49 protein-coding genes and 1 pseudogene (2 of these 50 cut by a window edge) are annotated in these 57,671 nt (G+C 51.5%); 38 read left to right on the top strand and 12 right to left on the bottom strand.

Annotated elements, in window-relative coordinates; translation table 11 throughout:
* Positions 1-756: the 3' portion of an HD-GYP domain-containing protein gene (locus tag ACTG2S_RS08155; protein WP_439982293.1), read on the top strand. The gene continues 369 nt to the left of window position 1, outside the view; 756 of the gene's 1,125 nt are visible here — the last part of the coding sequence; its start codon lies beyond the left edge, outside the window; it ends in the stop codon at positions 754-756.
* Between the two features lie 163 nt (positions 757-919).
* Here ACTG2S_RS08155 and ACTG2S_RS08160 read toward each other — a convergent pair whose 3' ends face one another.
* The 6 genes from ACTG2S_RS08160 to ACTG2S_RS08185 form a co-directional block, all read right to left on the bottom strand.
* Positions 920-1,105, bottom strand: coding sequence for a hypothetical protein (locus ACTG2S_RS08160; RefSeq protein WP_005338109.1), 186 nt, complete (start codon positions 1,103-1,105; stop codon positions 920-922).
* Between the two features lie 42 nt (positions 1,106-1,147).
* On the bottom strand, positions 1,148-1,729 hold the full coding sequence (locus ACTG2S_RS08165; protein WP_439982295.1) for a NifB/NifX family molybdenum-iron cluster-binding protein: 582 nt from the start codon (positions 1,727-1,729) through the stop codon (positions 1,148-1,150).
* Positions 1,726-2,040, bottom strand: a complete 315-nt coding sequence (locus ACTG2S_RS08170; protein WP_204476512.1) for a DUF134 domain-containing protein — start codon at positions 2,038-2,040, stop codon at positions 1,726-1,728. Before ACTG2S_RS08170 ends, ACTG2S_RS08165 begins: the two co-directional genes overlap by 4 nt.
* Positions 2,041-2,263: 223 nt before the next feature.
* Positions 2,264-3,445, bottom strand: a complete 1,182-nt coding sequence (locus ACTG2S_RS08175; RefSeq protein WP_236293937.1) for a dicarboxylate/amino acid:cation symporter — start codon at positions 3,443-3,445, stop codon at positions 2,264-2,266.
* Between the two features lie 192 nt (positions 3,446-3,637).
* Positions 3,638-4,189, bottom strand: a complete 552-nt coding sequence (locus tag ACTG2S_RS08180) for a hypothetical protein (protein WP_439982298.1) — start codon at positions 4,187-4,189, stop codon at positions 3,638-3,640.
* Between the two features lie 95 nt (positions 4,190-4,284).
* Positions 4,285-4,923, bottom strand: coding sequence for a TetR family transcriptional regulator (locus ACTG2S_RS08185; protein WP_368227381.1), 639 nt, complete (start codon positions 4,921-4,923; stop codon positions 4,285-4,287).
* A gap of 140 nt (positions 4,924-5,063) precedes the next feature.
* Here ACTG2S_RS08185 and ACTG2S_RS08190 point away from each other — a divergent pair, with 140 nt between their 5' ends.
* From ACTG2S_RS08190 to ACTG2S_RS08345, 32 genes and pseudogenes are all read left to right on the top strand, one after another.
* Positions 5,064-6,257 carry an efflux RND transporter periplasmic adaptor subunit gene (locus tag ACTG2S_RS08190; RefSeq protein WP_439982300.1) on the top strand — a complete coding sequence of 398 codons (1,194 nt, stop codon included), beginning with the start codon at positions 5,064-5,066 and terminating at the stop codon, positions 6,255-6,257.
* 17 nt (positions 6,258-6,274) lie between these two features.
* Positions 6,275-9,424, top strand: coding sequence for an efflux RND transporter permease subunit (locus ACTG2S_RS08195; RefSeq protein WP_439982302.1), 3,150 nt, complete (start codon positions 6,275-6,277; stop codon positions 9,422-9,424).
* Positions 9,425-10,266: 842 nt separating this feature from the next.
* A pseudogene (locus ACTG2S_RS08200) lies at positions 10,267-11,044 on the top strand (IS5 family transposase).
* A gap of 345 nt (positions 11,045-11,389) precedes the next feature.
* Positions 11,390-12,457: a UDP-N-acetylglucosamine--undecaprenyl-phosphate N-acetylglucosaminephosphotransferase gene (gene wecA / locus ACTG2S_RS08205; RefSeq protein WP_201936935.1), complete on the top strand. Its 1,068-nt coding sequence runs from the start codon at positions 11,390-11,392 to the stop codon at positions 12,455-12,457.
* 105 nt (positions 12,458-12,562) lie between these two features.
* A complete protein-coding gene (gene rfbB / locus ACTG2S_RS08210; RefSeq protein WP_439982303.1) occupies positions 12,563-13,669 on the top strand; it encodes a dTDP-glucose 4,6-dehydratase in 1,107 nt (368 codons plus the stop codon).
* Positions 13,669-14,556, top strand: a complete 888-nt coding sequence (gene rfbD / locus ACTG2S_RS08215; RefSeq protein WP_136501433.1) for a dTDP-4-dehydrorhamnose reductase — start codon at positions 13,669-13,671, stop codon at positions 14,554-14,556. Before rfbB ends, rfbD begins: the two co-directional genes overlap by 1 nt.
* Positions 14,557-14,668: 112 nt before the next feature.
* Positions 14,669-15,547 carry a glucose-1-phosphate thymidylyltransferase RfbA gene (gene rfbA / locus ACTG2S_RS08220; RefSeq protein WP_136501434.1) on the top strand — a complete coding sequence of 293 codons (879 nt, stop codon included), beginning with the start codon at positions 14,669-14,671 and terminating at the stop codon, positions 15,545-15,547.
* Positions 15,548-15,609: 62 nt separating this feature from the next.
* Complete coding sequence (gene rfbC / locus ACTG2S_RS08225) at positions 15,610-16,152, top strand: dTDP-4-dehydrorhamnose 3,5-epimerase (protein ID WP_136501435.1); 543 nt, start codon at positions 15,610-15,612, stop codon at positions 16,150-16,152.
* A 27-nt stretch (positions 16,153-16,179) separates the two neighbouring features.
* Complete coding sequence (locus tag ACTG2S_RS08230; protein ID WP_439982306.1) at positions 16,180-17,067, top strand: methionyl-tRNA formyltransferase; 888 nt, start codon at positions 16,180-16,182, stop codon at positions 17,065-17,067.
* A gap of 18 nt (positions 17,068-17,085) precedes the next feature.
* Positions 17,086-18,219 carry a dTDP-4-amino-4,6-dideoxygalactose transaminase gene (rffA, locus tag ACTG2S_RS08235; RefSeq protein ID WP_439982307.1) on the top strand — a complete coding sequence of 378 codons (1,134 nt, stop codon included), beginning with the start codon at positions 17,086-17,088 and terminating at the stop codon, positions 18,217-18,219.
* A 37-nt stretch (positions 18,220-18,256) separates the two neighbouring features.
* Positions 18,257-19,546, top strand: coding sequence for a lipopolysaccharide biosynthesis protein (locus ACTG2S_RS08240; protein WP_439982308.1), 1,290 nt, complete (start codon positions 18,257-18,259; stop codon positions 19,544-19,546).
* 305 nt (positions 19,547-19,851) lie between these two features.
* A complete protein-coding gene (locus ACTG2S_RS08245; RefSeq protein ID WP_439982310.1) occupies positions 19,852-21,102 on the top strand; it encodes a glycosyltransferase in 1,251 nt (416 codons plus the stop codon).
* Positions 21,102-21,668 carry an acyltransferase gene (locus tag ACTG2S_RS08250; protein WP_439982311.1) on the top strand — a complete coding sequence of 189 codons (567 nt, stop codon included), beginning with the start codon at positions 21,102-21,104 and terminating at the stop codon, positions 21,666-21,668. Before ACTG2S_RS08245 ends, ACTG2S_RS08250 begins: the two co-directional genes overlap by 1 nt.
* Before the next feature lie 3 nt (positions 21,669-21,671).
* Positions 21,672-22,484: a hypothetical protein gene (locus ACTG2S_RS08255; protein ID WP_439982312.1), complete on the top strand. Its 813-nt coding sequence runs from the start codon at positions 21,672-21,674 to the stop codon at positions 22,482-22,484.
* A gap of 157 nt (positions 22,485-22,641) precedes the next feature.
* Positions 22,642-23,802, top strand: coding sequence for a hypothetical protein (locus tag ACTG2S_RS08260; protein WP_439982313.1), 1,161 nt, complete (start codon positions 22,642-22,644; stop codon positions 23,800-23,802).
* On the top strand, positions 23,789-24,778 hold the full coding sequence (locus ACTG2S_RS08265; protein ID WP_168797126.1) for a glycosyltransferase family 4 protein: 990 nt from the start codon (positions 23,789-23,791) through the stop codon (positions 24,776-24,778). Before ACTG2S_RS08260 ends, ACTG2S_RS08265 begins: the two co-directional genes overlap by 14 nt.
* Positions 24,779-24,819: 41 nt before the next feature.
* Complete coding sequence (gmd, locus tag ACTG2S_RS08270; RefSeq protein ID WP_136501514.1) at positions 24,820-25,932, top strand: GDP-mannose 4,6-dehydratase; 1,113 nt, start codon at positions 24,820-24,822, stop codon at positions 25,930-25,932.
* 3 nt (positions 25,933-25,935) lie between these two features.
* The gene (gene fcl / locus ACTG2S_RS08275) at positions 25,936-26,913 is read left to right on the top strand and encodes a GDP-L-fucose synthase (protein ID WP_136501515.1); all 978 of its coding nucleotides are present in this window, start codon (positions 25,936-25,938) and stop codon (positions 26,911-26,913) included.
* On the top strand, positions 26,906-27,394 hold the full coding sequence (locus ACTG2S_RS08280) for a GDP-mannose mannosyl hydrolase (RefSeq protein WP_265176574.1): 489 nt from the start codon (positions 26,906-26,908) through the stop codon (positions 27,392-27,394). Before fcl ends, ACTG2S_RS08280 begins: the two co-directional genes overlap by 8 nt.
* A 4-nt stretch (positions 27,395-27,398) precedes the next feature.
* Positions 27,399-28,805: a mannose-1-phosphate guanylyltransferase/mannose-6-phosphate isomerase gene (locus tag ACTG2S_RS08285; RefSeq protein ID WP_136501517.1), complete on the top strand. Its 1,407-nt coding sequence runs from the start codon at positions 27,399-27,401 to the stop codon at positions 28,803-28,805.
* Positions 28,805-29,047: a glycosyltransferase gene (locus ACTG2S_RS08290; protein WP_439982317.1), complete on the top strand. Its 243-nt coding sequence runs from the start codon at positions 28,805-28,807 to the stop codon at positions 29,045-29,047. The genes ACTG2S_RS08285 and ACTG2S_RS08290 overlap by 1 nt, the downstream gene beginning before the upstream one ends.
* A complete protein-coding gene (locus tag ACTG2S_RS08295) occupies positions 29,047-29,559 on the top strand; it encodes a hypothetical protein (RefSeq protein ID WP_439982318.1) in 513 nt (170 codons plus the stop codon). Before ACTG2S_RS08290 ends, ACTG2S_RS08295 begins: the two co-directional genes overlap by 1 nt.
* Positions 29,552-30,769, top strand: a complete 1,218-nt coding sequence (locus ACTG2S_RS08300; RefSeq protein WP_439982320.1) for a phosphomannomutase — start codon at positions 29,552-29,554, stop codon at positions 30,767-30,769. The genes ACTG2S_RS08295 and ACTG2S_RS08300 overlap by 8 nt, the downstream gene beginning before the upstream one ends.
* A 59-nt stretch (positions 30,770-30,828) precedes the next feature.
* Complete coding sequence (locus ACTG2S_RS08305) at positions 30,829-30,969, top strand: hypothetical protein (RefSeq protein ID WP_439982321.1); 141 nt, start codon at positions 30,829-30,831, stop codon at positions 30,967-30,969.
* Positions 30,970-31,229: 260 nt separating this feature from the next.
* On the top strand, positions 31,230-33,854 hold the full coding sequence (locus tag ACTG2S_RS08310; RefSeq protein ID WP_201936904.1) for an SLBB domain-containing protein: 2,625 nt from the start codon (positions 31,230-31,232) through the stop codon (positions 33,852-33,854).
* Positions 33,855-33,927: 73 nt separating this feature from the next.
* Positions 33,928-34,896: a Wzz/FepE/Etk N-terminal domain-containing protein gene (locus tag ACTG2S_RS08315; protein WP_234918284.1), complete on the top strand. Its 969-nt coding sequence runs from the start codon at positions 33,928-33,930 to the stop codon at positions 34,894-34,896.
* 93 nt (positions 34,897-34,989) lie between these two features.
* Positions 34,990-35,244: a hypothetical protein gene (locus ACTG2S_RS08320; protein WP_201936903.1), complete on the top strand. Its 255-nt coding sequence runs from the start codon at positions 34,990-34,992 to the stop codon at positions 35,242-35,244.
* Between the two features lie 90 nt (positions 35,245-35,334).
* Positions 35,335-36,006, top strand: coding sequence for a YjbF family lipoprotein (locus tag ACTG2S_RS08325; protein WP_201945624.1), 672 nt, complete (start codon positions 35,335-35,337; stop codon positions 36,004-36,006).
* The gene (locus ACTG2S_RS08330) at positions 36,003-36,749 is read left to right on the top strand and encodes a capsule biosynthesis GfcC family protein (RefSeq protein WP_201936899.1); all 747 of its coding nucleotides are present in this window, start codon (positions 36,003-36,005) and stop codon (positions 36,747-36,749) included. The genes ACTG2S_RS08325 and ACTG2S_RS08330 overlap by 4 nt, the downstream gene beginning before the upstream one ends.
* Entirely contained in the window at positions 36,746-38,821 is a 2,076-nt protein-coding gene (locus ACTG2S_RS08335) for a YjbH domain-containing protein (protein ID WP_201936897.1), read from the top strand. The genes ACTG2S_RS08330 and ACTG2S_RS08335 overlap by 4 nt, the downstream gene beginning before the upstream one ends.
* Before the next feature lie 124 nt (positions 38,822-38,945).
* Positions 38,946-40,685, top strand: coding sequence for a PglL family O-oligosaccharyltransferase (locus ACTG2S_RS08340; RefSeq protein ID WP_274161010.1), 1,740 nt, complete (start codon positions 38,946-38,948; stop codon positions 40,683-40,685).
* A gap of 609 nt (positions 40,686-41,294) precedes the next feature.
* The gene (locus ACTG2S_RS08345; protein WP_167572285.1) at positions 41,295-41,705 is read left to right on the top strand and encodes an H-NS family histone-like protein; all 411 of its coding nucleotides are present in this window, start codon (positions 41,295-41,297) and stop codon (positions 41,703-41,705) included.
* A gap of 536 nt (positions 41,706-42,241) precedes the next feature.
* On the opposite strand, the gene ACTG2S_RS08350 is transcribed toward ACTG2S_RS08345, so the two are convergent.
* From ACTG2S_RS08350 to nadK, 6 genes are all read right to left on the bottom strand, one after another.
* The gene (locus ACTG2S_RS08350) at positions 42,242-43,606 is read right to left on the bottom strand and encodes an efflux transporter outer membrane subunit (protein WP_376890834.1); all 1,365 of its coding nucleotides are present in this window, start codon (positions 43,604-43,606) and stop codon (positions 42,242-42,244) included.
* A 2-nt stretch (positions 43,607-43,608) separates the two neighbouring features.
* Positions 43,609-45,582, bottom strand: a complete 1,974-nt coding sequence (locus ACTG2S_RS08355) for a MacB family efflux pump subunit (RefSeq protein ID WP_129504403.1) — start codon at positions 45,580-45,582, stop codon at positions 43,609-43,611.
* Positions 45,579-46,742 carry a macrolide transporter subunit MacA gene (gene macA / locus ACTG2S_RS08360; RefSeq protein WP_139740677.1) on the bottom strand — a complete coding sequence of 388 codons (1,164 nt, stop codon included), beginning with the start codon at positions 46,740-46,742 and terminating at the stop codon, positions 45,579-45,581. Before macA ends, ACTG2S_RS08355 begins: the two co-directional genes overlap by 4 nt.
* A gap of 250 nt (positions 46,743-46,992) precedes the next feature.
* Positions 46,993-47,883 (bottom strand): manganese-dependent inorganic pyrophosphatase, encoded by an 891-nt coding sequence (locus tag ACTG2S_RS08365; RefSeq protein WP_040094840.1) that lies wholly within the window; start codon positions 47,881-47,883, stop codon positions 46,993-46,995.
* Positions 47,884-48,211: 328 nt separating this feature from the next.
* Entirely contained in the window at positions 48,212-49,876 is a 1,665-nt protein-coding gene (gene recN, locus ACTG2S_RS08370) for a DNA repair protein RecN (RefSeq protein WP_439982326.1), read from the bottom strand.
* A 251-nt stretch (positions 49,877-50,127) separates the two neighbouring features.
* Positions 50,128-51,012 carry an NAD(+) kinase gene (gene nadK / locus ACTG2S_RS08375; protein WP_005338038.1) on the bottom strand — a complete coding sequence of 295 codons (885 nt, stop codon included), beginning with the start codon at positions 51,010-51,012 and terminating at the stop codon, positions 50,128-50,130.
* A gap of 291 nt (positions 51,013-51,303) precedes the next feature.
* On the opposite strand from nadK, the gene grpE reads away from it, so the two are divergent.
* From grpE to ACTG2S_RS08400, 5 genes are all read left to right on the top strand, one after another.
* Complete coding sequence (gene grpE / locus ACTG2S_RS08380) at positions 51,304-51,879, top strand: nucleotide exchange factor GrpE (protein ID WP_005338036.1); 576 nt, start codon at positions 51,304-51,306, stop codon at positions 51,877-51,879.
* 297 nt (positions 51,880-52,176) lie between these two features.
* Complete coding sequence (gene dnaK / locus ACTG2S_RS08385; RefSeq protein WP_005338034.1) at positions 52,177-54,105, top strand: molecular chaperone DnaK; 1,929 nt, start codon at positions 52,177-52,179, stop codon at positions 54,103-54,105.
* A gap of 101 nt (positions 54,106-54,206) precedes the next feature.
* Positions 54,207-55,349 carry a molecular chaperone DnaJ gene (gene dnaJ, locus ACTG2S_RS08390; RefSeq protein WP_005338032.1) on the top strand — a complete coding sequence of 381 codons (1,143 nt, stop codon included), beginning with the start codon at positions 54,207-54,209 and terminating at the stop codon, positions 55,347-55,349.
* 264 nt (positions 55,350-55,613) lie between these two features.
* Positions 55,614-57,104 carry a carbohydrate porin gene (locus tag ACTG2S_RS08395; protein WP_274161008.1) on the top strand — a complete coding sequence of 497 codons (1,491 nt, stop codon included), beginning with the start codon at positions 55,614-55,616 and terminating at the stop codon, positions 57,102-57,104.
* A 115-nt stretch (positions 57,105-57,219) separates the two neighbouring features.
* Positions 57,220-57,671, top strand: the 5' portion of a protein-coding gene (locus tag ACTG2S_RS08400; RefSeq protein WP_201974207.1) for an aminoimidazole riboside kinase. Its footprint extends 505 nt past the window's final position; 452 of the gene's 957 nt are visible here — the first part of the coding sequence; it begins with the start codon at positions 57,220-57,222; its stop codon lies off the right edge, out of view.

Consider the following 57,671-nt stretch of genomic DNA (forward strand, 5'->3'; position numbering starts at 1 on the left):
GGATACTTCGAGGAGCCGATCCGCAGCGAGCTATCGGCCTATGCCCAGGCGCTCTCGGCCATCATTGCGGTGGAGTTTTTCTCCATCCAGACCCTTGGCGGCGCGCTGACCACGGCGCGGGAGTTCAGTCGCTATCGAGATGAGGAGACCGCCAACCATCTGCACCGGATGTCGGCCTACTCCCGGCTGATCGCCAAGACGCTTGCCCCGACCAGCGGGCTGAGCGATGAGGAGGTGGAGTTTATCTACCTCTTCTCCGAGCTGCACGACATCGGCAAGATCGCGGTGCCGGATGCCATTTTGCTCAAGCCGGGCAAGCTGACGCCGGAAGAGTTCGAGATCATGAAGATCCACCCCGGCAAGGGGCGGGAGATGATCAGCCTGATGATCAACGAGTTTGGTCTCGATGGCATTCATCACACTGACATGCTGACCAATATCATCGCCAGCCATCACGAGCGTTTCGACGGTACAGGCTATCCGCTGGGGCTGGCGGGGGAGGCGATCCCGCTGGCGGCGCGCATCGTGACGGTGGCCGATGTGTTTGATGCTTTGACCAGCGAGCGCCCCTACAAGAAGGCCTGGCCGTTCGAGACGGCGTTTGCCTATCTGGAGGAGCATGCCGGCAGCCAGTTTGATCCCGCTTGTGTCGCCGCAGCCCTGCACAACAAGACCGAGTTTTATGCCATCTATCAGCAGTATCAGGATCCGGCCTGCTCTGCGAGTGTGGCGCCCAGCGGCGCCGAGCCGGGTTGAGCGCGTGTGATGCGCGTAAGGGGCAAAGTGGCGGTTCAAGCATGACGAGGAGTAAATAGAGAGGGGGCACCAGCAGGTGCCCCCTCTCTTTTATGCGTCTCTCGATTCCACGCGCTCTTATTTTGCCGACCTTCTATCTGTGGCTAGGGCGGCTGCGGTCAGGTTACTTTTTGGGCGTCGGCTCGCTGATCTGGTAGAGGTGATCCGCGCAGGCGCTGGAGCAGCCACAGGGACGCACCTCTTTATCTTCCCGCTTCTGGGCAAGCTGGTATTGGCGCCACCAGATGATGGTGCCCATGGCCAGGATCAACACGAACGAGGCGAGCAGGCTCAACAACCAGATGGACATGATCTCTTCTCCTTGATGGTGATGACATGCACCGCGATGGCATCAGTGATGATGGCAGCAACCGCCCTGCTGGTTGGCGCCTTCACTGCCGTGGCAACAAGTATGGCCTTGTCGTGAGCTCTCTGCCTGATTGCCACTACTGGCGCAACAGTGATTGGCGCCACTGTTGCAACCACCGTGACAATTCGCATGGCTGTGGCCTGTGCCGAGGGGCTGGATGGCACGGATAGTCGCCTTGCTCTGATGACGGCGAGACGGACGCCCCTGACTTGCCTCGGTGAGAGGTTGCAGATTGGCGGGGGCCAGCAGTGCGGGCAGCGGCAGGCGGGCAGAGCGACACTGCAGCACCCGGATATTGGCTGCCAGCAGGCGCCCCAGCATTCGCTCGCCGATATTGCGCACCACCACCTGACCCACCTGATAGTGGGCGAGGGCGTCGAGCAGCGCTTGCTTGCCGTGGCAGCCTTCGGCGGCGGCCGGGTTAGCCAGGGTGGCGATAACGTTCCCTTCGGGGTTAAGAATTTGCAGCTGCTTGGCTCGGGTAAAGTGGCCAGCCAGCAACCCCTGACTCAGCATCATGGCGCTGTTGCAGAGGGTGGTGGTCATGGTTGTGACAGCATTCATGTCGGCTCTTCTCCACTGGTTGGGTGGTCGGGCTCGGCGGGTTGCATCATCAATGCCTTGCCCAGACTCAGACACTCCACCACCTTGCAACGCCCTTTTTTCAGGATATTGGCCAGGGTCTGGCGGGAGACCCCCATCACCAGGGCGGCCTCCTGCTGCTGCATTCCTTGAAGGTCGACGAGGCGCAATGCCTCGAACTCGTCAGGGGCCAGCGTGACCTGTTCCAGCTGATGCATGGGGCGGCCGTTGGGTTTGAAGCAGCTGTTGGCGGGGCGGCCACAGATCTGGCGGGCAATCTTGGGTCTTGGCATGGTGGCTCCTAATTGGCATAAGCCATTTATACGCTCATATGTAGCATATGCCAATAATTTTGTCTGATGCAGAGGGTAGCGCCAGTGCTGTTCACGGCAGAGAGGGGTAAAGAGGGGGAGGAGGAATACTAACAAAAGCAGTGAAGGGGGCAGAAACGACGCAGGCCCGAACATGGTTCGGGCCTGCGGTTTTGCAGAGGATGGTCGGGCTATCCCGGCGAGCTTACGCCTGTTCGGCCTCGGCCACTGGAGCTGCGCTCTCGCTACCTTTGGCGAAGCGATCCGCCCACAGGGCAATCACGCCGTCACCGGTGACGTTGCAGGCGGTGCCGAAGCTGTCTTGCGCCAGATAGAGGGCGATCATCAGGGCGATGGAGGCTTCACCGAAACCGAGCATGGAGGTGAGCAGGCCCAGCGCCGACATCACGCCACCACCCGGGGCGCCCGGGGCGGCGATCATGATCACCCCCAGCATCATGATGAAGGGGAGCATGGTCTCGATGCCCGGAATGGCCAGATGCTCGGAGAGGAACATCACCGCGGTGGCACAGGTGACCAGGGTAATGGTGGAGCCACAGAGGTGAATGGTGGCGCACAGCGGCACGGTAAAGTTGGCGATGCCGTCGCTCACCCCGTTGTTCTTGCTCGATTGCAGGGCAACCGGAATGGTGGCGGCGCTCGACATGGTACCCAGCGCGGTGAAGTAGGCCGGCAGCATGTTCTTGATGAGCTGGGCCGGTGAGCGGCCAAGGGCCAGACCGGTACCCACGAACAGTACGGAGAGCCAGATCCAGTGCATCAGGATCGCCATCACCAGCACCACGCCGAAGGTTTTCAGGGTGGCGAACACGGTGCCTTCTACCGTCATCTCGACAAAGACCCCGGCGATATAGAACGGCAGCAGCGGGATGATCACCTTGGCCAGCAGGCGGTCGATGATGTCACGACCCTGATCGGCGACCCGGCGCAGATCGGTGGCCTGGGTGGCGCTGATGCCGATGCCGAACACAAAGGCGGCGGCCAGTGCCGACATCACGCCAAACAGCGGCGGGATCTCCAGATTGACGTAGGAGGCAAGCTTGATAGCCGTGGCCGTGGTGGGCTCGGCAGCGGTGGTGAACTGCGGGATCAGGTGGCTCGCCACGGTAAAGGCGAACAGCCCCGCCAGAATGGTGGAGCAGTAGGAGAGGGCCACGGTTTTGCCCAGCAGCTTGCCGGAGTTTTTCGGCAGGCTGGCGATACCGCTCATGATAAAGAACAGAATGATGAGCGGAATGGTGAAGGTGATCAGCTGACCTATCACTGTCTTGGCCGTAAACAGCACGCGCGCCACCCACTCTGGGGCGTAGAGACCGAGCAAGAGACCGGCAAGGATGCCAGCAATGAGTTTCAGGACAAGTTTCATAAGGAAATCCGGAGTTGGTTGTATTGTCTGTTTTGTTATTAAATTTTGATATTAATCAAACTTTTTAACACGTAAGCCGTGTTATGTCTGCCTTTTCTGCGTTAACGCCGAGTTAAATATTGTCGAAAGCCAAGATCGCCGACTAGCTGTCGGCTTGGTGTTGAATGGGAAAATCCGTGATGAATTAGCCCGTTAGGTGGCCTGATGATCGCCACGCAGCAACATAACGTACTGGCTGGCGTGTTGATTTGAGGAATCTGACGTACTGGCTGATACGGTTTCCATCGGCGCCAGTTGCAGCGCTATCCCGGATGTGGTGACCAGTTGTTGTAGCTGAGCGTGACTTATCTTGCCGCTTGGCGGCAGGGGGAAGCAGAGCGGAGCGCCCGCTTTGAGCAGGGTCGCCAGCTGTTGCAACAGGGGGACAAGGGTGGCCACGTCGTCATCAAGCGGGCGGCTCAGCCAGATGCCATCGTAAGGGAGCACCGAGTGCATCTTCGCCAGCGAGCAGACCCGCACTGCTTGTCCGGATTGCTGCGAGGCGACTCTGGCGTCGGCCAGCACAGCTTCACAGGCGGTGACCACATACCCTTCTGCACGCAGCCAACACAGAGCCCCCCCCGTACCGCACTGACCATTGAGCAGGTGAGCACCGGGTTTGAGGTGCGCCACAAAGGCAGCTCGAGCGTGGGCGTGCTGGTCGTTAAATGGCCGGGAAGCGGGGATGGCGTCAGAGTGTGGCACAGGGGTTACCTCAAGCAGGGGGCGCACAGGGTAACAAATCGGGGCCTGACTGCCAAAGCGCCCCGATTTGGATGTGATGAAGTTGCCGGAGCCGGTTAGCGGACGCAGGCAGGCCCGTGGGGCTGGGCCAGCATGGTGAACATGCTCTCTATCATAAAGGCGGATTCGCCCTGCAGGTCGATCCGCCCCGGAAAGTGGAGCCAGTTGATGATGTAGCCATCCAGAGTGCAGTGGAGCAGGGTGGCGGCGCGCTGCAGGTTGAGGTTGGCGGGCAGTTGGCCCCGCCGTACCGCATTGGCCAGGGTGGTCTCCAGATCCCGGAAGAAGTTGGCGGACTGGCTGCGGATATGTTCGCGTAGTGAGATGGCTTCCCCCTCCAGCGATTCGAGATTGAACAGGATGGTGAACATCTGCCGCTGGGCCGGATTGTGAATGAAGCTGTGGAGCACCCCTTCGAAGAAGAGGCGCAGTTGCCCCAGCGGATCCGGCTCATCTGGGTTGAGGCAGGCGTCGAGCTGATGGGCGAGGGGGCTGCAGAGCTCCTGCCAGAGCGAAATGAAGAGTTCATCCTTGTTCTTGAAGTGCCAATAGATGGCCCCGCGGGTCAGGTCTGCCGCTTTGGCGATGTCGGTCAGGCTGGTCTTGGCCAGGCCCTGGGAGCAGAACAGATCCAGCGCCGTGCTCATGATGTGGCAGCGGGTTTGCTGCGCCTCTTCTTTGGTTCGTCTGGCCATCGAAATTTGTGCCTCATGCAAGCAAAAAGTCACTTACATACATTTATGAATGTATGTATATTGCCTCATCTTTCGACTATTTACCAACAGGGCCCATGCGGCCCTGATTGTTCATTGACTGGCAAAGGCTCAGGTGTTTCATGCATAAACATATTCTTGCTCGTTCAGTTGGTCTTGCCTTGCTGGCTACAGGCTTGCTGGCAGGTTGTGGTGACAAGGGGGGTGTACCCCAGGGACAGGGCGGCATGCCCCCCGCGGCGGTCAACGTGGTGACTCTGCAGAGCGGTCCGCTGATGTTGACCACCGAGTTGACCGGCCGCAGCGCCCCGTTGCGGGTGGCCGAAGTGCGTCCGCAGGTGAGCGGCATCATCCTCAAGCGCCTCTTTACCGAGGGAAGCGATGTGAAGGCGGGCGATCTGCTCTATCAGATCGATCCGGCTGTCTATCAGGCGGCAGTCGCCAGCGCCAAAGCCAATCTGGCCAAGGCCGAGGCCAACGAGCAGAGTGCCCGCCTCAAGGCCCAGCGCTATCAGGAGCTGCTTAAGGTCAAATCCATCAGCCGTCAGGACTATGACGACGCCGACGCCAGCTGGAAGCAGGCCAAGGCGGAGATCATGGCGAGCAAGGCGGCTTTGCGTACTGCCGAGATCAATCTCGGTTACACCCGCATCACCGCCCCCATCAGTGGCCGCATCGGTAAATCCGCGGTGACCGAGGGTGCGCTGGTGACCGCCCAGCAGGCTGACAGCCTGACCGCCATCCAGCAGCTCGATCCCATGTATGTAGATGTGCGTCAGTCCACCGCCGATCTGCTGCGCCTCAAGCGACTGGTCGCCGAGGGCAAGCTGACCCAGGACGAGCAGAAAGGGGCCAAGGTGACCTTCCAGCTGGAAGATGGCTCCACTTACGGCGAAGAGGGCTCGTTGCAGTTCTCCGATGTGACCGTGGATGAGACCTCCGGCATGGTGACCCTGCGGGTGATTGTGCCCAACCCTCATCAGCTGCTGCTGCCCGGCATGTTCATGCGCGCGACCCTGCAAGAGGGTGAGCGGGCGCAAGGGCTGTTGGTGCCGCAAACTGCGGTGACTCGCACCCCCAACGGCGGCGCCACCGTGATGGTGGTGACCGCTGACAACAAGGTGGAGCTGCGCAACGTGCAGCTGAGCCGTGTCGTTGGCAGCAACTGGGTGGTGGAGTCAGGGCTCATCTCCGGCGAGCGGGTGATCGTGGCTGGCCTGCAGAAAGTACGACCGGGCGCCGTGGTCAATCCCGCCGAGCAAGGTGCTGATGCAGCGTCTGCTCAAGCCGCGTCCAACACCCCGGCCAACAAGTAGGATGGAGTAGTCGCTTCATGGCTCGATTTTTTATAGACAGACCCATTTTTGCCTGGGTGATCGCGCTGGTGATCATGCTAGCGGGCAGCCTGGCCATCATCAAATTGCCGGTCGCCCAGTATCCGAGCATTGCGCCGCCCGCTGTCGGTATTTCCGCCAGCTATCCGGGCGCATCCGCCAAAACGGTGGAAGACTCGGTGACCCAGATCATCGAACAGAACATGACCGGGCTGGATCACCTGCTCTACATGTCCTCCCAGTCTGACTCCGCGGGGCGGGTGTCGGTGACCCTCACCTTCCAGCCGGGGACCGATCCCGATATCGCCCAGGTACAGGTGCAGAACAAGCTGCAGCAAGCGATGTCGCTGCTGCCGCAAGAAGTTCAGCAGCAGGGGATCCGGGTACAGAAGACCTCCAGCAGCTTCCTGATGGTCGCTGCCTTCATCTCCAGCGATGGCAGCATGAACAACGACGACCTGGCGGACTATGTGGTCTCCAACATCAAGGAGCCCCTGAGCCGTCTGGACGGGGTAGGGGATATCACCTTGTTCGGTAGCCAGTATTCCATGCGGGTGTGGCTCGATCCCAATAAACTCAACCGGGTGCAGATGACTCCTGGTGATGTGCAGGCAGCCATCAAGGCGCAGAACGCCCAGGTGGCCTTCGGCAAGCTGGGCGGCACACCGTCGGTGGAAGATCAGCAGTTCACCGCCACCATCATGGGGCAGACCCGTCTCTCTACCGTGGAGCAGTTCAACGACATCCTGCTGCGGGTGAATCAGGATGGCTCCAAGGTACGGCTGAAAGATGTGGCCCGGGTCGAGCTGGCGGGCGAAAGCTATGACGCCGATGCGCTCTACAACGGCCAGTCCACCGCCGCGGTCGCCATCAAGCTGGCGACCGGCGCCAATGCGCTGGATACCGCCGAGAAGGTGCGTGCCAAGCTCAATGAGCTGTCGGATTACTTCCCGGCCAACATGGAGATCGTCTACCCCTACGACACTACGCCGTTTGTGAAGATCTCCATCGAGGAGGTGGTGCAGACCCTGATCGAGGCGATCTTCCTGGTGTTCTGCGTCATGTATCTGTTCCTGCAGAATTTCCGCGCCACCCTGATCCCGACCATTGCGGTGCCTGTGGTGCTGCTCGGTACCTTCGGGGTGATGGCGGCGTTCGGCTTCTCCATCAATACCCTCACCATGTTCGGTATGGTGCTGGCCATCGGCCTGCTGGTGGATGACGCCATCGTGGTAGTGGAGAACGTGGAGCGGCTGATGAGCGAGGAGGATCTCTCCCCGCTGGAAGCGACCCGCAAGTCGATGACCCAGATCACTGGCGCGTTGGTGGGGATCGCGTTGGTGCTCTCCGCCGTGTTCGTGCCGATGGCCTTCTTCGGCGGCTCGACCGGTGCCATCTATCGCCAGTTCTCATTGACCATCGTCTCAGCCATGGTGCTGTCGGTGCTGGTGGCGTTGATCCTGACTCCGGCGCTCTGTGCCACCCTGCTCAAGCCGATGAAACATGGCGAGTTTGGTGCCAAGCGCGGCTTCTTTGGCTGGTTCAACCGCGCCTTTGATGCCGGTACCAACCGCTATCAGAGCGGTGTGCGCAAGGTGATCAAGCAGGGCGTGCGCTACAGCCTGATCTACGGCGCCATGCTGGCGGTGTTGGCCGTGCTCTTTATGCGGATGCCCACCTCCTTCCTGCCGGAAGAGGATCAGGGGGTCATCATGTCCATGGTGCAACTGCCGGTGGGGGCCACCAAGCAGCGCACCGAGGTGGTGCTGGCGGACATGCGCGACTACTTCCTGAAAAACGAGAAGGATAATGTCGATTCTGTACTGACCGTATCCGGCTTCAGTTTCGCCGGTAGTGGCCAGAACGCGGGGATGGCCTTTATCAAGCTCAAGGACTGGAGCGAGCGCAAGAGCCCGGATCGCAGCGCCAATGCCATTATCGGTCGTGCCATGGGCTATCTGTTCAGCATCAAGGAGGCGCAAGTGTTCGCCTTTAACCTGCCTCCGATCCCGGAGTTGGGTACGGCGACCGGTTTTGACTTCTTCCTGCAGGATCGCGGCGGTATCGGTCACGACAAGCTGATGGCGGCGCGTAACCAGCTGCTCGGCATGGCGGCGCAGGATCCCACCTTGGTGCGAGTGCGTCCGAACGGGATGGAAGATACGCCGCAGCTCGATATCAAGATCGATTACGAGAAGGCGCTGGCGCAGGGGCTATCCATCGCGGATATCAACAACACCCTGGCCACCGCCTGGGGCTCGTCCTACGTCAATGACTTCGTTGACCGTGGCCGGATCAAGAAGGTCTATATGCAGGCGGATGCCCCCTTCCGGATGAACCCGGAAGATATGAAACTCTGGTATGTGCGCAACAGTGCCGGTCAGATGGTGCCCTTCTCCGCCTTTGCCAGCACCGAGTGGAGCTTCGGCTCGCCGCGTCTGGAGCGTTACAACGGCGTGCCGGCGATGGAGATCGTCGGTGAGGCGGCGCCCGGCAAGAGTACCGGTGATGCGATGGCTGCGATTGAGCAGATGGTGAAACAGCTGCCGGAAGGGGTGGGTATCGAGTGGACCGGGCTCTCCTTCCAGGAGCGTCAGGCCGGTTCACAGGCACCCGCGCTCTACGCCATCTCCTTGCTGGTGGTGTTCCTCTGTCTGGCGGCCCTCTACGAGAGCTGGAGCATTCCGTTCTCGGTGATGCTGGTAGTACCGCTCGGGGTTCTGGGGGCCATTGTGGCTGCCACCCTTCGCGGGCTAGAGAACGACGTCTACTTCCAGGTGGGCCTGCTCACCACCATAGGCCTGTCGGCGAAGAACGCGATCTTGATCGTGGAATTTGCCAAAGAGCTCTATGACAAAGGGATGGGCTTGGGTGAGGCGGTGGTGGAGGCTGCACGCCTGCGTCTGCGTCCGATCCTGATGACCTCGCTCGCCTTTATCCTCGGGGTGTTGCCGCTGGTGATCAGCTCCGGCGCCGGTGCCAGCAGTCGTAACGCCATCGGTACCGGCGTGATGGGGGGCATGATCAGCGCCACCGTGCTGGCCATCTTCTTCGTGCCGCTCTTCTTTGTGCTGGTGATGCGTTACTTCACCAGCCACCAGAGCAAAGAGGCGCGCATTGCTGCAGCAGTTGAGTCAAAAGGTGACTGATGGCATGCAGGTTTAGCTAATCTGAACAGAGTCCAATGTCAGCTTTGGCCTGGCTGACAATCAAACAGGGCAACCCCATGGGTTGCCCTGTTTTTTTGTTCAAAAGAGCAACAGACAAAACTAAGTAACAACTTGAAGCCTATGTGACGAGGCAAGCAATGTGCGATGCTCGGCCTCAAGTTAACCCCGAACAAACACATTTTTAGCTGTTCATCTTTGTGGAAAACGGGATAGAATTCAGTATCAAATCGGGCTGACTCGGTGTGGCAACAGTTTCAATTAGCGACTGTTTACCTTATCTACACCGCCATAAACACAATAATGCTGGAGGACATGATGACCAACAGCGTGAGAAATGTGGTGAAAAGCAGCAAACTGGGGGCTGTAACCCAGTGCGGTAGCCATGGCTCTTTGATTTTTTTGATTAAAAAATAATCAGGTTGTTGTGGCTCTACTGTGACTACCAGGGAATATATTGGCCCTCTTTACTGGGAACACATATTGGTGCTGCCATGTATAGCTGTCTTTCCATAATCTGGCCACCGATGATTTATATAAAGGTCAGTAGCCTATTGGTTATTTCACTAAATAACGGTTCCTAATAGCGCTATAAGTTCGTGTTGCCATGAATTTCCAAAGGAAAGGATACATGGCGTCATGTAATTTGGTACCACAGCCGCTCTATGTGATTAACCCTATTGCTGTTGTATACCGGTTGGAATACTAGATAGAACTTTGTATTCTTCTTCAATTAGGCGTTATTACCCAAATCAATGTAGCTTGAGTGGAGCTAGCTGAGGGCTCGGTGATCGGATCATCACCATCCTCTCCAAGTCTGCATCATGGGCGCGTCGCTTCACCCCCATCACCAACTGGCCTCAATATAACAAGTCTTTGATTAATCGTGGTTTACTCACCTTCTGGGTTGATGCCGAGGCCATGAGCAACTGGTTTCACCAAGACCATCACGAGCGACGGGGCCGCAGCCAGCTCTACATCGACCAGGTCATCTGTACCTTCCTGAGGCTCAAGTGGATTTTCAACCTCACTTTGCGAGCAACACAGGGACTACTCGACTCCCTGTTCGAGTTGATGAACGTACCGCTGTGTGCGCTGGACTATAGCTGTGTCAGCAAGCGAGCACGCTCAGTGACGGTAGCTTATCGACAGCCCCCAAAGGGAGGCATTACCGACCTGGTTATCGACTCTACTGGCCTCAAGGCCTTTGGGGAAGGCGAGTGGCAGATCAGAAAGCACGCCGCCTAGAAGCGGCGAGTCTGGCGCCTATGACAGCAGAGCCCATCATCAGTTGATAGCATGCAAAGGGGCAACAGCCAGTATCCCGCCTCGCAAAAACGCTGGATTATGGAAAAAAGGACACGCAAGAAATGACGCGGTGCTGGTGATGCGCAAGGAAGGACTGGCGTACAGGAAGAAGATATCGGGGTATCACCGTCGCTCACTTGCAGAGACTGCGATGTATCGGTTCAAACAGTTGTTAGCGGGGAGAAAGCCAGTCTACGTAACTACAACGGCCAAGTGGGAGATGTCATGGCGTATGTAAGTGCCATAAACAAGTTGAATATCCTTGGTCTACCTGTCAGAAAGCTCCGAGTGTAGCGGTCCCCTGGGCAGGGGAAGTAATGACTGCCTGCTGATTTGGGCAACAACGCCACAGTTCATACAATCTAAGCCTAGGGTTGAAGGTTACTTTTTTAAAAAAATTTATGTGGTTGGGTGCCCTTTGTAACAATCCCTGTGTACTTTTGTTCTTGTATTAGGAGATCCTGCCGTTTAAATAGCTCAGTAAAAGGCTAGTTCTTGATGATGAGATTAGTCATTTTATGGTAAATAGAGATTCAATGCATGGATGATTGGACTTGTCAATAGTGGCTTAATATGCGCTCAAGCTAGCTAGGATATAGCTTTTGTACAAATGATAAGGGATAAAACAGGAATCAAATCATGGAGATGTCTGGTCTTATTGCCTTTCTAGGCACTGCAATGGCGATCATGTTTTTACGTCCAATCGCAGGTAAATTGCAACTTGTCGATTTGCCTAATCAGCGTAAACAGCACGTGGGGGCTATCCCGTTGATTGGGGGACTTGCAGTGAGTATAGGTGTTTACCTAAGTGTCTTTATCACCATGCCTCTTTCACTCACGCTGGTTATGTTGCTGCTTTGTGCTGGAGCTATTGTCCTAATTGGTGCGGTAGATGATGCACTAGATATTTCACCAAGGCTACGTTTGGGTTTGCAGGCATTGCTTATTGTTGTGTTGTGTCTATCCACCGGTGTGGGTCTGCACCATTTTGGTGACATAGTGGGAGTGGGTGATATTCGTCTGCCTTGGGGTGAGGTTTTTGTCGCAGTACTGGCGGTTTGTGCAGCGGTCAACGCCTTTAACATGATGGATGGAATTGATGGTCTCGCTGGCTCAATGGCCGGGATAAGTTTGGTAGGGTTGGCTACTTTGTTTAGTAATACCATGCCCGATATGGCCAATTTCTGTTTAGTGATCGCGATTGCACTGGTACCCTACTTGGCGATCAATCTCACCATTCCCCCATTTAAGCGCAAAATTTTTATGGGTGACGCAGGCTCAATGTTTTTGGGCTTTATAATCGGCTTTTTGGTGATCTATGGTTCACAAGTCACTGAACAACGTCCAGCATTCAGACCAGTGATGGCCCTTTGGCTGATGGGATTGCCATTGATCGACATGGTCGGGATTATGATCCGGCGTATTCGGAAAGGTCAATCCCCACTCAAGGCTGACCGTAATCACCTCCATCATATCTTGTTACATGCTGGCTTTACTCATCGTGAAGCATTGTTGCTAATGGTTGTTACCAACCTTGGCATAGTTTTCATGGGCATTTTGGCTGAAATGGCAAAATTACCTGAATGGTTAATGATGGTTATCTACTTGGGGTTGTTTACAGGTTATACACTATCTCTTAACTATGCATGGCGAGTTGGTCGTTGGGTAAAGAGCAGTAAAAATCAAGTAAGTAACAATAGCAATTGACTCGTGCCTAGGCTCCGTCAAACCTGGGCTAAGGAATATATAATTTCTTGTTCGTTTTATCTCTCAGAGATTTGTATTTAACTTCAACATGGCCTAATAAAGAGAATGAAAATACTTGTTACCGGTGGCGCAGGCTTTATCGGCTCTGCCGTGGTGCGTCATATTATCCGTGATACCCAAGATTCAGTTATCAACCTTGATAAACTCACCTATGCCGGCAATCTGGAATCCCTGGCCGATGTATCGTCAAGCGAGCGTTATGTGTTTGAGCAAGTGGATATCTGCAACCGTGCCGAGCTGGATCGGGTGTTTGCCCTGCACCAGCCGGATGCCGTGATGCATCTGGCCGCCGAGAGCCATGTTGACCGCTCCATCACAGGACCGGCTGACTTTATCGAGACCAATATCGTCGGCACCTATATGTTGCTGGAAGCGGCTCGCGCCTACTGGAATGGTCTGGAGGAGGTACGCAAGGCGGCCTTCCGCTTCCACCATATCTCCACCGACGAGGTGTATGGTGATCTGCCCCATCCGGATGAAGTAGCTGTCGGTGAACCATTGCCGCTCTTTACCGAGACCACCCCCTACGCCCCCAGCAGCCCCTATTCTGCCTCCAAGGCTTCCAGCGACCATCTGGTGCGCGCCTGGCGCCGCACCTACGGTCTGCCCACCATAGTCACCAACTGCTCCAACAACTACGGCCCGTACCACTTCCCCGAGAAGCTGATCCCGCTGGTCATTCTTAACGCGCTGGATGGCAAGCCGTTACCTGTCTATGGCAAAGGCGACCAGATCCGTGACTGGCTCTATGTGGAAGACCACGCGCGCGCGCTCTACAAGGTGGCGACCACAGGCGTGGTCGGTGAGACCTACAACATCGGCGGTCACAACGAGAAGCAGAATCTGGAGGTGGTACACACCATCTGCGATCTGCTGGACGAGATGGTGCCAAAAGCGGGCTCTTATCGTGAGCAAATCACCTATGTAGCGGATCGCCCTGGCCACGATCGCCGCTATGCCATCGATGCGACCAAGATGAGCGCAGAGCTGGATTGGCAACCGCAAGAGACCTTTGAATCCGGTATTCGCAAAACCGTGCAGTGGTATCTGGATAACCAGCAGTGGGTGAATAACGTCAAGAGCGGTGCCTACCAATCCTGGATTGAACAGCACTATTCCTCTATTGAACAAAACGATGGGGAGCGTACCTGATGCATATTTTGCTGTTTGGCAAAAACGGCCAGGTAGGCTGGGAGCTGCAACGCGCACTGGCGCCGCTGGGGCGCATCACTGCCGTTGATTTTGACTCCACCGATTATTGTGGCGATTTCAGCAATCCGGCAGGAGTGGCTGAAACGGTACGTCTGGTCAAGCCGGACGTGATTGTCAACGCCGCAGCCCACACCGCAGTCGACAAGGCGGAGAGCGAGCGGGAATTTGCCGAGCTGCTCAACGCAACCAGCGTGGCTGCTATCGCCAAAGAAGCGGAAGCATTGGGTGCCTGGCTGGTACATTACTCCACCGACTATGTGTTCGATGGCAGCGGTGAGCGCCCTTGGGTGGAAACCGATGCGACTGCACCGCTTAACGTCTACGGCGAAACCAAGCTGGCGGGTGAACAAGGCGCTGCTCTCTGCGCTCGTCACCTGATCTTCCGCACCAGCTGGGTCTATGCCGCCCGCGGCGCCAACTTTGCCAAGACCATGTTGCGCTTTGGCAAAGAGCGTAGCGAGATGTCAGTCATCAATGACCAGTTCGGCGCCCCGACCGGTGCCGAGTTGCTGGCCGATTGCACTGCCCATGCGATCCGCGTGGCGCAGCGCAAACCCGAGGTCGCAGGGCTCTACCATCTGATTGCCTCTGGTACCACCACCTGGTTTGACTACGCCCAGCTGGTGTTTGCCAAAGCCAGAGAGGCCGGGGTTGAACTGGCGGTGACACAAATGAATGCAGTGCCGACCTGCGCCTTCCCGACCCCGGCCAAACGTCCCCATAACTCCCGCCTGGATACCGGCAAATTCCAGCGCACCTTCGATCTGGTGCTGCCAGACTGGACAGTCGGTGTGGAGCGGATGTTGACCGAGATCCTCGGTAAGTAAATTACTGGCCTGGGATGTAGTGACTGCCTCCCTGGCTGGCAGGGATAAAACAGGAAGGTGTGGCCGCAAGCCACCTTTTTCTTTTGCAATTTAAAAATAAGAAACAAGCATCATGACCAAACGTAAAGGCATTATTCTGGCCGGTGGCTCGGGCACCCGTCTCTATCCGGTCACCATGGCGGTGAGCAAGCAGCTGCTGCCCATCTATGACAAGCCGATGATCTACTACCCGCTCAGCACCCTGATGCTGGCGGGGATTCGCGATATTTTGATCATCAGCACGCCGCAAGATACTCCCCGCTTTGAGCAACTACTGGGTGACGGTAGCCAGTGGGGCCTGAATTTGCAGTACAAGGTGCAGCCAAGTCCGGACGGGTTGGCACAAGCCTTTATTCTGGGTGAAGAGTTTATCGGGTCAGACCCCTGTGCGCTGGTGCTGGGGGACAACATCTTCTACGGTCACGACCTGCAGAAGCAGTTGGCGGCAGCTGCAGCCAAAGAGAGTGGCGCAACCGTCTTTGCCTACCACGTGCACGACCCGGAGCGTTATGGGGTGGTGGAATTTGATAAAGAGGGTACCGCAATTTCTCTGGAAGAGAAGCCACTGGAGCCCAAGAGCAACTATGCGGTGACCGGCCTCTATTTCTACGACAACAGCGTGGTGGAGATCGCCAAGAGCCTGAAGCCGTCGCCCCGTGGTGAGCTGGAAATTACCGATGTGAACCGTATCTACCTGGAGCAAGGTAATCTGTCGGTGGCCATGATGGGCCGTGGTTATGCCTGGCTGGATACCGGTACCCATGAAAGCCTGATTGAAGCGAGCAACTTTATTCAGACCATTGAGACCCGTCAGGGGTTGAAAGTGGCTTGTCCGGAAGAGATCGCCTATCGCCAGAAATTCATTACTGCCGAGCAGGTGCGTGAACTTGCTGCGCCGTTGGCAAAAAATGCGTATGGACAATATTTGCTAAAAATGGTTGCCAAAGCCTGATGTGATATGGGGGGAGGGAAGATGCTCCTCCCATAAAAAATGAATCAAATGTGGATAGACAGATGAATGTAATCAAGACAGCGATTCCTGACGTGCTTGTTTTTGAACCAAAAGTATTTGGTGATGAGCGTGGTTTTTTCTTTGAGAGTTTCAACCACAAGTTATTTGAAGAGGCGGTAGGATATCCGGTTAACTTTGTGCAGGATAATCATTCCAAATCCTCGAAAGGGGTGTTGCGTGGTTTGCACTATCAACTGCCTCCCCATGCCCAGGGCAAGCTGGTACGTTGTGTGGCAGGTGAAGTATTTGATGTGGCGGTAGATATCCGCAAAAGCTCACCGACCTTCGGCCAGTGGGTTGGGGTTCACTTGTCAGGTGAAAACAAGCGACAGTTGTGGATCCCGGAAGGGTTTGCCCATGGTTTTTTGACACTAAGTACAAACACTGAAGTTTTATATAAAACTACTGATTATTATAATCCTAGTTGTGAACGAGGATTTAGATGGAATGACCCATATCTTAATATTAAATGGGGGGATGAACAAAAACCAATTCTTTCAGAAAAAGATAATAACGCTGTTTCATTCTTTGAATCATTAAATTAATAGCAATGCTAATGCTGTGGTAAATAAATGTACAGTGAAAACTCTAAAACAATTAAGTTGTATTTAACCGGTTTAAAGGGATTGGAAACTTTAAGGGGGGTTTTAAATATAACAAATGATGTATTTGTTTGTTTTAGTACTGATGTAAACGTTGAATTTGATTATTCAATAGATATTGTGAATGCATGTAAACAAAGCAATGTTCATTGTTATCACTATGATAGTGAAAAATTCAGTAGCTGTCGCAGCTTTGGTATAGCAATTGCGGCAGGATGGCAAAAAATGATTAGAAATATACCTGAAAATAAATTGATTGTATTTCATGATTCAATATTGCCTAAGTATAGAGGGTTCAATCCTTTAGTGACGGCGCTTATTAAGCGCGATGAATTTATAGGCGTTTCGGCCATATCTGCTGCAGAACGATATGATGAAGGTGACGTATATTATCAGGAAATAATCAATATTTCATACCCGATAACAATAAAAGATGCTATTCAAAGAATCAGTTTTTGCTATCGGCGCTTAGCCGAAAAGATTTGCATGTCTTATTATTCAGATACTCTCACCTCACAACCGCAGAATCATAATGCTGCTACATATAGTTTATGGCGTAATGAAGATGATTACCGAATTAATTGGTTTGATGATGCTGATGATATATCACATTTTATTAGATGTGTAGGCTATCCATATAAAGGTGCATTAAGCTACTTAAATGGGTTGGAGGTTCGTATTCGTAGTGCAACGGTATTACCTGATGTATTAATAGAAAACCGAAGCTGTGGTAAGGTAATATTTAAGCATGACGATAAATTAATAGTTGTTTGTGGTAAGGGGCTTTTGAGATTAGATGATATAACTGTCGATAGTATTGACAACCCCTCTATTGGAATTAGAAGTAAATTTATATAAGAAACAAGGATTTTTGATATGATTCCATTTAATAAACCTTATCTTCACGGTCGCGAATTAGTATATATATCTCAAGCTGTTGCTGGAGGGAAAATATCTGGAGATGGTCTTTTTACGAAAAAATGCCATAGTTTTTTTGAAAAAAGGTATAACTTTAAAAAAGTACTATTAACTACATCGTGTACAGATGCATTAGAAATGGCTGCAATTTTATTAGATATAAAAGAGGGGGATGAAGTCATCGCACCTTCCTTTACTTTTGTTTCTACCGTGAATGCGTTTGTATTAAGAGGTGCGAAAATTAATTTCGCAGATAGTTATAAAAATAATCCAAATATTGACCCTGATGAAATTGAGCGATTAATTACATCAAAAACAAAAGCTATAGTTATTGTTCACTATGCTGGTGTGGCATGTGATATGGATAAAATTATAGCTATATCCCAAAAGTATAATATTCCGGTTGTTGAGGATGCCGCTCAGGCGATTGATTCATTTTATCGTGATAGACCTTTAGGTAGTATAGGTACTTTTGGTGCATTTTCGTTTCATGAGACAAAGAATATCATTTCTGGTGAAGGGGGAATGCTCGTTATTAATGATGAAAAATATATCAAACGGGCAGAGATTATTCGTGAAAAGGGAACCAATAGGACTGCATTTTTTCGGGGGGAGATTGATAAATATGGATGGGTTGACATAGGCTCTTCCTTCCTTCCTTCCGATATTATTGCTGCATATCTATATGCTCAACTTGAAGTTATTGATGACATTCAAAATAAGAGAAAGTTATTGTGGGAACGGTACTATGATAATTTGAAAGAATTAAATAGTGCTGGGTCTATTAATATTCCTAGACATATTGATTATGCGACTAATAACGCACATATGTTTTATCTATTATGTCCGTCACTAGAATGTCGAAGTGAATTAATAAGTTATCTTAGAGAAAATAATGTTCATAGTGTGTTCCATTATATTTCATTGCATTCAAGCCCTTTCTTTTCAATGAAAAATGAAAAAGAAGAACGGTTGCCAAACAGTGACGACTTTTCGAATAGACTGTTAAGGTTGCCAATGTACTATGAACTATCTATCTCGGAGGTTGATTATATTACAAATTTGATTTACAAATTCTTTGAAAAAGAATAGTTTTATATTTTTTGTACTATTTGTTAGATGGTAGTAAATGAAGAAAAAAATGCTAATATTATATTGTTCTCAGATATACAGAACGATACTACCCTTGCTTTTTATTCCATTAACGATTGCAATTCTCGGGCCTGAACAATATGGTCTAATATCTTTTATGACAATGTTGTTAAGTTTCCTCGCTCTGCTCGATGCCGGCGTTAGCGGCACGTTTATCAGAATGATCTCTATTCATCGAAATAATATATTAGAGTTTTGCTCTGTTATTAAATTGTATAATCGGGCACTAGGCGTATTTTTATTCATTTCGATACTTCTGTTTTTATTTATCTATAATTTTTCAGATGTAATATCATCTCAGTGGTTAAATACAAGCATTGATTATGAAACCACGAAAAATGCAATTGAAATTATTGGATTTGTGTTGGGGGTTAATTATTTAAAGTTATATATATGCAGTTTTTTTTATGGTGTAGAAAAACAGGTAGTTATATCTGTATGGGGTTGTATATATACGACATTGTTTTATGGTGGAAGTTATTTAAGTATTAGATATATTGAAAGCTCTATAGGGTGTTACCTTGATTCTATATATTGGATTTCATTGTTTGATATAATAGTGATTTTTTTAATGTTATGTTATTATATATATAACAAGGAAACGCTATGCAATATAGAAGATGGGGGGGAAGGGACTGATTGCTGTTATGATAAATTTAATTTATTCTCTGTGATAAAACAATCTGGATATTTGTCTTGCCTTTCACTGGTCTGGATCATTACAACACAGTTAGATAAATTGATATTGTCAACATATACAGAACTATCTGATTATGCGCATTATCAGATTGCAACACAGCTCTCATCTCTAGTTATTGTTCTAACAATGCCCATATCACAATATTTGATGCCTAGGTTAAGTTATCTATTTAAAACAAACAATATATTGCTCTTCAAGAGGCATATTATACTCTTTATTTGTCTCTTCATCCTTTTGTGCACGCAAATAGTGTCATATTTTTTCATATACGGAGATGGCTTAATTGGATTGTGGATGAATAATCCAAGTTTAGGACATAGTGTTAATAACTATGCTAAATGGTTAGTGTTATCATCATATGTAGCAGCACTAATTAATTTCTTATTTCTAGTGCTATATGCGATTGATGATATAAAAAGTCATTTTTATGCATATTTGTTATATTCAATCTTTGTTATACCTTCAACTATATTCATTGCTAAAGTTTGGGGCGCTACGGGTTGTGCTATTTTTCTTGCAATACATACATCCTTTTTTGGAGTCGTATGGGGGGGGGGGGAGATTTAGCAAAGCAATCAAAAATATTGCTTTTAAATTATTTTTGTTAATATTGTTTATCTCTATTGAGAATACTCTATTCTTTTATATCTACAATAAAAATATTGTTTTTAATAATCCTGTAATTGATTTGTTGCTACCAGTAATAGTTAATTCATCATTGCTTTTAGTTGCAGGATATAGTATTCGTAAATCTATTTATAGATGGGCCGATAATTCCTTTATGTAAATTGAGTTTATTTGTATTTAATGTTTGATTGATCTGTAGTTGATATTCTGTAGCCAATATTATATTGGCGTATTAAGAGTTTTATATGAAAGTTATTCATTTATCTTGTGGTGATAGTAAAGGCGCATATTATGGGGCATATAGAACCCATAATAATTTTTTGAAATATGGACATGAATCAAAGATGTTTGTTCTAGAAAAAACAACACCTGATCAGTTCGTGTATTCAACAAAGGATTCATATTTCATCTTCAGGAAATGGTTAGATAGAATACTAAGGAGGCTCTTTGTCGTTAGAGGAATGAAGAAGGAACACACTTATTTATTATATTATTCAAGTAATAGTGTTGGTAAGATTATCGATAGACTTTCTGAATCACCAGATTTAATAATAGTATATTATGTCGCTGGATTCTTATCAGATAGAGATATATGGCTATTACAAAATAAATTAGGTTCAAAAGTCCTTTTTTATCTTATGGACGTAGCCGCCTTAACCGGGGGGTGCCATTATCCATGGGAATGTCAAGGATATCACTCTTCATGTGAAAGTTGCCCCGCATTATACAAGCCAGCTCAAGTCATAGCTAAAAAAACAATGGAGCGGCGTAAGGTTATATACAATCAAATGGATAGTATGTTCATATCTTGCAGCTCATGGATTGATGATAAGATTACAGCATCAGCGCTACAAGCAAAATATCCTTCCAAGAAAATCCTTATTGGGATAGAACCTGAAATTTTCACGCCTAGAAATAGGCAAATTGCAAATGAAAATTTAGGGCTTAACATTCCTCTTGATAAGAAAGTCATCTTGATTGGCGCTCAAACACTAAAAGATGTACGTAAGGGAGTATCATTATTATTAGAAGCGTTAAACACACTATCAAATAAAAAATCGGAATTGGATGATGTTGTACTCTTGTCTGTTGGTGATGACATTGACAGCGCGTTAATTTCTGGAGTAGAACATATCTGCATTCCTTTTATCAAAGACAAATCATTATATCCATTTATCTACAATCTGGCGGATGTTTTCATTTGTCCTTCGATTGAGGATGCTGGGCCGATGATGATAAATGAATCTATTTTATCCGGTACTCCCGTTATTGCATTTGATGTCGGTGTTGCAAGAGATCTGATTCTTGATTCTTATTCTGGTTTTATTTGTAAAGATAAATCAGTGAAGTCATTACGTGAAAACATAATGAAATTCCTTTCACTATCTATGAGTGATATTAATTTTATGAAAGAAAGAGCTAGAGCGATAGGTCTGCAAAAGACAACATCTGAAGTCCAAGTAAAATTGTTCACTTCTATATTGGATTCCGAATAATGAGTAGGTCTAATGAAAGATTAGGAGTGTATATAACAAAGGCAATACAATTTTTATTTAATAGAGTTAGGAATTATTATTATTCTAGAGTGTTTAATACTAGCAACCTCATTATAGGCCGTTATCCAATTTTAATTGGTTCAAAAGGGTTGCATATATCATCTAACGTCAGGATTGGTGATTTTGCTTGGTTTGAATCTATTGGGCTTGGAGAGATCATTATTTCTGAAAATGTTTCAATTAGCCAGAGTGTCCATATAGCCTCATGTTATAAAGTTGTCATTAAGGAAGGAGCCTTGATTGGGAGTAATGTTCATATAACCGATCATAATCATGGATTTGGAATTGAAGAGGAAAAAATCCTGGACCCGAAAGATAGAAAGCTAGTTGTGAAAGGAATGACTATAATAGGGAAAAAGGTTTGGATTGCTGATAATGTTAGGATTTTATCTGGGGTGAGTATTGGCGATGGAGCTGTGATTGGAGCAAATGCTGTTGTGACCAAATCTGTACCACCGTATACATTAGTCGCCGGTGTGCCAGCAAGGAAAATTAAGCGATATTAAATTATGAAAATAATGTTTCTTATAGTTATTTACAAGCAGAAATGTAGCCAAAGTCCAACAGTGATGACTTTAGATTTAGATGGAATACCTGATAGTAATTTAATTGTCTGGGATAATTCACCTGAACCCTGTAAAATGGAGAATAAAAGATATCTGAAGTCCAGATTTAATGATTTTCTATATGTCTCTTGTGTTGACAATTATCCCCTATCTGAAGTTTATTTGAAGGTTTTTAGAAGAGCAATAAAGAAGAAATTTACTCATGTTGTGTTATTAGATCAGGATAGTTTATTGTCTCCATATTTTAGTAAGAAAATTTTAGCAGATGTGAATAACTCTCCATTTTCTGTGATTTTACCGCAAGTATTCGTATCAGATAAATTAGTAAGTCCTGCTCATAATTTTCTATGGTTTGGATGGGAATTATCAAAAATTGAAAGTGTCAATTTAAAATATATTTTTGCTGTAAACAGCGGAGTTACAATCCCTTGTCGCTATATTGATGATTTTTCTTTTCCTGTAGGTCTAAAGAATTATGGTACTGATACGTATTTGTTTATGTTTTTAAGAAAATTTAATGCAGCCTTTATTATAAATGATAATTATATTAAGCATGACCTGACATTTCATAAGAGTAATAGAGATAATACCTCATATCTTCGTTCTTATAATGAGCACATGCGAGCGATGAGGCTGATTTTCAAAAGGAATAAATGTCATAGAATTTTGTTCTCTCTTTACGAGAGCATCCACAGATTAAAGACTGCTATATTTAGGAGGGACATTTCATTTGTCAAGAATATCTGTAATAAATAGCGCTAGCTCAACGCTTTGTGTATTTATATTCATTTTCATTTTTTTTGGAGGTGTGAGGTTCAATGCGGCTATATTTACTACAAACTATTTTTTAATTTGTATTGGTTGTTGTTTTTTGCTATTTATTTTTTTTTGTAGAAAAACTAATATATATTGCGTGCTGCCAAAAGAAGCATTAAGTTATAGTGTAACATTATTGTGCTTTCCAGCATTATCAGCTTTATATTTCTTATTATTAAGTATAGGTGATGAGGAAGCTTTTTTTTGGAATTTGAAACAGTTTCTTCTAGTGTCAGTTAATTTGTTATTGTTTCTATTTTTGTTAACTACATTTTTTATTCGTATGCCGTATATAATCCACCCTATTATCTTGGCGCGAGCGTTTTCTTATTTTTTATTGTTGTCAATTATTCTTTGTGGTTTACAATTATCCATAGATGAGTTCAAACGTTATTATATAGAGAATTTTACAGCACTGGAGGGGCATTGGTATGATTTTGCCATTACCTCCTTCAGAGGCATTGGGTGGCAGGGATTATCTATATGGGACACATCTTTATCATATGCGATAATTTCTTGGGTGCTGTATCCCATGTTGTTTAGTGTAAGAGTGGTAGATAAAATTACATGGTTTGTAGGAATGATATGCCTTTTTGTTCTGGTCTGCATTTCAGGTAGAACAGGGTTGTTTGCTTTTGTTATGATATTTTTCCTGCAGTTGTACTTGTCAGCTAAATATATAAATGGTTTTCTCGTTGTGTTCACGCTTATAGCTATAATTGCTTTGCTATTTATATTTGGGGGCGAGCAAGTTCAGTATTTAATTTCATTTTCTTTTGAAGTAATAGGGAATTTTATCTCTGGGAGAGGTATTCAGAGTGAGTCAACCAATGACCTCGTGCAAAATCATTTATATGTTCCAGTTTTAAAAAATATATTACTAGGTGAAAACTATTATATTAACCAACCGGACCTGTCGTTTTTAAATAATATAAATAAGCCTTCAGATTCAAGTTTAGTTATTAATTATGTATTCTTTGGTATAATTGGGCTTGTATTGACTTTTTTGTTGATTTTCTTTAATAGTAAAATACTACTGAAAGCAGTCCATGATATAACTGGGTTTCATAGCAGAACAAAAGAATTTGTTCTTGTGCTTTCAATATTTCTATTAATTTTTTTCGTCTATGTTAAAGCTCCGCCATATTATAGTCAAACGTATATAAAAACGGTTTCCTTCTTGTTGTTTTTTGGTCGTGCGTGTCACATTGAACAACACTATAAATATAAGCAAGGTGGGTTGCATGGTGCAAATTGATGATATAATCTATCGGTTGCAGTCAAAGGGTGGTATAAGTGTTTATTTTGATCAGTTAATATCAGGTCTAGAGAAAAGTACTTTAGATTATAAAATTGTTGGTCATGAAATGAAAAATCGATTCTTAGATAGATATCGATATTGTCAGATAGGTTATGAAGAGGAATATGGGGTCTTTCATTCCAGCTACTATAGGCTACCAGATAAACGGAAAAAGTTGAAAGTAGTGACTACTGTTCATGATTTCACATACGAAAAATTTTTAACTGGACCTGCGAAGTGGGTGCATTCATGGCAAAAAAATAAAGCTATTCGTAACAGCGATTTGGTGATCTGTGTATCGTATAACACTGCGAAAGACTTGCAGCAGTATTGCCCTGTTGACCCAAGTAAAATTCGAGTTATCTATAACGGTGTTTCGGATAGTTATCATCCTATAGATGCCTTATCAAATGAAGAAAGCCAACAAGCTGTAGTGTTTGTGGGGGCTCGAAGTGGTTATAAGAATTTTACATTAGCAGTTGAGTCAGTAGCCGTTGTGCCAAGTTTGCAGCTGCAAATTATTGGTGGTGGCAAACTTAGTGAAGATGAAATCAAGCATCTTGAGCGCTATTTGCCTAACCGTTACTGCTGGCTTGGCCGTTTAAGTGATGAAGAGCTGAACCAAACTTATAACCAAGCCTATGCGTTGTTGTATCCCTCAAGCTATGAAGGGTTTGGTATTCCGGTTATAGAGGCTATGCGTGCTGGCTGCCCGGTGATAGCGGTTAATGTTTCATCTATACCTGAAGTGGCAGGTGATGCTGCAATTTTAGTCAATGAACCAACGGTTGTTGCATTCAGTGACGCTTTGATAAAGTTGCCAGTAATGCGAAAACAATTGATCACTGCCGGTCTGGAGCAGGCAGCCAAGTTCTCTTGGGGGCGTTGTTTTGAAGAAACTTTGGCAGTGTATAAAGAATTGCTTGCTAAATAAGTAGTGCTGTCAAAAGTTAATTATTTAAACGGGGAATGAAAATGATCAATAAAGTAGCATTTATCACCGGCATTACCGGTCAAGACGGTTCTTATTTAGCCGAGCTGTTGGTTGAAAAGGGGTACCAGGTACACGGTTTAATCCGCCGTGCCTCCTCTTATAACACCTCACGTATCGATAATCTGCGCCAGTTAAGTGATAACATCACCCTGCATTATGGTGACTTGTCCGACAGTTCTAACCTTAACCGACTGATCAAGGAGATTGTACCAGACGAGGTATATAACCTCGCGGCCATGTCGCATGTGGCCGTCTCTTTTGAATCACCGGAGTATGCTGCGGATGTGGATGCCATCGGCACCTTGCGTATTCTTGAGGCGATTCGGGTGAATGGCCTGGCGCAAAAAACCCGTTTCTATCAGGCTTCTACCTCCGAGTTATATGGGCTGGTCCAAGAGATCCCGCAGCGCGAGACCACCCCGTTCTACCCCCGTTCCCCCTATGCGGTGGCCAAAATGTATGCCTACTGGATCACGGTTAACTACCGCGAGTCTTATGGCATGTATGCCTGCAACGGTATTCTGTTCAACCACGAGTCCCCACGTCGTGGTGAAACCTTTGTTACCCGCAAGATCACCCGCGCCATCGCTAATATCGCCCAAGGGCTGGAGCAGTGTTTGTATCTGGGCAATATGGATGCGCTGCGCGACTGGGGTCACGCCAAAGATTACGTGCGTATGCAGTGGATGATGCTGCAGCAAACCCAGGCTGAAGATTTTGTGATTGCGACCGGTAAACAGATTTCCGTTCGCGAATTTGTGCGTATGTCGGCCAAAGAGGCTGGTATCGAGCTGACCTTTAGTGGTCAAGGCGTCAATGAAGTCGCGACTGTCAGTGCGGTCACTGGTGACAACGCACCGGGTGTCAACGTAGGTGATGTGATCGTCAGAGTCGATGAGCGTTACTTCCGTCCTGCAGAAGTTGAAACCCTGTTGGGTGATCCTGCCAAGGCCAAGGCCAAACTGGGTTGGGTGCCGGAGATCACTGTTGAAGAGATGTGTGCCGAGATGGTGGCCAGCGACCTTAATAAGGCCAAGCAACATGCACTGCTCAAAGCCAACGGCTTTGACGTTTCTCTGTCGGTGGAGAACTGATCAATGACAGCGCAACACGCCAAAAAAAAGGTCTTTGTTGCTGGTCACCGAGGTATGGTGGGGTCGGCGATTTGCCGTCAGTTAAGCCAGCGAGGAGAAGTTGAACTGGTCGTGCGTACTCGTACCGAGCTTGATTTAACCTCCCAACAGGCGGTGACAGAGTTTTTCGCAAGCGAACAGATTGATCAGGTGTATCTGGCTGCAGCCAAGGTGGGTGGTATTCATGCCAATAACAGTTATCCCGCCGAATTCATCTACGAGAATCTTATGATGGAGTGCAACATTATCCACGCTGCGCATCTGGCTGGTGTGCAAAAGCTGCTCTTTTTGGGCTCGTCGTGCATTTATCCCAAACTGGCTGCCCAACCGATGACTGAAAGTGCGCTTCTGACCGGCACGTTGGAAGCGACTAACGAACCATATGCCATCGCCAAGATCGCCGGTATCAAGTTGTGTGAATCGTATAATCGCCAATATGGTCGAGATTATCGCAGCGTGATGCCTACCAATCTGTATGGCGAAAATGACAATTTCCATCCGGAAAATTCCCATGTCATCCCTGCCCTGATGCGCCGCTTCCACGAGGCTAAGTTACGTGGCGACAAAGAGGTGGTAGTGTGGGGTAGCGGCACACCTATGCGCGAGTTTCTGCATGTTGATGATATGGCGGCCGCCAGCATTCATGTGATGGAGTTGGCGAACGAGGTATATCAGGCTAATACCCAACCAATGCTGTCTCATATCAATGTGGGGACCGGTGTCGACTGTACGATCCGCGAGTTGGCTGAGACGATGGCCAGAGTCGTTGGGTTTGCCGGTGAGGTAGTATTCGATGCTACTAAACCTGATGGCACTCCGCGAAAACTAATGGATGTAAGCCGCTTGGCTAACCTAGGTTGGCATTATACCCATTCATTGGAATTAGGCCTGACCCTGACTTATCAGTGGTTCCTGGAGCACCAAGATGCCTTCCGTGAATAACGACGTCACAAATAAATCAAGTCATTGGTTAGATAAGACACAATTTCAACAGATAGTGGCGGCAATGCCACTTATCTCGATTGATTTGATTGTACGCAATGAGCTTGGACAAGTACTGCTTGGGCGAAGGTTAAACCGCCCGGCGCAAGGCTTCTGGTTTGTTCCTGGTGGTCGGGTGCGTAAAGATGAACGGTTAAATGATGCTTTTTGGCGTTTAACTGAGGAAGAGTTAGGGATTGCGGTTAGTCGGGATATTGCCCGCTTTCTCGGTCCTTACGAGCACTTTTATACCGATAACTTCTCGGGCGAAGATTTTTCAACCCATTACGTGGTGTTGGGGTATGAAATGGTATGGCAAGGAGAACAAGATGCATTGCCATTGAGCCAGCATGACCAATATCGTTGGTGTAGCGTCAATGAGTTGCTGCAAGACCCGAGTGTGCATCAGCACACCAAAGATTATTTTTTAGAAAGGACGTAATGCCATGTTATTGCCAGTTGTAATGGCTGGGGGCTCTGGCACTCGCCTGTGGCCTTTGTCGCGCACTCTGTTTCCCAAGCAGTTTTTATCCCTAACCAGTGAGGCGACCCTGCTGCAAGAAACCTTGCAGCGCTTAAACCCGTTGGCGCATCAGCCAGCCTTCATTATCTGCAATCAAGAGCATCGCTTCATCGTTGCCGAGCAGTTGCGCAAAGGGCATTTGCAACACAGCGGGATTGCGCTGGAGCCGTTTGGCCGCAACACGGCACCAGCAGTGGCCATTGCCGCCCTGCATGCCAGCGCACAAGGTGACGATCCCTTATTGCTGGTGCTGGCCGCAGATCATGTGATCGCCAAACCCGCCGCCTTTTGCCAAGCGGTGCAAGCGGCTATTCCCTTGGCCGAGCAGGGCAAGTTAGTCACCTTTGGCATAGTACCTACCGCGCCAGAAACCGGTTATGGCTATATCCAGCAGGGCAGTGAAGTGGGCTATGGTGCCAGCACGGTAGCAGCTTTTGTCGAGAAACCAGAATTATCCACCGCCCAGCAATATCTGGCCGATGGCCGTTACTTGTGGAACAGCGGTATGTTCTTGTTTAAGGCTTCTGTATATCTGCATGAGCTTAAACAGCATAACCCCGCCATGTTGGCGGCCTGTGAGCAAGCACTCTCCTTAGCGCAAGATGATCTGGATTTTATCCGGCTTGATCCGGATTCTTTTGCCGCTTGCCCGGATGATTCCATCGACTATGCGGTGATGGAAAAAACCGCCAATGCAGTGGTGATGCCGCTGGATGCCAACTGGAGTGATGTCGGTTCTTGGTCTGCCCTGTGGGAAGTGAGTGACAAAGATGCGCAAGGCAATGTGCTGCACGGTGATGTGTTAACCGAGCAGACTCGCAACTGCTTTATCTATGCCCAGCACCGCTTAACAGCTACGGTCGGCATTGATGATGTGGTGGTCATTGAAACCAAAGATGCGGTGTTAGTGGCGCATAAAGACCGAGTGCAAGAGATCAAAGGCATTGTCAATCAATTAAAAGCGGCCAATCGCCCCGAACAATTGCAACACCGCGAAGTGTTTCGCCCTTGGGGTAGCCACGACGCGATTGCCGATGGGTTGCGTTATCACGTTAAACAGTTGATGGTGAAACCCGGCCAAAAAACCGCGATGCAAATTCACCACCACCGCGCTGAACACTGGATTATTGTGTCTGGCACAGCACGGGTGACGCGAGGTGAAGAAAGCTTTTTGTTATCCGAAAACCAATCTACCTATATTCCACTTGGAGTGGCGCACGCCATTGAAAACCCAGGAAAAATCCCGCTTGAGATGATTGAAGTTCGTAGCGGTATTTATCTTGGGGAAGATGATATTGTGCGTATTCCATCTACCGGAGTTGGCTATTGATGAAGGTCAGTATTATTACTGCAACGTATAACAGTGCTGCCACCATTCATGATACTCTCGTGTCATTAGAGAGCCAGACATATCCAGATATTGAATACATCATTGTCGATGGCGCCTCCAAAGATAATACCCTTGAGGTGATTAACCATAACTGCACCAGAGTAAGCAAAATTATCTCTGAGCCCGATCGTGGAATTACGATGCGCTCAATAAAGGTATTGCTGCTGCAACCGGTGATATAGTGGGTTTTTTGCATTCGGATGATCTGCTGGCTTATCCAGAAGCGATTGCTGATTTGGTTAATGTATTCAACATCGGTGAGTATGATGCTGTCTATGCCGATCTTGAATATGTTCAGCAAAACGATATCAGTAAAGTGGTACGTCTTTGGCAAAGCGGCAACTATAACAAGAAAAAATTAAAATATGGTTGGATGCCTGCTCACCCGACGTTTTATATGCGTCGCAGTTGCTATCAAAAATTTGATGATTTTGATTTAAGTTATAAAATTGCTGCTGATTATGACTCAATTTTACGATATCTCTGGCGTGCAAATGTCCGAGCTGGTTACTTGCCTCAGGTGTTAATAAAGATGCGTGTAGGTGGCATCAGCAATCGTTCGCTAAGCACTATCTTGCGTAAGATGCGTGAGGATATTCAAGCTATGCGCAACAATGGACTATTTTGGCCGGTGACGCTTGCATGGAAAAACCTGTCTAAAATCCCGCAATTTTTGGTTAAAAATAATGATTAATACCCAATCTATTATTTCACAAAGTGGTATTGCCTTTGGCACCAGTGGTGCCCGTGGCTTGGTGGTCGATTTCACGCCCGAAGTGTGCGCGGCTTTTACTCATGCTTTTGTTGCCGTGTTACGCCAGGAATTCGCTCCTAAGCAGCTGGCGTTGGCAATCGATAACCGCCCGAGCAGTTATGCTATGGCTCAGGCGTGCGCTGCAGCCTTGTTGCAAGCAGGGGTTGAGCCGCTTTATTACGGGGTGGTTCCAACCCCCGCATTAGCCTATCAGGCGATGCAAGATACTATGCCATGCATCATGGTGACAGGGAGCCATATTCCATTTGATCGTAACGGGCTGAAATTCTATCGACCAGATGGTGAGATCACCAAGGCTGATGAACTGGCGATTTTGGCGGCTGAGGTTGAGTTTGATGCTTTACCCGTGTTGCCTGAGTTGATTGCCAGCCCGCGGGCAGCCGAAAGTTATTGTGCTCGTTATGCATCTTTGTTTGCTGCAGATATGTTAGCAGGTAAACGAATTGGTATTTATGAGCATTCCAGCGCTGGACGTGAACTCTATGCGCCGTTATTTGCTTCGTTGGGTGCAGAAGTTATTCGCATCGAGCGCAGTGATCAATTTGTGCCGATCGATACCGAAGCGGTAGGGGAAGAAGATAAATCCAAGGCACGGTTGTGGTCTGCCCAATACCAACTTGATGCAATCTTCTCGACTGATGGTGATGGCGACCGTCCGTTGGTAGCAGATGAGCATGGTGAGTGGCTGCGTGGTGATATTTTGGGTCTGCTATGTGCCAGTGCCCTGAATATTGAAGCGTTAGCCATTCCAGTCAGCAGTAACACAGTGATTGTTCGTTGTGGCCGTTTTGACTGCGTGCAACTGACCAAAATTGGTTCACCTTATGTGATCGCTGAATTTGCGCAACTAGCTAAACAATATCAACGCGTAGCTGGTTTTGAAGCCAACGGTGGCTTCCTGTTAGGTAGTGATATCGAGTTTGCAGGTAAACCACTGGCGGCCTTGCCAACCCGTGATGCTGTGCTGCCGTTTTTGATGTTGTTAGCTGCTGCGGGCAAGGAGGCGATTTCACCCTTGGTGAATGCCTTACCTGCTCGTTATACCCATTCTGACCGAATTCAAAATTTTGCCACTGCTCGTAGTCAGGCAATTTTGGCTGAGGGGGGGCGGATCCTCAGACGTTATTAACCAAGCTGGGTTTAACTGATTTCACTGTTAGCTTGGTAGATACCACAGATGGATTGAGGTTGACGTTAAATAATGGTTTTATTATTCACCTGCGACCATCAGGTAATGCCCCTGAGCTGCGCTGTTATGCTGAGGCGGATAGATTTGAAATAGCAAGTACGCTAGTTTCATCTACATTAACTAACCTAATTAATCTATAAATTTTCCTATTCAGGTGTAAAAGGATTAACCATGAGAATTGCTGTAGCTGGTACATGCAAACCGCATGGTTTGTGAACATCGCTGATGTGATGGGCAAGGTATATACCCGCGATCTGTTTGGTAGCTAAACGTCAGGCTGAGGCATTTTCTAGGTCTCCTGTTTAATCGATTGTCATAATCTGTGCGCTTTTTGTTATGATGCCGCCTGTCTATGCCGTGGGTGGCATCAATATTTTTGTATGTGGTGGATTTTATCAAGATGAATCAAAAGGGATTGCTTCTTTCTCTGGCTTTGGTGGGCTTGCCGCTTATGGCGGCGCCACAAATTACGCCCGAGATGATGGCCAAATTTAAACAGCTGTCTCCTGCCCAGCAGCAGGCACTGGCCGCTCAGTATGGTATCGATCCATCCCAGGTCGGAGGGAGTAACAGCCAAAGCAGTGTCACGCCGGTCAACACTGCGCCTGTGGCGGCCCCACGTGAAGTGGATTACAGCCAGGCATCTCAGCGGCCCTTGGTCGCAGGTGCGGCGCAAGATGGGGAATTACAGCCTTTTGGCTATAGTGTGTTTGCCGGTGAACCGCTGACCGATGCGCCAGTGGTGGATATGCCCGTGGCCGACGATTATGTGATGGGCCCGGGTGACGAGATACGAGTCCAGCTCTATGGAAAGGAGAATGCGAGTTACAGCCTTGCGATTGGCCGTGAGGGTTTTATCGACTTTCCGTCACTTGGTCCGATTGCTGCCAGTGGCCAGACTTTCCAGCAACTACGCACTGAGCTGGAAAACCGGATCAAAGAGCAAAAGATTGGTGTAGAGGCGTTTATCAGTTTTGGTGCTTTGCGCACCATGCAGGTCTTTGTGATGGGCGATGCCTATCGCCCTGGTGCTTACAACGTCAATGGCATGGCGACAGTGACCCAGGCTTTGCAAGCCGCAGGTGGCATCGACACCGTAGGGTCGCTGCGCAAGATCCAGGTCAAGCGTGCTGGGCAGAAAGTGATCGATGTCGACCTCTACAAGATGCTGGTATGGGGCGACACCAGTCAGGATATTCGTTTGCGTTCCGGTGACACAGTGTTTATCCCTGCCAAAGGGATTGAAGTGAGCATCGATGGTCTGGTGAAACGCCCCGCTATTTATGAATTGAGTGGCCCGGCAGCCCTGGTTAATGTGCTGGGGTTGGCCGGCGGCATGAAGGCTGCTGCGCTCAAAGAGGTTTCGGTGACCCGTTATGGTGAAACCGGAATGCGGGTATTCAACTTGAATCTGGCAAGTCAGCATGATCGCCAGTTTGTTGTGCGCGATGGTGACAAGATCACGGTCAAGCCGAGCAGTACCGAATATAGCCAGGCGATTGTGGTAAAAGGTGCCGTGGTTCGTGAAGGTGTATTCAGCTTCCAACCTGGAATGCGGATCAGTCGGGTTCTACAAAGTGCCGATCGTGATCTGACCTCTGTCACAGATTTGAATTACGCCCTGGTTGTCCGTGAAGTGGATGCGCAGCGCAATATCGAGGTGCTGCAATTTAATCTGGGGCGAGCCCTGCAAATGCCTGGTGGCGAAGATGACATTCGCTTGCAACCGCGTGATCAGGTACTTGTCTTTAGCAATGATACGACCGACCGCTTGATACAACAGGCTAATACTCGCACGCCGTTTACCTCTATCAACAAGCAGGCGCAACAACGTATTGCCCAACAAGCTGATACGGTCGATAGCAGTACCGGTGCCGATGTCAGCCGTGCACAGCTTGCCAAAGAAGAGAAGATGACGTTGGCGGAGGTTTCTGGCACAACTACAACAGAGGCAGTTGTGGGGGCTTCTCGTCAGGCTCTTCTTGCTCCCGTTCTTGAACGTTTGAAAGCGCAAGCTGCACAAGGCAAGCCTGTACAGATTGCTGAAGTGCGCGGCGAGGTGAAATACCCGGGGATCTATCCCTTGACTCCCTATAGCCGTACCCATGATTTGATCATGGCTGCGGGCGGTTTTAACGAACAGGCAAATGTAATTGAGTTGTCTCGTGTTAGCGAACGAGGGAACGATATTGCAATTGAAAATCAGCGTCTGGATTTGGCAACTGCAAATCGGGTAACTGGTTCACCTTTGGTGCAATCAAAAGACAGCTTGAACGTATTGCCTCATCCTCAGTGGCGTGAAGAAGCAACCGTACAGGTGTTTGGCGAGGTGAAGTATCCTGGGACCTATACAGTTCGTCGTGGCGAAAGCCTACAGGACTTGATCCAGCGAGTCGGCGGTATAACCCCTTATGCGAACCCGAATGGCGCTGTATTTGCTCGTGAAGCGCTGCGCAAGCAGGAGGAAGAACGCATCGCGTTATTGCGTGATGAACTCAAGCAAGAGATCGCGACGATGACCTTGCGTCGTCAATCCAGTATCGCCAACTACACCAGCTCGCCAGCCGAGGCGATGACGGTGGTCAATCAGCTTGAAAACAGCAAGGCTGTCGGTCGCATGACTATCGATATGCCGGCCATTTTGTCTGGCGACAAACAGGCTGACGTGATGCTGCAAGATGGCGACAAGCTTTATGTGCCTGCGTTACAAAATGTGGTCTCTATTCAGGGTATGGTGCAATTTCCCTCTTCCCACGTTTACGATGGCAACCTGAGTGTGAACGATTATTTGAGTCGTGCTGGGGGAACCAAGAAACAGGCGGATACCGACCGTATCTACGTGATCAAGGCTAATGGTAGTGTGATGCTGCCAGGTGATAGCTGGTTTGGTGGTCGCAAGAGCCTGGAACCGGGCGATACGATCGTAGTTCCGGTTGATTCTGATTATCTGGATAACCTGAGTATCATGACCTCAGCAACTCAGATCCTCTACCAACTGGGTGTCGCATGGAATGCAATCAAGTAATGACATTGTTCATTTGACAACCTATGCAGTCAGGTAGTGAAGACTACCTGACTCTTTTGAGATTCGGTTTGTTATGACACAACTAAAAGAACACCCTCCCTTGCCATTGGTAATGAATGGGGAGAGCGAAGATGAAATCGATTTACGTGAGTTGTTCGCAGCGCTGTGGCGTGGTAAGTGGTGGATAGTCGCCAGTACCTTGGTGGGGGCGGGAATAGCTGTCATGGTCGCAATATCATTGCCCAATATTTATCGCTCGGAAGCCTTGCTGGCTCCGTCTGTTGAGCAACAAGGGGGGGGGCTTGCTGCCATGGCTGCCCAGTTTGGTGGTCTTGCCAGTTTGGCAGGCGTAAACCTTAGTGGCGGTGGTTCTGACAAGACTGCGATTGCAGTCGAGATTGGGAAATCCCGTCAATTTTTAAGTCAATTTATTCGCCAGCATCAGTTGGAAGTGCCATTGTTGGCAGTTATTAAAGCTGACAAGGTGACCGGCGAGTTACTTGTTGATAAACAAATCTACGATGTTGACACCAAAAAGTGGGTGCGAGAGGTGCCATCTGGCAAGTCGGTTGAACCAACAGACTGGGAGCTGGTTAAGGCATTTCGTGAACTTGCCAGTATCAGTCAGGATGCCAAATCGGGGCTGGTGACGGTGGCGGTGGAGTACTACTCTCCGGAGTCTGCCAAGCAGTGGGTTGACTGGCTGGTTGCCGATCTCAATGAGGCCATGAAATTGCGTGATCAAACAGATGCGACACGTAATATTACCTATCTCAAAGCACAGCTTGAGAAAACCCCAGTTGCAGATATGCAGAAGGTGTTCTACCAACTGATCGAGGATCAGACCAAAACTATGATGTTAACCGAAGTGAATCAAGAGTACGTGTTTAAAACCCTTGATCCTGCGGTGGTTGCTGAAGAAAAAGCGAAACCCAAACGGGCATTGATCGCAGTATTAGGCACTTTGCTTGGGGGCATGTTAGGCGTTATGATCGTTTTGGTACGCCATGCTATGGGGCGTCCACTTCGTAACACTAGATGAGAATGCTCTTCTGAGCGGCGTATTCTGGTTTATTGGTTTGTTTCACGATATCCTGTTATTACTTTAAGTCACGTTTAAACAAGGAAACGAGTAATGAAAAAATCCGCCCTGACTCTGGCTGCGTTGTTGGTTCTCTCTTCAAATGCATTTGCAGCTGAAGAAGTAGCTGCTGCAGCTAGCACCGGTGGTGGTGCTGCTGGCGGCGCTGCTGCCACTGGCGCAGCTATTGGTACCACTGCCGCAGTTGCTGTTGGCGTTGGTGCTGCTGCACTGGCTGCGATTGTTATTTCTAACGCAAATGACGACTCCACCAGTACCAGCACTAACACAACAACTGCTACCAAGTAAGTTGTTCGATATTGTAATAAGGCTGCCACATTGGCAGCCTTATTTTTGTCACTTTGCAATCATTTTCCAATTCCACTGAGTGACCCGTCTATGTTTTCTCTTCGTTTGTTTATACCTTTGGGATTGTTACTCTTGAGTGGTTGTTCCGCCACCAGTTTAGATACCTATGCAACTCTCCGCTATGCCCTTTTGGGAATGGATGATGTGGAGGTTACGACTGAAAAAGTACGTGAATTACCTTATGCGAGCGCCTATCTGCGAGTGGGTGATAATCCACAGGCATTGGTTGTGCTTGCGTTTGCAGATCCTGATGGTTCATTGAGCTGGGTGAGCTCTGATAATAAGCTTTTTGTTACCAAATCAGGTCGACTACACAAGACGGTGGGTTTGGAAAATGATCTCTATTTAGTAGCATCAACTTGGCCTGATCCATTGCAAAAAATGGTAAATGTACCCGATATATCTTTGAGCTTGGATGCTATGTCTTGGCAGTATTCTGCCGAATGGGAAAAGGATTATCTGAGTGGATATGACATGCGGGCTAAGTTTATATCTGCTGTCCCAGAAAAGCTGTTAATCCTTGATAAAACACATAATGTTATGTTGATTGATGAGTTGGTCAGTGTCGGACATGACCAGAACTCTTGGCATAATTACTATTGGTTTGAGCCTAGTACGGGCAGAGTATTAAAAAGCCAGCAGCAATTGGGGCCGGAATTACCGGTGATTGAAATGACAATATTAAAGCCGTACGCATTATGAAAAGATACCTGACGATCGGTCTCATACCATTTTTTGCTTTGGCTCAAGCTGATGTAAACGTGATTTTTGAGCGTCATGCTACAGCGAAGATTGAGTTGCATGATGGTGCCAGACTTGCAGACCTGTTATTTAATGTTCAATTACCAGATGATATCTATTGGCGTACTGCACAAATTGCGAATGAAAAGACCATAGCGGAATTTCAGATGACTAAAGAGCAATTGCTCAAGGATATTAAAGCACTTCAAGTACTTTGGATGCGAGCAGGTGACAAAGGTTCATTGATCCAGTCAACGCAACAGTTACTACAAGAGCTGGACAAAGTTCCTGTCAGTGGCCGTTTGTCAATCGCATTAGATCCTGCCAAGTCCAGAATTGACCCGCATGGTAATCCACTATTAAAAGGGCAGTACACCCTTTTCCTTGCTTCAAGGCCCGATTTTATCTACTTCGTAGGACTGATTAACGGTCGCAGTAAACAGCCACTTCAGCCTGGTGCCAGTTTGGCAAGCTATTGGCAGGATTACCGCTTGTTGGCTGGCGCTGCGCAGCATGAAGCGTTTCTGATCCAGCCAGACGGTTCTATCAGTCGCGTTCCTGTCGCTAATTGGAACAAACTGCATCGTGAACCTATGGCGGGTGCTACGCTCTTTGTCGGTTTTGATCCCCAAATCCTTCCAGAGCAATATAAGGATATTAATATTCGTATTGCCACTCTGCTTGCTAATCGAGTACCAGAATGATGCTGCCTAAATTGAAATATATTGCGATTTTTGTTTCAGGGGCAGTGTGTGCTGCTGAGTCTGTTATTGATCCTTATGGCCCCTCACAAAGTGATTTCGGTGGGGTGGGTCTGCTTCAAACTCCTACCGCACGAATGGCCAAAGAAGGCGAATTCAGTGCCAACTATGTTGATAATGACCAATATCGTCGATGGTCTATCTCGGCACAGCCATTTGAGTGGTTTGAAGCGACACTAAGGTATACTGATATAAGAACAAAAAAATATAGCAAATATGAAGATTTTAGTGGTGATCAAACCTATAAAGACAAAGGGATGGATTTCAAGTTCCGCCTTTGGCAAGAATCTAACTATCTGCCACAGGTTTCAGTTGGCTTTAGAGATCTAATGGGGACCGGTCTCTTTGATAGTGAGTTTGTGACGGCTAGCAAACGGTATGGCCCTTTGGATTTTACTGTCGGTATCGGCTGGGGAAATATAGCCGAAAGCGGAAATATTAAAAATCCATTTTGTGAGTATAAAGATAGCTGGTGTCAAAGGAATTCAGGCTATTCTGGTAGTGGCGGTAAGTTTGAAGTTGATAGCCTGTTTCATGGTCCAGCTGCTCTCTTCGGTGGAATTGAATATCAAACACCATGGCAGCCACTCAGGTTGAAGCTGGAATATGATGGCAATGATTATAGTAAGGAGGAGGCTGGCCATATTTCTCAAGATTCCCCTTGGAATGTAGGGGCAGTGTACCGCGTGTTCGATAATCTGGATAGCCATCTAAGCTGGCAGAGAGGAAACACCTTGATGTGGGGGGTGACTTTTCGGACTAACTTTAATGATATGAAACCCGCTCATATTGATCAGCCGAGACCCATTTATCAGCCTGACCAAGTTCCAGCCACTATGACTGATGTGAAGTGGAAGGCGCTAACTGACGATTTGAAAGAGAATGCTGGTTGGCAGGATACAGAATTTTACACAACCTCCAATTCTGTGACTGTCATCGGCACGCAGAGCAAGTATCGCGATCAGAATGAGGCGATGAAGAGAACCTCTTTGTTAGCCGCAAATTATTTGCCGGGTACGGTCGATGAGCTGAATGTTGTTGAACGTAAGGCGAACTTCCAGTTGCAAGAAACCCGCATCGATCTCCCATCTATTCGTCGTGCCAATGTGGTACAGGTGTTGGGAGAAGAACAACATGAAAAATCGACGGTTCAGGCTGCAGGAAAAATTCAGGGAGAATCTATCTACTCATCTGAGCGCAAGTCATTTTCATACTCTTTTGACCCAGACCTAACGCAATCATTTGGTGGTGCTGAGTCTTTCTATATGTATCAGTTAGGCATTAATGCAAATGCTGATTGGCGTATAAATGAAAACAACAGTTTGCAAAGTACGCTGTTTGTTAATCTGGTTAATAACTACGATGAGTTCAATTATAAAGCTCCTCCTCCAGATGGCGCTGCCTTACCACGGGTTCGGACGTGGATTCGTGAGTATGTCGATTCTTCTAATGTATTACTCAACAACTTGCAGTTAACCCATATGCAACCACTTGCTCAAGATTGGTACGGGCAAGCTTATGGTGGATATTTGGAGATGATGTATGCCGGCGTTGGGAGTGAGGTACTCTATCGCCCATACGGTAAGACTTGGGCCATTGGTGTTGATGCAAACTGGGTGAAACAGCGAGACTGGAACAACACCCTGAAAATGGCTGATTATGATGTAATGACCGGATATGTTACTGCGTATTGGCAGTTACCATTCATGAATAATGTCACTGCCAAAGTTTCCGTGGGTCAGTATTTGGCTGGTGACAAAGGCGCTACATTCGACTTTTCCAAGCGGTTTGATTCGGGGGTTATCTTGGGGGGGTATGCAACATTTACAGATGTTTCTGCGGACGAGTATGGTGAAGGTAGCTTTACCAAAGGAATTTATGTCACGATACCGTTTGATTTGATGCTGCTCAAGCCAACAACCGCGAAAGGAAGCATTGGATGGGTTCCTTTGACACGGGATGGAGGCCAGATGTTGAGCCGCAAGAATGGTCTTTACGGCTTGACAGAGCTATAGTAATCAAAAGTTGCATAGAGCCTATCTTTTTTCATCAAACAGGGCGAGCAGTTGTAAACTGCTCGCCCTTTTATTACCTACCCAAGAGATATGGCAATCTGCAGAATTATGCTAGGAATGCATGATGATTAAATACTTACGTGTTTTGTTTGGCGTACTTTGTATCGCTTATTGGTTGTTGGGCATGCATTTTTTTATGCACAACCCGGGAGGCGCAGGGCTGTATCTGCCCTTTAATGCGTGGGGATGGGGGTTTGCCTCGCTGGCTATTGGATTGGGACTGTGGCAGGTGACGTTACGTCAACGGCTTGTCTTTTCTCCATTACAAGCGGGCTTATGTATAGGGGCTCTCTTGCTACTGCTCCCGATGCTCTATCCAGGTTTTGCACTCAAGGATTATGCCATTCCCCGATTGCTGGGACTTTTTGCTGGACTGCTGTTTTTGTTTGGACTCTATCAATGGCGCTTTGATAAGGCGCAGCGTGATCGCTTGCTCTATCTCATCCTGATTGCGATCGCGATGGAGGCATGGCTGGGTCTGGTGCAATTCTACCTCTTAACGCCAGGAAACTGGATTGGCTATGACACCAAGGCCAATCGCCCTTACGGGATCTTTCAACAGCCAAATGTGATGGCGACATTTATGGCAACTGGCCTTGCCCTTGCTATCTGGCTGGAATTACGCCGAGAGGGGGGGCGATTGCTGATGGCGTTGCGCTATGGCGTCATTCTATCTTCAGCACTGCTGCTCGTTGTTTTGCAATCCCGAGTGGGGCAGTTAGGCGGCCTGCTAGCCCTGTTCTTACTGATGCCTCAGCTTTATCGACAGCGGCTGCTATGGCGGATATTGGGTCTGGTTATTTTGGCTGTAGCGATTGGCCTGTTATCACAATATTGGCTGGCTGGAGCAAAACGAGGATTAGAGATCTATCAGTCCGGCGGTATGCGCTCTATTTACTGGCCTTATGCGGTAAAACTGATTGCACAGGCTCCTTGGAGTGGATGGGGATACGGCAGTTTTGAATCTGTTTTTCTCCATCACTACATGGCTGATAAAGCACTGAATCCGTCCATGGTGCAGATTGAGTACAATCTTGACCACCCCCACAACGAGTTTCTCTATTGGGCTGTTGAGGGCGGTATTGCACCCATGGTCGGCATGGTGATCATGGGAGGTGCATTATTATGGCGTCTGGCGAGTGTGCGCTGGGTGCATGCCATGGGGCTGCTTGCCTTGGTTACCCCAATATTGCTTCATACCCAGACGGAATACCCTCTCTACCATGCGATCGTGTTATGGTGGCTGTTGCTGACGCTGATTTATATCATCGATACCGAAATTGAGGAGACCAACCTAGCGAGTCAGGGTTTCTCATCATGGTGGGATATGGAGTGCCGCCCATGGCTGTTACTGCGATTTATGGCGATCGCTATCCCGCTGCTGGTCGTTCCCTTTATGCTCACAGCAATTCACACCGCATGGGTAGTCACCAAATATGAACGGGGTGGGTATAAAGAGCCGACCTTGCTACTTGATATCGTCAATCCCATGGCTTGGTTGACCCGAGTCGAGTTTGATGTGAACTCAGTTCGTCTGATGGTGGGCTTGCAGACAAATAACAAGACCGAACTGGAAGCTTATCTGGAGTGGGGGCAGGCATTCGTACGCCATACACCGCGTGCCAACATATACGCCAATATGGTGATCGCGCTTAATGCATTGGGTCGTACAGAGGAGGCCAATGCGATGCGAGCTGAAGCACTTAAGCTCTATCCAACCGAGCCCCTTTTAACTGGGTCTGCTTCACAGGCAGTGATTACCGGTGTTGACCAATCAGGCAAGAATATAACCAAAAATAAATAGTGCTATTTGGATACATAGAAAGCCAGCCCTTAAAAACGGCTGGCTTTTTTATTTTTTCCCTTCTGGACAACCAGTATCTGAACAGTCTGTTTTCGGACGCATGCGTTTGTCAAACGGGCTATGAAAGGCATATTTTAAATGTCATGTGGCGATCCCAACCAATTGATTAATATGTAAATTTGTCGATGGCGTTGAAGGGGTTGATAGTCAATTGGGAGTATCCCCTTCATCATCGGGTGAAGGGACAGGTTCTAGACGTGTTCATTGCTAAACAGATAGGCATAGTCTTGTCACATGATGTTGAACGTATGGTAGAAATGTTCGCTCAGGCTTATAAAGCAGGTTACCGAGTTAGTTTTGTTGGATGCTGAACTGGAAATTAATGAGTCTTGAAATACCGATGTTTCTTGAACACAAGATGGTAATCACCTCTCTACCCAGAAGATCTGCATTCCAGCCAGTTTGTTATTGATAGTGGCAAGCATTCGATCTTGATGGTGAAATTTAAGAAAAAAAGAACGTTAATATAGAAAAACTGTATGTTCTCGCGAATTGTCCATGCTATTCTGAAACAGTTATCACTGTAACCGACTTTTTTGTGAGGAAATAATGAACGAGTTTCTGAAAGTTCTGCTGAACATTCGCAGTCTGCGTGCGGCTATTCGTGAGCTGCCGTTTGAGCAACTGCTGGAAGCTAAAGAGAAGTTTGACCTGGTTTACCAAGAGCGCGCCGATTCTGTTGAACAGGAGCGTGCTGAACAGGAAGAGCGTCAGCGCAAGCTGAATGAATTCACCGAAATGCTGCAGCAGGCTGGTATTGATCCTCGCGAGCTGCTGGCGACTGCCGCTGCTCCGGCTTCTGCAACTGGCGCAGCCAAGAGCAAGCGTGCTCCGCGTCCGGCTAAATACAAGTACGAAGAAGATGGCCAGGAAAAAACCTGGACCGGTCAAGGCCGTATGCCGAAAGCCATTGCTGCTCAAGTAGCACTGGGTAAAGACCTGAACGATTTCCTGATCTAATTCGTCAGGTTCCGAGATTGAATAATGCCGCCCAAGAGCGGCATTATTTTTTGCCGTTTTACTCGTGGTTATCCAATCCGCCTTCCGCCCCACTGCTATCTACATCCTCGCTTGTATCCTTTTTACCGTCGTTTCACTTCACTGTTACTTTGCTCAATATCAATCGTTGTTTGCGATTAATTTTGTCGTGCAGGATTAACAGCGTGATATCGCTATTTGTATGCGTCGTGCAGATATGCGCTTCGGATATGTCTCTCACGATTCACGGGAAGCCGCTCGGCAAGAGCCCCGAGCTCTCTGCTGATGGAATATCCGGTAACCGTTATCTCCGATCAGGGTGCGTGAGGTAGAGAGAGCCGCAAGGTATGGCCGGGATATTCAGGGTCGCCGATGCATGTAATTGGCTGCGCTGCCATGACTGCCCCTGATGATGGGCAATGGCGTTCGTCTGCCGTGTGGGCGAGGGAATTCTGTGCGGTCGATGGCGATGGTATTCCCCACTCTACAGGCAGAGTGGGGAATATTAGGGGGAGGCGTTATCGGGGCGCCACGCTATCGCTGCCACCCAGGGCGCGATAGATTTTGGCAGTGGTGGTGAGCTGCTCTTTTTGCTGGGCCAACAGGCTCTGCTGGGCATCCCACAGTCGGTTCTGCTCATCGAGCCAGGCTTGCACGCCGGTCGCACCCGCCTGGAAGCGAGCCTTGGCCAGGCGTTCGGCCTCCCGGGCATAACTCAGCTGCTCCTGCAGATAATCGAGTCGCTGCTGGCCATAGTGGCGTGCGGCCAGATTGTCTTCCACCTCCACCAGTGCGGTGTAGAGCTGTTTGCGAAACTCGGTTTCAGCGATCTGGTAATCCAGCTCTGAGCTTTCGATGGCGAGCTGGGTGCGGTTGTATTCAAGGAAGGGGAGGGCAAGGCTGGCTCCCAGCGTACCGACCGGATTTTGCAGCACCTGCGCCAATCTATCGGATGCGGTGCTGGCACTGCCGGTCAGGGTCAGGCTGGGGTAGAAGCTGGTGCGGATCTCGTCCCCCTTTGCCAGCGTCTTGCGCAGCCGCAATTCGGCCGCTTTGACGTCGGGGCGGCGTGCCAGCACATCGGCCGGAATACCCACCGCAAGTTCAGGAATGGTCTGCTTTGCAAGGGAAGCGGGTGCATACTCCAGCGGCCCGCTGCTGCGGCCCAGCAACAGACGCAGGGCATTGCGAGCCTGTTCCTGCTGCGCCTTGAGGGAGGCCAGCTCAGCCTGCTTGCCTGCCAGTTGCTGGCGTGCCTGCGCCAGATCGAGTCGGGTGATGGCGCCTGCCTGGTATTTGGTTTGGGTCAGCTGCTCGGTTCGCGTCAGGTTGGCCAGCTGCTGTTCCCCAAGGGTGATGGCAGAGCCGAGATAGCCGAGCTGCCAATACTGCTCCAGGGTATTGCCGATCAGCAGTAGTCGGGTGCTGGCGAGATCCTGCTCGCTTGCCGCCGCCTCCCAGCTTGCCTGATCTCGCACCGAGGCAAGCTTGCCCCACAAATCCACTTCGTAACTGAGGCTCAGCGAGGGGCCCAGACTGTTGGTGTCTTTGCCGGTTTTCAGATCCTTGTTGCCACTGGCGGCGATAGTGCCATTGACCGAAGGCGTGAGGTTGGTATCGGCCTGCTCGGCGCCCAGTCGGGCGCTTTTGAACTTGAGGGCCGCCACATGCATGTCCGGGTTAGCGGCCAGAACCGCCTCGACCAATTTGTCGAGCTGGGGATCATGAAATTCCCGCCACCAGGGGCCAGCCTGCGTAGCCAGTTGGGTGCCCTCTGCCTGTTGCCATGTGGGGGCAATCGTCAGCTCGGGTCTTTGATAGGTGCTGTGCTGACTGCAGCCGCTGAGGGCCATGCAGAGAGCCAGCCAGGAGAGTTTGTGCATTGTTATTCCCTCGCCAGTGCGACAACAGGGTCGAGCCGCGCCGCATTGCGTGCCGGCAGGTAACCAAACAGGATCCCGATGAGTGATGAGCAGCCAAAGGCCATCAGGATGGAGAAGAGCGAGAACTGCATCTTGATGGAGTCCACCAGCAGTGAAAAGAGTGCGCCAATGCCTAGCGAGAGGCCGACGCCGAAGATGCCCCCCAGCAGGCTCACCATCACAGCCTCAATCAGGAATTGCTGCAGAATATCCGACTGGCGGGCGCCCACGGCCATGCGAATGCCGATCTCGCGGGTGCGTTCGACCACCGACACCAGCATGATGTTCATCACGCCCACCCCGCCGACGATCAGCGAGATCACCGCGATGGCCGAGACCATCAGGGTCATGGTGGCGGTGGTTTTCTCCACCGATTTGATGATGCTGTCGCTGCTGAAGGTGAAGAAATCCTTCACCCCGTGGCGCTTGGTGATCAACTCGATCACCGCCTGCTCGGCCAGTGCCGGTTGTACCCCGTCCTTGACCCGGATAGTGATCTGGCTGAAGTGGTGCTGCGAGATGAGGCGACTCATCACCGCGCTGTAGGGCAGCCAGATATTGACCGACTGGCTGGTGGGGCCGAAGCCGGTCTCCTGCGAAACCACACCGACAATCCGCACCGGCAAGGTGCCGACCAGTACCACCTTGCCGACCGGCTCCTCCTTGCCAAGCAGGCTGGTGATACTCTTCTTGTCCACCACGGCGACGGCGGCACGCTGCTGGATATCTTGCCACTCCAGTAAGCGACCACTGACCAGCGTCATCCCCTTTACCTTGAAATAGTCGTTGCCGACCCCGGTCACGTTGCCGCTGTTGGTCTTGTTGCGATAGCGCAACTGGCCTGAGCTGCCGATCTCGGGGCTGGCGCCCGCAAGATAGGGTTGCCCCAGCAGAGCATCGAGATCTCCCTTGTTGAGGGTCTGGATGCTGGCCATCTTCTCATCGCCCCATCCTTTGCCCGGGAAGATTTCGATGGTGTTGGTGCCCATCGCATTGATCTGGTCGATCACCTTGGCGCGTGCCCCTTGCCCCAGCGCCACCACACTCACCACGGCGGCGATACCGATGATGATGCCGAGCATGGTGAGGAAGGTGCGCATCCGGTGTGCGAGCATGGCATGCATCGCCATCCGTCCCGCTTCCCGATAGCGATCCCAGTCGTGGCCCATGGCGCCTTTAGTGGGCGCTATTTTTTGAGGGGCTACAGCGGTGGCTGGGGCCAACACGGCCGTTTGGCAGGGGCCGCTATCTTGTTCAATCCGACCATCCTTGAGAGTGATGATCCGGTCGGCATGGCTGGCCACGTTCATATCGTGGGTGACCAGAATGATGGTGTGGCCCTGAGCGTGCAGCTCCTTGAGGATCGCCATCACCTCCTTGCCGCTCTGGCTATCCAGTGCGCCGGTCGGTTCATCGGCGAGGATCACTTCGCCGCCATTGGCCAGCGCCCGGGCGATACTGACCCGCTGCTGCTGACCGCCGGAGAGCTGACCCGGGGTATGGTGGCTGCGATCGGCCAGACCCAGTCTGCCCAGTAGCTGACGCGCGCGCGCCTGGCGATCCGGGCGACTGGTGCCGGCATAGACGGCGGGGATCTCCACGTTGGCGGCGGCATCGAGATGGGGCAGCAGGTGGTAGCGCTGAAAGATAAAGCCGAAGTGGTGGCAGCGCAGCCGGGCCAGCGCCAACGCATCCATTGTCGCGGTGTCCTGACCGCGAAACAGATACTGGCCGCTGCTCGGACTATCGAGACAACCCAGCAGGTTCATCAGGGTCGACTTGCCGGAGCCGGACGCGCCGACAATGGCGATCATCTCTCCTGCGGAGATGGTGAGGTCAAGAGGGTGGAGCACGGTGACTTCGCTGTCGCCGCTCTGGTAGCGTCGCTCGACCCCTTTCAGCTGGATCAACGGCAGCTGGTTCAGGGGCTCACTCATAGCATCACCGCCATCTCATCATTGTCGGCGGGGGCACCGTGATTGAGCTGCACCTCCTCCTTCTCACTCAGCCCGCTGATCACCTCAATGCGGATCTCGTCCTTCATACCGGTTTTGATATGACGGGTTTCGGTCGTCTCATCTTCCTTGATCACGGTGACTTCATACTCGTTGTCACCCAGCGACTTGCCGAGAGCGGTTTGCGGCACAGTGAGCACCTGCTTGCGCTCGCCGAGCACAATGGTCACCTGGGTGGTCATTGCGACCCGCAGGGTATGGTCGGGATTGGGTACATCGAACAGGGCGTAGTAGTAGACAGCCGCATTGCTGGTGGTGGTGCCTGTGGTAGCCTGATCGTTGATGTTGGTAGGCGCTAACTCCACGGCGCGAAGCGTACCCTGATAGCGGGTATCCGGATCGCCGATCAGGGTGAAGTAGACCGGCATGCCGGCTTTGACCTTGGTGACATCGGCTTCGGAAATCTGCGCCTTGACCGTCATGGTATCGAGGTCGGCCAGCTTGAGCACGGTTGGTACCGTCTGGCTGGCTGCCAGGGTCTGGCCTTGACGGGTCACAATGCTGATGACGGTGCCATCCATTGGCGCCAGGATCTTGGTGTAGCCCAGCTCGGTCTTGGCCCGATCAACCTTGATCAGGGCGTTGTCGATATTGGCCTGGCTATTTTGCAGTTCGGCGCGGGTGACCGCCAGCAGGGCTTCGGCACTCTCCAGATCGGCCCGTGAGCTCGCCTCCTGCTTGAACATCTGCTGCTGGCGCCGCCAGGCGAGCTCGTTCTGTTTGAGTTGTGCCTGCTTGATCTTGAGCTGGGCGCGGTTGCTGGCAAGCTCCGCCTCGGCCGTCTTGAGGTTGTTCTGGGCAATCAGGGGATCGATCTCGGCCAGCAGGTCTCCCTGCTTGACCTGATCACCGGCCTCGACGGCCAGCTTGGTAACCTGACCGGAGACTTGTGCCCCCACATCCACCTGCTCCACGGCCTGCAGCACACCACTGGCCAGCACGGTCTGGGCAATATCCTCGCGGGTCACCTGAGCGGTCAGCATCGCCTTGGGTGGTTGACTGGGCCAGAGCAGCCAGCCGAGGAGCACCACGGCGATCAACATGGTGATGGCCAGGGTTCTCTGCTTGGGGGTTATGTTCATCGATCACCTGAATGGAAACGGAAAAGGTTGTGCGCGGCGATTATCCTGCAGCAAAGCCCTGATAAATAACAGCCGCAAATATGTAAGCAAAGTTATGGCGTTAACTGTCAATAAGCCGTGAAAGGAGTAAGCGAGAGACCGCAGTGGTGAGCAAGATGGTCAGCAAGAGGATGGGGGGGGCGGCTGGCGGTGGCGATGAAAAAGCCCTGCGCTGAGGCAGGGCTTTGGAATAGGTAATGGCGAGGGAAGATCAGGCCTTGGCCAGCAGTTCCATCACCCAGGGCAGACCCTGCTTCTTGCGGCTGACAAAGCCCGGGTGGTAGCTGGACTCGGCCGGTACTTTGGCGTGCTCGGTAAAGTAGATACGGCTGGCTGCGGCCGTCAGGTCAGTCACCATCAGCACGAAGAAGTCGAGCCCTTCGCTCGCCACGCGCTGGGCCATCTCCTGCTGCAGGGCTGGCAGGTGCTCTGCCAGCTGCTGCTCGCTGCCCACTTCGATCTGGCTCATGATGAAGCTGCAACCTTCCGCCTGGAATGCCTTCTCATCCTGCTGCAGCAGTTGAGCCGGAGTCAGGCCGCTCAGGTCGGTTTTCGCCATCAGCAGCTGTTGGCCGAATTCGGCCAGCGATACTTCGGCCAGCGGTGCCAGACGCTCACAGGCGATCTTGTCCTGCTCGGTGGTGGTCGGCGAGGTGAGACAGAGGGTGTCGCTCATGATGGCACCCAGCATCAGGCGAGCCTGGCTGCGGGTCACAGTGCCTTGCTGGCTCAGCAGATCGAAGGCGATGGTGCAGGTGCAGCCGACGGCACGGATCCAGGCATCCAGCGGAGATTGGGTGACCAGAGTGCCGAGACGGTGGTGATCCACCAGGCCCAGTACATTGGCTTGTGCCAGTGTGGCAGGGCCCTGTTCCAGATCACTGAAATCCACCAGCCAGACATCTTCACCGGTCAGATCTTTGGTCAGCAACTCGGGTTCGCTGACGCCAGCCTGCTCCAGAATAAAACGGGTTTCGGTGCGCAGGTCACCCAGACGCCATGGGGTGGCCTGACGGCCCTGGCCATTGAGCCAGTCGGTGATAACCAGCGCACTGCAGATACTGTCGCTATCAGGATTCTTGTGACCAAAAACGTGGATCATAGACAAAGCCTCACAATTGGATACCCATAAAGGGGGGCAACACTATGCGAAATCCGCTACATGAAGGCAACCGGATCCACGCCCATGTTGCTGCCAGCTTCGCCTAACTCGCCATTTTATTGATCTGGGTCGGTAATCCTGACGCGAGTTCAGTTATCACAGTTGGCTATTGGCTATTGGCTATTGGCTATTGGCTATTGGCTATTGGCTATTGGCTATTGGCTATTGCTAACTGTGCAGGCTATGGCACTCGTCCGTTCCTGCGCAGTCAGCATGTTCTGTCAGCGTTATCAGTCGCCATCGCTGCAAGTGGGCTTTATTGCCTGATTCAGCGACGCAGCAGCTCGCGGGCATTGGCCAAGGTGTTGTCGGTGATCTGGTCGCCACCGAGCAGGCGTGCCAGCTCGTTGAGACGGGCGGTCTCATCAAGGGCACTCATTTGGGTTTCGGTGGTTTTGCCATCGGTATGCTTGCTCACCACCATATGCTGGTGGCCGTTGCCTGCCACCTGAGGCAAGTGAGTGACCACCATCACCTGAGTGGACTCGCCGAGCTGGCGCAGCAGGCGACCCACCACTGCGGCAGTCGGGCCGCTGATCCCCACATCCACTTCGTCGAAAATCAGGGTTGGGGTGGAGATCTTGCGAGCGCTGATCACCACGATGGCGAGGCTGATGCGCGACAGCTCGCCGCCGGAGGCCACCTTGCCAAGCGGCTGGATCGGTTGGCCCGGGTTGGTGGTGACCATGAACTCCACCCGATCTATACCCAGTGGTGACAGACTGCTCTGGGCATCGGGGCGCACCTCGATGGCAAAGCGGCCATCGGGCATTGCCAGTTCGTGCATGCTGCTGGTTACCTTGGCGCCCAGCTCCTGGGCGTAACGCTGACGGCTCTGGCTCAGGGCTTCGGCGGCCTGGACAAAAGCCTGACGGGCCTCGGCCAGCTCATCTTCCATCCCCTCTAGCCGCTCTTCGTCAGAGTTGAGGCGGGCGAGATCCGAGGCCAGCTCCTGATGGTACTGAGCCAGATCGGCCGGTTTGACGTGGTGCTTGCGTGCCAGATTGATCGCCTTGGAGAGGCGGGCCTCCAGCTCGTTAAAACGCTCGGGATCCAGCTCCAGCCGATCGAGGTAGCTGCGAAGTTCGCTGTGGCTCTCCTGCACCCCGATCAGCGCTTCATTCAGCATCTCCAGTACCGGGTTGAGGCGGCTGTCCATGCTGACCAGCCCCTCGGCCCGATCGACGGCCGATTGCAGCAGCCCTGCGATAGTGGTCTCTTCGTTGTCATAGAGCAGATCGAGGCAAGCGCCGCACTCCTGCATCAGCTCGGTGCCGTTGGCGAGACGCTGGTGCTCCTCCTCTATCTCTTCAAACTCCCCCGGCTGCAGGGCGAATTCGTCCAGCTCCTGCACCTGATACTCGATCAGTTGGCGACGGGCCTCCCGCTGCTGCTGCTCGGCCTTGAGCCGGTTGAGCTCGTTTTGCAGTTGACGCCACTGCTGATAGTGCTGGCGCACCTCATCGAGCAGCAGATGGTGGCCGGCGTAGCCGTCGAGCAGGGCGAGCTGGTAGTCGGGTTTGAGCAGCATTTGGTGGGCATGCTGACCGTGTACGTTGACCAGCAGTTGGCCCAGATTCTTGAGCTGGGTAAGAGGGACAGGCACGCCGTTGATATAGCTGCGTGAGCGCCCCTCGGCGGAGATGACTCGCCGGATGATACACTCACCTTCGTTTTCCAGCTCGTTGGTGGCGAGCCAGGCGCGGGCGGCCGGGTTGTTGTCCAGCAGGAAGCGGGCGCTGACCTCGCTTTTGTCGCTATCGGGTCGCACCATGCCGGCTTCGGCCCGCTCTCCGAGACAGAGACCGAGAGCATCGATGGCGATGGATTTACCAGCGCCGGTCTCACCGGTGATGCAGGTCATGCCCGGTCGCAGATCGAGTTCGAGAAACTTGACGATGGCGAAGTTGTTGACGGTCAGCTGGGTCAGCATGGTCTCATCCTGTATAGGTCAACATTACTGTGTATGCATCCAGTATATACTGGTCTTATATACAGTAAAGAGGGCTCCGTCATTTTTAACAAAGGAAAGCCGCGCCAGTGCGCTATGGCTATAAGAATGCGGTACTGACCATTGGCACGCGGTACGGATATGAGAGTGCAGGGGCGGTTGCTACGAAAGAAAAGAGAAGGGCGCCAATTCAGGCGCCCTTCTCTGGCAATGCCGTTGTCGGTCAAAGCTGATTAGAACAGCTTGCTGCCCCAGCCGAGCTTGTTGCGCAGCACGTGGAAGTAGCTGTAGTCGAGGGGATGCACCAGATGAAGCTGGTGGTGACTCTTCTTGATCAGGATCTCGTCCCCCGGGTGGACCGCCAGGGTTACCTGACCGTCACAGCTGACCTGCATGGCATCGTCCTGATTATCCGGCGAGACCAGCAGCCGTACTTCGCTGTCGGCATCGAGCACGATGGGGCGACTGCTGAGGGTATGCGGGAACATGGGCACCAGTGTGATGGCGTTGAGCTTGGGGGTGAGGATGGCGCCACCTGCCGACAGTGAGTAGGCGGTGGATCCGGTCGGGGTGGCGACTATGATGCCGTCCGAACGCTGGCTATACATAAAGCTGCCATCGATATAGACCTCGAACTCGATCATGTGGGCGATCTTGCCCGGGTGCAGTACCGCCTCGTTGACCGCCAGATTGCTCGACTTGCGCTCGCCGTGGCGATAGACCGAGGCTTCCAGCAGGAAGCGGTGTTCGCTCTTGTAGTGGCCGGAGAGCACCTGCTCCAGCGGCAGCAGGTAATCTTGTGGCGAGAGATCGGTCAGAAAGCCGAGGTTGCCCCGGTTTACCCCGATCACCGCCACATCGAAGCGTGACAGTACCCGCGCCGCCCCCAGCATGTTGCCGTCACCGCCGACCACGATGGCGAGATCGGCCTGCTGGCCCAGTTGCACCAGATCCATCACGTTTTCATCGAGGATGCTCAGGGTCTGGGCGACCCGGCTCTCCACCAGTACCCGAAAGCCGCGGGCGGTCAGGTATTGATGCAGGCCGGTCAGCGTCTGGTTGGCCCCCTCATGGTGGGGTTTGCCAATCAGGGCGATGGTTTTGAACGGAGAATCCATAGTCAGTCAGATCTGGGATGGGTATTGCGGGCCAGTATACAGTGCTTTGCTCCGCTTGTGACGCTCTCCCGTGTGACGGGGGTGGCTATCCCCTTGAGGTTACTGGTTAAACGGTGAGCGGCAACTCGGATAAACCGCCGGTTGCGGCTATTCAGCAACCCTGATTGCCCTTTACCCCTTGAAAGCCGGGGATGCATCCCCATAATAGCGCCAACATAGTCGGTCTGTTGTCGTCCGGTCGCTCAACCAGACGTCAGGGCCCTCATAAGTAACCCCGGAATTGGAGATGTCATGAACCACGAAGAGCAAAAGGTTGAAGCGATGGAGCAAGTGGAAGCCCAGCCAGTCGAGCCGACCGATGTAGACAGTGAAGTGACAGCCGAGCAGGCCCGCATTGCCGAACTGGAAGCGCAGCTGGAAACCGCCATCCAAAAAGCGGCGGAAGAGCGTGAACGCGCCCTGCGTACCGCCGCCGAGATGGAGAACCTGCGCCGTCGTACCGAGCTGGATGTGGAGAAGGCGCACAAATTCGCTCTGGAGAAGTTCGCCAATGAACTGCTGCCGGTGCTGGACAACCTTGAGCGTGCCATCGAACTGGCCGACAAGGAGAACGAAGCCCTCAAGCCGATGATCGAAGGTGTCGAGCTGACCCTGAAATCCATGCAGAGCGGCGTGGCCAAGTTTGGTCTGGTGGCGCTCGACCCGATCAACCAGCCGTTTGACCCCAATGCCCATCAGGCGATGAGCATGGTGCCGAGTGCCGATGTGGCCCCGAACACCGTCATTGCAGTGATGCAGAAGGGCTATGACCTCAACGGTCGGGTGATCCGTCCTGCCATGGTGATGATCGCCAAAGCGGTCGACTGATTGGCTGTGGGTGCCCGAGCCCGCCCTGTGGCGGGCTTTTTGTTTCGTAGTGCAGCCCCTGTTCATCTTGCCCGGTTTACGGCTCAACGTGACCGCGCAACCATGACAAAGGGTGTGGTTTTTTAGGGTTGGGGCTTGAAGCTGCGTCTGGCGACCCCATATAGGTAGCAAGGCCACGGCGGCACAAAAAAATTGATGCCGGGAGCTTGAAAGCCAGATTGGCAGCCCCCACCTAGCCGTTAACGCATTAAGGCGAGTTCCTCGCCAGTTTATTCAAAGTATTTGGAGATTCGTCAAATGGGTAAAATCATCGGTATTGACCTGGGTACTACCAACTCCTGCGTCGCTATTCTGGATGGCGACACTGCTCGCGTGATCGAGAACGCAGAAGGCGATCGTACTACTCCGTCCATCATTGCCTATGCCGATGATGGCGAGATCCTGGTTGGTCAGCCGGCCAAGCGTCAGGCCATCACCAACCCGAAAAACACCCTGTTCGCCATCAAGCGTCTGATCGGTCGTCGTTTTGAAGATGAAGAAGTGCAGCGTGACCTGAAAATCATGCCGTACGCCATCGCCAAAGCTGACAACGGCGACGCTTGGGTTGAAGTGAAGGGCAAGAAAATGGCACCGCCGCAGATCTCTGCCGAAGTGCTGAAAAAGATGAAGAAGACCGCCGAAGACTATCTGGGCGAGCCGGTAACCGAAGCCGTTATCACTGTTCCGGCCTACTTCAACGACGCCCAGCGTCAGGCTACCAAGGATGCCGGTCGCATCGCCGGTCTGGATGTAAAACGCATCATCAACGAACCGACTGCTGCTGCATTCGCTTACGGCGTGAACAAGGTCAAGGGCGAGCGCAAGGTTGCCGTATATGACCTGGGTGGCGGTACTTTCGATATCTCCATCATCGAGATCGACGAAGTGGAAGGCGAAACCACCTTCGAAGTACTGGCGACCAACGGTAACACCCACCTGGGTGGTGAAGACTTCGACAACCGCGTCATCAACTATCTGGTAGACGAGTTCAAGCGTGAGCAGGGCATCGACCTGCGCAACGACCAGCTGGCTCTGCAGCGTCTGAAAGATGCCGCCGAGAAAGCCAAGATCGAGCTCTCTTCTGCCCAGCAGACCGACGTCAACCTGCCGTACATCACTGCAGATGCCACCGGTCCGAAGCACATGAACATCAAGGTGACCCGCGCCAAGCTGGAATCCCTGGTAGAAGACATGGTGAAAGACTCTCTGGAGCCAGTTCGTGTCGCCCTGAAAGACTCCGGTCTGGCAGTTGGCGAGATCGACGACGTGATTCTGGTTGGTGGTCAGACCCGTATGCCGCTGGTTCAGAAGACCGTTGCCGAGTTCTTTGGCAAAGAGCCGCGTAAAGACGTCAACCCGGACGAAGCCGTGGCCATGGGTGCTGCCATCCAGGGCGCCGTATTGTCCGGTGACAAGACCGACGTACTGCTGCTGGACGTCACCCCGCTCTCCCTGGGTATCGAAACCATGGGTAGCGTGATGACTGCGCTGATTGAGAAGAACACCACCATCCCGACCAAGAAGTCCCAGGTGTTCTCCACTGCAGAAGACAACCAGTCTGCCGTGACCATTCACGTGCTGCAGGGTGAGCGCAAGCGCGCCAGCGACAACAAGTCTCTGGGCCAGTTCAACCTGGAAGGCATCCGTCCGGCACCGCGCGGTCTGCCGCAGATCGAAGTGACCTTCGACATCGATGCCAACGGTATCCTGCACGTCTCTGCGAAAGACAAAGAGACCAACAAAGAGCAGAAGATCACCATCCAGGCCTCCTCAGGTCTGTCTGATGACGAGATCGAGCGCATGGTACGCGAAGCCGAAGCCAACGCGGCCGAGGACAAGAAGTTTGAAGAGCTGGTACAGGCTCGCAACCAGGCTGATGGTCTGGTCCACTCCGTACGCAAGCAGATCACCGAAGCCGGTGAAGCCCTGCCTGCCGACGACAAGACCAAGATTGAAGCTGCTCTGAGCGAGCTGGAAGCGGCCATCAAGGGTGACGACAAGGCTGCTATCGAAGCCAAACAGCAGGCTCTGCTGGAAGCGTCCCAGAAGCTGATGGAAATTGCCCAGCAGCAGGCTCAGGCCCAGGGTGCAGCCGGTGCTGATGCCGGTCAGTCCTCCTCTTCTGCCAAGGCTGACGACGACGTAGTCGACGCCGAGTTCGAAGAAGTGAAAGACGACAAGAAGTAAGCCCTACCCAGATGGGCGAAGTCCGCTTCGCCCATCGGCTTGGTCAATGAATTCACGGGCGTTGGGTAACCAACGCCCGTCTGCGTAACCACAGGATGAGTATGTCGAAGCGCGATTTCTACGAAGTACTGGGTGTGGCGAAAGATGCCGACGATCGCGAGATCAAGAAGGCGTACAAGCGCCTGGCCATGAAGTATCACCCGGATCGTAACCAGGGTGATGCCGCATCCGAAGAGAAGTTCAAAGAGGTCAAGGAAGCCTACGAGGTCCTGACCGATGCCAACCTGCGTGCCCGTTACGACCAGTACGGCCATGCCGGTGTCGACCCGAGCCAGGGTGGCGGTGGCCACGGTGGCTTTGGCGGCGGTGCCGACTTCGCCGACATGTTTGGTGACGTATTCGGTGACATCTTCGGCGGTGGCCGTGGTGGTGCCCGTCGTGGCCCGGCCCGTGGCTCCGACCTGCGTTACACCATGGAGCTGACGCTGGAAGAGGCGGTACGCGGGGTCTCCAAGGAGATCAAGGTGCCGACTCTGGTTCACTGCGAAGTCTGTAACGGCTCCGGTGCCCACACCGGCAGCAGTGCCCAGACCTGCCCGACCTGCCACGGCTCCGGCCAGGTGCAGATGCGTCAGGGCTTCTTTGCGGTGCAGCAGGCGTGTCCGCACTGTCACGGTCGCGGCAAGATCATCAAGGATCCGTGCCGCAAGTGTCACGGTGAAGGTCGCTACCAGCGCACCAAGACCCTGTCGGTGAAAATTCCGGCGGGCGTCGATACCGGCGATCGCATCCGTCTCTCCGGCGAAGGGGAGGCAGGGGAGGCAGGGGCTCCGGCAGGGGATCTCTACGTACAGGTGCACGTCAAAGAGCACGAGATCTTCGTGCGTGACGGCAACAACCTCTACTGCGAAGTGCCCATCAGCTTCACCGCAGCTGCGCTGGGTGGCGAGATTGAAGTGCCGACCCTGGATGGCCGCGTCAAGCTCAAGGTCACTCCGGAGACCCAGACTGGCAAGATGTTCCGCATGCGCGGCAAGGGCGTGAAGTCCGTGCGCTCCGGCCAGGTAGGGGATCTGATGTGCAAGGTGGTGATCGAGACGCCGGTCAACCTCACCGAGCAGCAGAAAGAGCTGCTGCGCCAGCTGGACGAGTCGTTCAGCGGTGCCGCTGCCAAGACCCACAAGCCGAAATCGGAAGGCTTCTTCGAAGGGGTGAAACGCTTCTTCGACGATCTGACCAGCTGATTTCAGCGACCCGAATAAACAGAGCCGGCCTTGTGCCGGCTCTTTTTTTGCCCGCCGTTTAGCCAGGATCCGCCCTATTGAGTGGATCCTGATGAGGGATCCTCCTCACAACTCCCGCCAATTCCTGCTGTACAAATGTTATCCCGCTCACACTGTTGCTGAAACGGTTTAGCTGTTGTATTGAGTTGGCTAAATTGGTTTAGCTATGCTCCGTCTGTCGATAACAACAGCGCCCGTCCGGGCCACAGATGACAGGTGAGGAAGATGATGATGTTCAAGAGCAAGTTGGCGCTGGCGGTAGCGCTGGGATTGGGGATGAGCAGCCCGCTGTGGGCGGCGGATGGCGGTATCGAGGCCCGTCTGGCGGCGCTGGAGGCGCGGGTACAGGCGGCTGAAGCGAGAGCCGAGGCAGCAGAGAGCCGTGCCAGTCAGGCGGAAGTGAAGGCGAGCACGGCGAGTGAGCAGGCGCAGGCGGCCGACAACCGCAGCCAGCAGGTGGATGAGAAGACCGCTGGTGCCCAGGGCTTCGAGTTTCACGGCTATGCCCGCTCGGGCCTCTTGGTCAACAGCAATGGCAACGGCGGGCGCGGCGGCCCCTACATCACGCCAGCCGGTTCGGTGGGCGGGGCCGTCGGTCGCCTTGGCAACGAGGATGACACCTACATGGAGGCCAACCTGCTGAAAACCCAGACCTTCGAGGATGGCAGCTGGGCCCGCTACAAGCTGATGCTGGCGGACGGGGTGGAGACCAGCAACGACTGGACTGCCAGCGATTCGAGCCTCAATACCCGTCAGGTGTTTGCCGAGATCGGCAATCTGGCGAGTTTCAACGGCCCCTTCAAGAATGCGGTGCTCTGGGCGGGCAAGCGCTTTGACCGCGACAACTTTGACATCCACTGGCTCGACTCCGACGTGGTGTTCCTGGCCGGTACCGGCGGCGGCGTCTACGACGTGCAGCTGGCCGACAGCTGGAAGGCCAACTTCTCCCTCTATGGCCGCGATTACGGCGACATCAGCGCCAGCGGTCTTTCCGATATCGAGAGCTACATCCTCACCATGAACAACCGCGTCGGCAACTGGCAGTGGATGGTGAACGGCCTCTCGGCCAAGGACAATGACGCCCGCATCAATGACAAGGGGGCGGGCAGCGAGGCGGCGGACAAGGGGGCACACACCCTGCTGGCTTACCACGGCGAGAGCTTCTTCGGCATCAACCCCGGTTTTGCCAAGGCGGCTGTGCTGTACGGTCATGGGTTGGGGGCCGAGGTCAAGGGGCTGGGCTCTGACAGCGAGCTGTTGCCGGACGCCGATGCGGTGCGGGTCGCCGTGTTTGGCGCTACCGATCTTAATCCGCGCTGGCGTTTTGCCCCGGCCCTGCTGGCCGAGCAGAGTCAGGATCGCTACGTGAAAGGGGATGAGTATCGCTGGCTCACCGTCAATACCCGGGTGGCGCAGGTGCTGAGCCAGAACGTGGAGCTGGTCTACGAGGCGGCCTGGCAGTACATGGATCTCGATCCCAAGGGCTACAAGGGACGCCAGGCAGTGAACGGCAACTTCACCAAGCTCACCTTCGCCCCCACCTTCAAGGCGCAGACCGCCGGATTCTTCGAGCGGCCCGAACTGCGGGTGTTCGCCAGCTGGATGGACTGGTCCTCCGAGCTCGACAACTACGCTAGCGACGATGCCATGGGCCAGAGCAACTTCACCGCCGGTGGCGAGTGGAACTTTGGCGTACAGATGGAAACCTGGTTCTAGTTCGTTATCCCGATCACAAAAATGGCAGTCGGTGCCGAGATCTGTTGGTTGGCTAAAACGGTTTAGCTGATAATGCCAGCCAACAGAACAGAGTTCGGGTTTGACCGAGGATCCGATGCAGCAGTGGAGTAGCAAGGTGACGAATCGTGTGTGGGTAATGGGGGATGCGGTGGTGGACTTGATCCCGGAAGGGGCGTTGCACTACCTCAAGTGTCCGGGTGGCGCACCCGCCAATGTGGCGGTTGGCGTGGCACGGCTGGGCGGCGATGCGGCCTTTATCGGCCGGGTCGGTGCCGATCCGTTCGGCCGCTTTATGGCCGAGACCCTGAGCGGGGAGGGGGTGGATATCGGTGCGCTGCGGTTCGATCCAGACCATCGCACCTCTACCGTGCTGGTAGAACTGGATGACGAGGGGGAGCGCAGCTTCACCTTTATGGTGCGTCCCAGCGCCGACCAGTTCCTCACCCCAAATGAGTTGCCCCGCTTCGACGCCGGTCAGTGGCTGCTCACCTGCTCCATCGCGCTCGCCAACGAGCCGGTGCGCACCAGCTGCCTGCAGGCCATGGC

Origin of the sequence: Aeromonas sp. 82P (genome assembly GCF_051919365.1) — a bacterium.
Taxonomy (GTDB): Bacteria; Pseudomonadota; Gammaproteobacteria; order Enterobacterales; family Aeromonadaceae; genus Aeromonas; species Aeromonas veronii.

Coding starts and splice junctions, on each gene's coding strand:
- ACTG2S_RS08310 (WP_201936904.1), top strand. CDS start 31,230: ATGAATCAAAAGGGATTGCTTCTTTCTCTGGCTTTGGTGGGCTTGCCG.
- ACTG2S_RS08240 (WP_439982308.1), top strand. CDS start 18,257: ATGAAGAAAAAAATGCTAATATTATATTGTTCTCAGATATACAGAACG.
- ACTG2S_RS08265 (WP_168797126.1), top strand. CDS start 23,789: ATGGTGCAAATTGATGATATAATCTATCGGTTGCAGTCAAAGGGTGGT.
- macA (WP_139740677.1), bottom strand. CDS start 46,742: ATGAACATAACCCCCAAGCAGAGAACCCTGGCCATCACCATGTTGATC.
- rffA (WP_439982307.1), top strand. CDS start 17,086: ATGATTCCATTTAATAAACCTTATCTTCACGGTCGCGAATTAGTATAT.
- ACTG2S_RS08285 (WP_136501517.1), top strand. CDS start 27,399: ATGTTATTGCCAGTTGTAATGGCTGGGGGCTCTGGCACTCGCCTGTGG.
- ACTG2S_RS08335 (WP_201936897.1), top strand. CDS start 36,746: ATGATGCTGCCTAAATTGAAATATATTGCGATTTTTGTTTCAGGGGCA.
- ACTG2S_RS08165 (WP_439982295.1), bottom strand. CDS start 1,729: ATGAATGCTGTCACAACCATGACCACCACCCTCTGCAACAGCGCCATG.
- recN (WP_439982326.1), bottom strand. CDS start 49,876: ATGCTGACCCAGCTGACCGTCAACAACTTCGCCATCGTCAAGTTTCTC.
- ACTG2S_RS08395 (WP_274161008.1), top strand. CDS start 55,614: ATGATGATGTTCAAGAGCAAGTTGGCGCTGGCGGTAGCGCTGGGATTG.
- ACTG2S_RS08170 (WP_204476512.1), bottom strand. CDS start 2,040: ATGCCAAGACCCAAGATTGCCCGCCAGATCTGTGGCCGCCCCGCCAAC.
- ACTG2S_RS08315 (WP_234918284.1), top strand. CDS start 33,928: ATGACACAACTAAAAGAACACCCTCCCTTGCCATTGGTAATGAATGGG.
- dnaK (WP_005338034.1), top strand. CDS start 52,177: ATGGGTAAAATCATCGGTATTGACCTGGGTACTACCAACTCCTGCGTC.
- ACTG2S_RS08230 (WP_439982306.1), top strand. CDS start 16,180: ATGTACAGTGAAAACTCTAAAACAATTAAGTTGTATTTAACCGGTTTA.
- ACTG2S_RS08290 (WP_439982317.1), top strand. CDS start 28,805: ATGAAGGTCAGTATTATTACTGCAACGTATAACAGTGCTGCCACCATT.
- ACTG2S_RS08320 (WP_201936903.1), top strand. CDS start 34,990: ATGAAAAAATCCGCCCTGACTCTGGCTGCGTTGTTGGTTCTCTCTTCA.
- ACTG2S_RS08345 (WP_167572285.1), top strand. CDS start 41,295: ATGAACGAGTTTCTGAAAGTTCTGCTGAACATTCGCAGTCTGCGTGCG.
- rfbC (WP_136501435.1), top strand. CDS start 15,610: ATGAATGTAATCAAGACAGCGATTCCTGACGTGCTTGTTTTTGAACCA.
- grpE (WP_005338036.1), top strand. CDS start 51,304: ATGAACCACGAAGAGCAAAAGGTTGAAGCGATGGAGCAAGTGGAAGCC.
- ACTG2S_RS08190 (WP_439982300.1), top strand. CDS start 5,064: ATGCATAAACATATTCTTGCTCGTTCAGTTGGTCTTGCCTTGCTGGCT.
- ACTG2S_RS08365 (WP_040094840.1), bottom strand. CDS start 47,883: ATGATCCACGTTTTTGGTCACAAGAATCCTGATAGCGACAGTATCTGC.
- ACTG2S_RS08330 (WP_201936899.1), top strand. CDS start 36,003: ATGAAAAGATACCTGACGATCGGTCTCATACCATTTTTTGCTTTGGCT.
- dnaJ (WP_005338032.1), top strand. CDS start 54,207: ATGTCGAAGCGCGATTTCTACGAAGTACTGGGTGTGGCGAAAGATGCC.
- wecA (WP_201936935.1), top strand. CDS start 11,390: ATGGAGATGTCTGGTCTTATTGCCTTTCTAGGCACTGCAATGGCGATC.
- rfbB (WP_439982303.1), top strand. CDS start 12,563: ATGAAAATACTTGTTACCGGTGGCGCAGGCTTTATCGGCTCTGCCGTG.
- ACTG2S_RS08340 (WP_274161010.1), top strand. CDS start 38,946: ATGATTAAATACTTACGTGTTTTGTTTGGCGTACTTTGTATCGCTTAT.
- fcl (WP_136501515.1), top strand. CDS start 25,936: ATGACAGCGCAACACGCCAAAAAAAAGGTCTTTGTTGCTGGTCACCGA.
- ACTG2S_RS08175 (WP_236293937.1), bottom strand. CDS start 3,445: ATGAAACTTGTCCTGAAACTCATTGCTGGCATCCTTGCCGGTCTCTTG.
- ACTG2S_RS08300 (WP_439982320.1), top strand. CDS start 29,552: ATGATTAATACCCAATCTATTATTTCACAAAGTGGTATTGCCTTTGGC.
- nadK (WP_005338038.1), bottom strand. CDS start 51,012: ATGGATTCTCCGTTCAAAACCATCGCCCTGATTGGCAAACCCCACCAT.
- ACTG2S_RS08245 (WP_439982310.1), top strand. CDS start 19,852: ATGAAAGTTATTCATTTATCTTGTGGTGATAGTAAAGGCGCATATTAT.
- ACTG2S_RS08355 (WP_129504403.1), bottom strand. CDS start 45,582: ATGAGTGAGCCCCTGAACCAGCTGCCGTTGATCCAGCTGAAAGGGGTC.
- gmd (WP_136501514.1), top strand. CDS start 24,820: ATGATCAATAAAGTAGCATTTATCACCGGCATTACCGGTCAAGACGGT.
- rfbA (WP_136501434.1), top strand. CDS start 14,669: ATGACCAAACGTAAAGGCATTATTCTGGCCGGTGGCTCGGGCACCCGT.
- ACTG2S_RS08250 (WP_439982311.1), top strand. CDS start 21,102: ATGAGTAGGTCTAATGAAAGATTAGGAGTGTATATAACAAAGGCAATA.
- ACTG2S_RS08350 (WP_376890834.1), bottom strand. CDS start 43,606: ATGCACAAACTCTCCTGGCTGGCTCTCTGCATGGCCCTCAGCGGCTGC.
- ACTG2S_RS08160 (WP_005338109.1), bottom strand. CDS start 1,105: ATGTCCATCTGGTTGTTGAGCCTGCTCGCCTCGTTCGTGTTGATCCTG.
- ACTG2S_RS08325 (WP_201945624.1), top strand. CDS start 35,335: ATGTTTTCTCTTCGTTTGTTTATACCTTTGGGATTGTTACTCTTGAGT.
- ACTG2S_RS08195 (WP_439982302.1), top strand. CDS start 6,275: ATGGCTCGATTTTTTATAGACAGACCCATTTTTGCCTGGGTGATCGCG.
- rfbD (WP_136501433.1), top strand. CDS start 13,669: ATGCATATTTTGCTGTTTGGCAAAAACGGCCAGGTAGGCTGGGAGCTG.
- ACTG2S_RS08255 (WP_439982312.1), top strand. CDS start 21,672: ATGAAAATAATGTTTCTTATAGTTATTTACAAGCAGAAATGTAGCCAA.
- ACTG2S_RS08185 (WP_368227381.1), bottom strand. CDS start 4,923: ATGGCCAGACGAACCAAAGAAGAGGCGCAGCAAACCCGCTGCCACATC.